This is a genomic window from Vagococcus hydrophili (genome assembly GCF_011304195.1).
GTDB classification, from domain to species: Bacteria; Bacillota; Bacilli; order Lactobacillales; family Vagococcaceae; genus Vagococcus; species Vagococcus hydrophili.
Genome location: NZ_CP049887.1, coordinates 173,015 through 230,685 on the forward strand (window position 1 = coordinate 173,015; position 57,671 = coordinate 230,685).

Consider the following 57,671-nt stretch of genomic DNA (forward strand, 5'->3'; position numbering starts at 1 on the left):
ACTCCTAAAATAATATTAATTCCAATCATAACAAGAGCTGTTTCTAAAACTGGAGACATTAAGCCTACACTATACATCACCCCTAAAACAATAAATCCCAAACTCATTAAACCAATCCATGACAGATTTACTTTTATATTTTTATTCATCCTCATCACCTACACTTTTTCTTTAACATTTTTCCCTAGTAAGCCTGATGGTTTCACTAATAACACAATAATTAAAATAGCATAAACTACTGCGTCACGATAAGCAGTGAACCCAAGTGCACTAACTAAAGTTTCAATAATTCCTATCACAAAACCACCTAACGCAGCCCCTGGGATAATCCCAATTCCACCAAACACTGCCGCAATAAACGCTTTAAGGCCTGGAGCGACTCCCATCATCGGATCGATACTGTTGTAGTAAAGACCTATTAAAACACCACCAGCTGCCGCCAGTGATGAGCCAATCGCAAAGGTAAATGAAATCGTGTGATTCACATTAATTCCCATCAACTGGGCCGCGTCAGGATCAACACTTACTGCTCGCATGGCTTTTCCCATTTTCGTATGTCTGACAATCATTTGTAGTAAAATCATTAAGAAAATCGAAGTTGATAAAATAATTAACTGGATTTTACTAATCGTGAATAATTTCAAATCATAATTTGTATTCTCGATAATTTGTGGAAAAGGACGTGTATCTGCCCCAATAAAATAAATCATTAGGGATTGAATTAAAAATGAAACACCAATAGCTGTAATAAGTGCCGCAATCCGTGTTGACTTTCTAAGTGGTCGATATGCTAGAAATTCAATCAACACACCTAAAACAGCACAAATCGTCATAGAAATTAGTAATGTTGGAATCAAACTGAGTCTAAATTGATTCGTCACATAATAGCCTACAAAAGCACCAATCATATAAATTTCACCATGAGCAAAATTAATTAATTTAATAATGCCATAAACCATCGTATAGCCTAATGCTAGTAACGCATAAATACTGCCTAGAGATAAACCATTAATTAATTGTTGAAAAATATTCATCTTCAACATTCCCCCTTTTTAATAAAAAGAGACTTAGACAAAACCTTAATATGTTCTGTCATGGTCTCTTAATTTCCTAATATTTTAATTAATCAGGTATTAAAAGTCGTATTTTTAACAACAAACAACTTTTAAATCACCTTACTTTTATGGCTTAACAACGTCTGCTGTCTCTTCTTCACCATTTTTTAGTCCGATAACAACGGCTGCTTTTTCTGGGTTATGATTTTTATCCATACTCATCTTACCAGTCACCCCGTCAAAATCTTTTAAGCTTGCTAACTCTTTTGTAATCTTTTCACTATCTGCTGAACCTGCTTTTTCAATTGCTTCTTTAAACATATACACTGAATCATAAGCTAAAGCATTAAATGAACTTGGTTTTTTATTGTATTTTTTGTCAAAAGCATCGATAAATTGTTTCACTTTATCTGAGGCTGGCGCTTTCTCTGAGAAGTGAGCTGTGTAATAAATACCATTCATATTATCTTTACCAGCAACATCAATTAGTTTTGAATCCGAGAAGCCGTCTGCTCCTAGAATCGGTTGTTCAATTCCCATTTCTCGAGCTTGTTTAATAATTAAGCCTGCTTCTTCGTAATAACCTGGTAAGTAGATGAAGTCGAAATCTTTATCTTTAATTTTAGTTAAAATCGCTTTAAAGTCTTTATCTTTTTGATTGAATTTCTCATCAGCTACAATGTCACCTGTAAAGGTATCTTTAAATGATGTAGATAAACCTTTGGCGTAATCACTAGAAACATCCCCAATAACCACTGCTTTTTTAGCTTTTAAATTATCCATGGCGTAGTTAGCTAAGATAACACCTTGGAATGAATCTTGGAAACATGCACGATAGATGTACTCTTGAACTTTATCATTTAAAACGGTGATTGAGTCATCTGTCCCAGAAGGAGTAATCACAGGTACTTTCGCTTTTGTTACGTTAGGTATTTGCGCTTTGCTTGCACCTGATGTTGCTGGTCCAATGATAGCCACCACATTTTCCTTCGTTGTTAGATTAGCTGCCACTGCGGCTGCTTCGGCTGTATCAGATTTATTGTCCTTAATAACCAATTCAATTTTCTTTCCATTTATACCACCCTTTTCATTAATTTCTGCGACGGCTAATTCCGCCCCTTCTTTTTCCTGATTACCATAAGCTGCAACAGCTCCTGATAATTCTAAATTCAAACCAATTTTAATCGTATCCGATTCTTTGGAAGTATCTTTATTACTACCTCCACCTGATCCTCCGCCAGGATTACCACATGCCGTTAGTAGCACGCAACTTGCAAATAACAAACCAACTATTTTTTTCATCCAAAAACTCCTTTAATATTTATTACATTAGTTTTTAATTAATATGTTGTTTTATACTATAATCAAATTCTAATCTAATGTCAACAGAATTTTCTGACAATTCAAACAAAACAAAAAGAAAGCCTTTATTTTGGGCTTTCTTCTTTTGATTTTTTTGTATACGGACCTGTATAAGTTTCATCAGGATTTTTTCTCAAAGTAAATTTTCTTGGCACATAATCAATCCCACCTTTAACAAAAGGATGACATCGACAAATACGACCTGTTCCCATAATCGTTCCTTTAAATGCCCCATGATAATTAACCGCGTCAATCATATATTGAGAACACGTTGGATGATAACGGCAACTTGGTGGAAATAAAGGAGATATCCGTCTTTGATAAAATCTAACAGGTGCAATCATTATTTTTTTGAACATTTTTATCGCTACCTTTTCCATTGAGATAAAAAAAGAAGCTGATACAATCACCAACTTCTCATTTTTATTAAGGCTATCGTCACTACTTAAAAAAATCTAAAATATGGTTCCAAGTTGCTGGATTAAAGGCGTCTGATTTATACCCTTTTCCAAGAACAACATATCCTATAAAAATACCGGCAAAAAACAGCGCAACAAATATCAAGATTGTTAAAATAACAAGTGAAACTTGTATTATGACACGTTTTGTTATTGTTCCCATCTGTTTCTCCTTATCTCATCAATTTAAATACTTTGGACTTTTTCTTTTTGAGCTGCATAAACACGAGTAACATCTGCACCTAAAGCTTGTAGTTTTTTATGGAACTTATAATAACCACGGTCTAAATACTCTAAATGATAGACTTTAGTTGTTCCTTCTGCTACTAAACCAGCAATAATAAGCGCTGCAGCTGCTCTTAAATCTGTTGCAGAAACTTCTGCACCTTGAAGACCAAGAACACCTTCAATATGAGCCACATTGCCAGAGATTTGATGTTTAGCTCCCATGCGTTTTAATTCTTCTAAATGTTGGAAACGATTCTCAAAAACTGTTTCTGAAAGCACACTTGAACCGCTAGATAGCGTCATTAAAATACTCATTTGCGCTTGCATATCTGTTGGGAAACCAGGATGTGGTAAAGTTGTTACATCTGTTGGAAGTAACACTTCTGGGCCCTTAACGCGAATTCCTTCAGCTTCTTCTATAACAGAAACACCCATTTCAACTAATTTAGAAATTAATGGACGATTGTGTTCCATTAAACCTTCCTCGATTAAAATGTCGCCACCAGTCACTGCCGCTGCAACCATAAATGTTCCAGCTTCAATGCGGTCTTGAACAACAGCATGTTCAGTTCCAGTTAAAGTCGTTACACCTTCAATGCGGATTGTTTCAGTTCCCGCTCCTGTAATTTTAGCACCCATCTTATTCAGATAAATTGCTAAATCAACAATTTCAGGTTCTCTAGCGACGTTTTCGATTACTGTCATTCCTTTAGCTTTAACAGCTGCCATCATAATATTTTGAGTGGCACCTACACTTGGGAAATCTAAGTAAATTCTTGCGCCCTTAAGTTCATCTGCTTTAGCTTCAATATAACCATTTGTCTGTGTGATTGTTGCACCTAACGCTTGAAAGCCTTTAAGATGTAAGTCAATCGGGCGTTTACCAATAGCACATCCACCAGGCATTGCCACTTTGGCATGTCCAGTTCTGGCTAAAAGTGGGCCCATTACGACAATAGATGCTCGCATTTGGCTAACATATTCAAAGGGTGCTTCATTTTTCAATTGTCTTGTTGCTGTAATTTCAATAGTATTATTATCTTGATCGAATTCTATGTCAGTGTTTAAGTGCTTGATAACATTGTTCATCATGAAAACGTCTGATAAAATTGGAGCATTTGTAATTTTAGTTGTTCCTTGATCTGCTAATAAGGCTCCAGCTAAAATTGGCAATACGGCATTTTTTGCCCCTTCTATTTTTACCTGTCCCGACAGCTTATTTCCGCTGCGAACTTTAATGTAATCCATAAATTCTCCCTCCAAAAACCTCTGGAAATTTTGTTAAATCTCAATCATTATAACACGAGATTATACAAAATGGTATTTTTTACTTCTATTTTTAAAACAAGCTTAAGAAGAGAAAACGCCTTGAATTAAGTCACGGGATAAGAACATAACTTCCATAAAGAAATTACTGACTGTATACCCTATAAAAATCGCAACTATTAAGTAAAAAACCTTGATTTGCTTCTCAAATTGTTGCCCTTTTTTGAAAATAGTATCCATTCTTAATGATTGTAGTGCCCAAAATGCCAAGTAAATAAATATAAAATGACTGAAAATCCTAACGATAGCGTCAATCCCAAACATCAAAAAACCTACCTTTCTTTCACAAAATTAATTCAAAAAGAAAAAGGTAAAGGAGATTATCCCTTACCTTCTTTTATTCGCCACATTCAAACGATTAATCGCACGAATTAAAGCAATTTCAGCTCGAGCTAAATCGATTTCTTTGTCGTCCTGAGACTTGGCTTTTTGAATTTTAGCTTCAGCACGTTTTTTGGCTTCTTCAGCACGAGAGATATCGATATTTTTTTCTGTTTCAGCACTATTAGCGATGATAGAAACAACATTATCTCTAATCTCAATAATTCCAGCGTTAACTGCAACCCAGTCAGATTGACCACCATCTTCGTCTGTTAGATCAATTCTAACAGCGTCGATGCTTAGTGGTGAAATAAGTGGGGCATGGTTAGGTAGAACGCCGAGAGAGCCAGCTTGTGTTTTAGCCACTAAAAATTTAGCTTGGCGGTCATAAATCGTACCATCTGGGGTAACGATATTAACTATGAAGGAACTCATATTTTATTTCCTCCTTCTTAATAGCTTAATTTCTCAGCTTTTTCAATTGCTTCTTCGATACGACCAACGCTACGGAAAGCTTCTTCTGGTAAGTTATCATGTTTACCATCTAAGATTTCTCTAAAGCCTTTGATTGTTTCGTGTAATGGAACATAACTACCTTTTTGACCAGTAAACTGTTCAGCCACGTGGAAGTTTTGTGATAAGAAGAATTGAACTCTTCTGGCACGTCCCACGACAACTTTTTCGTCATCAGATAATTCGTCCATACCTAAGATAGCAATAATATCTTGTAATTCTTTATAACGTTGTAATAGACGTTGAACTTCAGTTGCTACTTTATAATGCTCTTCCCCAACAATTCCTGGTTCTAAGGCACTAGAAGATGAAGCAAGTGGATCTACCGCAGGGTAAATACCTTGTTCAGTTAAACGTCTTTCAAGGTTGGTTGTTGCATCTAAATGAGCGAATGCTGTTGCAGGAGCCGGATCCGTATAGTCATCGGCTGGTACATAGATTGCTTGAATAGATGTAATTGAACCGTCTCTTGTTGACGTGATACGTTCTTGTAATTGTCCCATTTCTGTAGCAAGGGTTGGTTGGTAACCAACGGCTGAAGGCATACGACCTAAAAGGGCAGATACTTCAGATCCTGCTTGAGTGAAACGGAAGATATTATCAATAAATAGTAACACATCTTGTTTTTCTTCGTCACGGAAGTACTCAGCCATAGTTAAACCAGTTAAGGCTACACGCATTCTGGCACCAGGTGGCTCATTCATTTGACCAAAAACCATGGCAGTTTTTTTAATTACGCCAGATTCTTTCATTTCAAAATAAAGGTCATTTCCTTCACGTGTTCTTTCTCCAACACCAGCGAATACAGAAATCCCGCCTAATTCTTGAGCAATATTATTAATTAACTCTTGAATTAATACGGTTTTACCAACTCCGGCACCACCGAAAAGTCCAACTTTACCACCTTTTAAATAAGGCGCTAGAAGGTCAATTACTTTGATACCTGTTTGTAAAACTTCTGAATCTGTACTTAAATTTTCATAAGTTGGTGCTTCTGTATGGATACTACTTCTATCCATGTTTTCTGGAAGTGGCTCATCTAAGTCGATGGTTTCACCTAAAACATTAAAGACACGCCCTAATGTTTCTCTACCTACAGGGACACTAATTGGTCCACCTTCATGTAGAACTTCCATTCCACGTTGTAAGCCGTCTGTTGATTCCATGGCGATGGTTCTGACAACACCATCTCCCATTTCAATCGTAACTTCTAGAACAACTTTTTGTTTGCTTTCCGATTTGTAGACTACTAATGCATCATTGATATCTGGCAATGATTGATCTAACGGAAAAGCCACATCTACAACGGGACCTATTACTTGGACTATTTTTCCGATTTTCATTTCACAAATTCCTCCCCGTTAATCTTCTAAAGCTGCAGCTCCGCCGACAATTTCTGTAATCTCATTTGTAATGGCTGCTTGTCTGGCTCTATTAAATGTGATTGTTAAATCGTCGATTATGTTGCTTGCATTTTCTGTCGCACTCTTCATTGCTGTCATACGCGCAGCATGCTCAGCAGTTTTAGAATCTAACACTGCTCCGTAGATTAAACTCTCAGCGTAGAGGGGCAGTAATGTATTCAAAATTGCATCTTCAGAAGGTTCAAGAATATAATCTTGTTCATACGATGTTGCTTCTTTTGAATCTAAATCTTCAATTGGTAACATTTTTTCTGCACGAAAAGCAGATGATAAAGTGTTCACATGATGGTTGTAACAAACGTACAATTCATCAAAGACTTCATTGTTATACATTTGAATAGCAGAATTAACAATCTTACGAACTTCATTATAACTTGGATGATCACTAAGACCTCTTAATTCATATGAAACCGGTATGTTTCTATGTTTAAAGAAATCAGCCCCAGTTCCACCAATCGACATAATAACCACTTCATTTTGATCTTCATGATCTTTTTGAAGGACTTCAATCGTATTTTTGATAACTGAACTGTTGTAACCACCTGCTAAACCTTTATCAGAAGTGATAATAATATAGCCTGTTTTCTTTACTGGACGAGCAATTAAAAGTTTATGGTACATCTCCATGTTATCTTCAAAACTAGAAAAATCGGCATTTTCAATTGCTTGTAGTTGCGATGATGCTAAGTGAGTCGTAATGGTTCTCACTTTATGCGCATACTCTTGAAAACGTCTTGATGATTGTTCAGATTTTGTCAATTTTGAAGCTGCTACCATTTGCATAGCACTCGTAATTTGACTCGTCTTTTTTGTTGAAGCTATTCTCTTTTTAATATCTATAAGGGAACCGCCCATGCTCAATCACCACTTTCTTAGGATTGTGTTAACTCATCAGCAACTGAAAATTGAGTTGAACTAAACATGTCTTTAAACTCATCAATCGCTTTTTTAATATCTTCTTCATTCGGTAAGTTTTTAGTTGTTTTAATTGTATCAAAGATTGCTGGATAGTTGTTTCCAACATATTCAAACAATTCTTTTTCAAAACGTAAAATATCATCTACTGGCACAGTATCTAAGAAACCATGTGTTAATGCATAAAGAATCAACACTTGTTTTTCAACACCGATTGGTTCATGAACATTTTGTTTTAAAACTTCTACTGTACGTTTACCACGGTTTAATTTAGCTTGTGTTGCCGCATCTAAATCAGAACCAAATTGTGTAAAGGCTTCTAATTCACGGAAACTTGCTAAGTCAGTACGTAATGTACCAGCAACGCTCTTCATCGCTTTAATTTGTGCTGAACCACCTACACGGGATACAGACAAACCAGGGTTAATCGCTGGACGAACACCTGAATAGAATAAATCACTCTCTAAGAAGATTTGACCATCCGTAATCGAAATCACGTTTGTTGGAATGTAGGCTGAAATATCTCCAGCTTGTGTTTCAACAAATGGTAAAGCAGTCATAGAACCGCCACCTAATGAATCGTTCAACTTAGCAGCTCTTTCTAATAAACGTGAATGCAAGTAGAAAACATCCCCTGGGAAGGCTTCACGGCCTGGAGGTCTTCTAAGTAGTAATGAAATTTCACGGTAAGCAGCTGCTTGTTTTGATAAATCATCATAAACAACTAATACGTGTTTTCCGTTATACATAAATTCCTCTCCCATTGCTGCACCTGTATAAGGGGCTAAATAAAGCAGTGGAGATGGTTGAGATGCGCTGGCTGAAATAACAATGGTATAATCCATTGCACCATATTTCTTAAGTGTCTCAACTTGATTTCTTACAGTTGATTCTTTTTGTCCAATTGCTACATAAATACAAATCATGTCTTCATCTTTTTGATTAATGATTGCGTCAATGGCAACAGATGTTTTACCTGTTTTACGGTCTCCAATGATTAACTCACGTTGACCACGTCCAACAGGAACTAAAGCATCAATCGCTTTGATCCCTGTTTGTAAAGGCTCATCAACTGATTTACGAGCCATAACTCCTGGTGCTTGCGCTTCAATTGGTCTTGTTTTGCGTGTTTTAATTTCACCAAGACCATCAATTGGCTGACCTAAAGGATTTACAACGCGTCCGATTAAAGCTTCTCCAACTGGAACTTCCATAATACGTCCAGTACGTTTCACTTTATCGCCTTCACGGATTTCTTGATATTTACCTAAAATGATAATACCAACACTCTCAGTTTCTAAGTTCTGAGCCATACCAAATACACCATTATCAAACTCTAATAATTCTCCTGACATGGCATTCTCTAAACCGTAAGCACGTGCAATACCATCCCCTACATACGAGACAGTTCCTACTTCGTCTACTGTTAAAGATTCTTCGTATTTAGCAAGTTGTTGTTTTATATGCGAACTTATTTCTTCCGCTTTAATACTCATGTACTTCACCTCTCACCTTGTCACTAAGCATTATTTTAATAATGCAGCATGAATTTCTGATAATTCATTTCTTACACTTTGATCGATAACACGATGTTCAGATTCAACAATCATGCCCCCATAATAGCTGGGTCGATTTTTGGTCGAATAACAACTTTATTTGCATGGAATTGAGACGCTAATTTATCTTCTAAATCATGTCTTTGATCCATATTAAGCGCTACTGCCGTTGTTACATCTACAACAACTATTCCAAATTGCTCATAGTATAAATGCTCAAATTCGTCAATAATTGCAGGCATTTCATTCATACGACCATAATCATAGACTGTATGAATGAATTTACCAACAACATCACTAAAGCTATTTTCCAAGTCTTTAACAATGTTAACTTTTTCAAAAACGGTTAAACGATCATCACTTAAGATATCGCCAAGATCTGGAACTTGACGATAAACTTCTCTTAATTGAATCATTTCTTGATAGATTTCTGAAACAGATTTTAATTGGATAGCTTCTTCAAATAAAGCTTTTCCGTAAGTTCTTGCGACTACATATTTTCTATTCATCATCTTCGACTCCTAGCTTTTCAATACTAGTTTGAATCAACTCTTGATGAGTGTTCGCCGACAATTCCTTCTTAAGAATTTTGGAAGCAATTTCAATAGATAAGTCTGCAACTTCTTTTTTCGCTTCATCAATCATTCGTTCACGTTCAATACGTAAATCTTCTTGTGCTTGTTTTTTGATTCTTGTCGCGTGCTCTTGTGCTTCAAGTAAAATACCATGAGCATTGTTCTCCGCTGTATCTTTTGCTTGAGCAATAATATTTTGTGCTTCAGTACGTGACTGTTTAAGTTCCATTAGTCTTTGTTTCTCTAACTTATCAGCTTCAATTTTAGACTTTTCTGCATTATCGATGTCTGATGCAATTTTATTTTCACGATCTTGCATCATATTAACTACAGGTCCCCATGCAAACTTTTTCAAAGCTAGTAACAATACCAGAAATGAAACAGAAACGAAAAGAATTGTACTTAGCATACTTTGACCTGTATTAGCCACTACTAATTGGTTGATCATAAGTTTACTACACTTCCTTCCTGAATCATTTTATAGTTGAAAATGATTCTACTCTCTTCAAGATATATATTACTATTTGAAAACCAATATTAAGGCAATAACCACACCTAAAATTGGCACGGCCTCGATTAAGGCTACCCCGATAAACATTGTTCCTCTTAATTGACCTGACATTTCAGGTTGACGAGTCATTGACTCAAGTGTTTTAGAAATTACTTTACCATTACCATAAGCTGCTCCGATTGAAGCGCCAAAAACTGCGATTGCTGCTGCAAGATATTGCATTAAAAATTCCTCCTAATAGTATGTTCTTTTTTTATTCTTCGTGTGCTTCTACTTTATGTGATAGATAAACCATCATTAAAGTAACAAATATAAAGGCTTGTACTGCTCCAATGAATAATGAGAATGTTTGCCAAATCACCTCAAGTGGTACAGCTAAAATAAATTTAACTGGGCTACTGGCACCTAAGTTTGCAATTAACGTCAGCAATATTTCCCCAGCAAAGATATTTCCATATAAACGAAGACCTAACGTTAAAACGTTTGTAAATTCTTCGATAATTTTAATTGGTAATAAAATTGCCGTTGGTTTCATAAAACTATTAACAAAATAGTTTTTAGGACCTTGCTTCTTCAATCCATAATAATGGGTTAAAATAATTGCTATTAAAGCTAGTGTTAATGTAACTAGTGGGTCAGCTGTTGGACTCTTCCAATATGATGTTTCACTTGGAAAAACAACGACCTTAGTGACTAAACCTAATAGGTTGGATACCAAAACAAACATGAAAAATGTAAACCCAAGTAAATGGTAATCGTTAACATCTTTCTTAGCAATGTTGTCTGATACAATACCTTTGACAAAGTCCACTATAAATTCAAGAACATTTTGCTTTCCTTTTGGCTTCATCTGTAAATTTCGACTGCAAAAATACACAATGCTAAAAACAATAACGCACGTTAAAATTGTCATTAAGCAAACCGTCGCATCGAACGGGATTCCCGCAATCTCAATTATCCAGGACTTTTCTTCCACCTCAATTCACCCCTTTTCTTTTTAGAAAATACTTTCCATAAGAATTATTAAATTCTTAGGTATCTTATGATGAAAAGACTTAGAGAAGTCCATTCGTATCACCGATTGAGCGCTCAAAAAAAGAACTCAACTAGGACTATGATAACACCAAATGATAAATAACACAAAGCAAATCTTAGTTTTTTTTAATATCATTTTCGTTATTTATTCCTAAAAAAAAAAGGAGCACTTCCTCATGAAAGCACTCCCAATTCTAATCTATTTCTGCCTGTCTCTTAATGAACGGTTAATCTCCCGATTCATATCTTTTTGTTTCAAATCTTGACGCTTATCATATTGCTTTTTACCCTTCGCAACACCAATTAAAACTTTAGCAAAGCCATCCTTGATATAAATCTTTAATGGAATTAAAGCAATCCCTGTATTCTTAGCTTCTTGTCCTAAATGTGCTATCTGTTTCTTATGCATCAGAAGTTTTCTAGTTCTAAGCGGGTCATGATTAAACAAATTTCCTTGTTCATAAGGGCTGATATGAACATTAACCAGAAAAGCTTCACCATCCCTAACTCTGACATAACCATCTTTTAAATTGACACGTCGACTTCTAATCGCTTTTATTTCAGTTCCTTTTAAAACCATCCCTGCTTCAATGGTTTCCATGACCGCATAATCATGTCTGGCTTTTCGATTTTGAGCAATTAAACTACCATCACCTTTAGGCAAAATGGTCACCCCTTTTTCTTACGATTATTTTTTGTTTTTTTGTTTTTCGCTACTTTTTTATAAAAAGGTTGATTGCTTTTTTTCTTACCAGGTATTTTTTTATCTTTTCGGAAAGAAGGCTTATCCCCTTTTTGTTTTGATTTTGGTTGCTCACGGCGAGGGCCTTTGCTTTTTTTCGAATCTCTCAGTAGATCTGCTGACACGCTAACAGGTTCGGCTGATAATAATTCAAAATCAATTTCTCTTGTATCAACATCTGCTTTGGTTACCTTAATTTTAACAGGCTGTCCTATTTTATAAACAACCCCTGTTCGCTCTCCAACAAGCGCTAAATGATTTTCCACAAAATGGAAATAATCCCCTTTTAATTTTGACACATGAATTAATCCTTCTATTGTATTAGACAATTCGACGAACATTCCAAACTTCGTAATTGATGTAATAATTCCATCAAATTCTTGATCAACTTTATCTTGCATGAACTCAGCTTTCTTCATATTGTCTGTGTCACGTTCGGCTTCAACAGCACGACGCTCCATTTTAGAACTATGCGCTGCAATCTCTGGAAGAGCTTCATTCCACTTTTCTTTCACTTCATCTGCAATTGGTCGCGTCACATAAGATTTAATTAATCGATGAACAATTAAATCTGGGTAACGTCTAATTGGTGAGGTGAAATGCGTATAATCTTCTGCGGCTAATCCGTAATGTCCCACTGGATCTTCTGAATATCTGGCTTGTTGCATACTTCTTAAAAGCATCATACTCACAACTGGCTCTTCTGGTTTTCCTGAAATTTGGTCTAAGACTTTTTGTAGCTCTTTTGGACTCACATCATCTTTTTTACCTTTAACTAAGATACCGAAGTTCGTAATGAACTCAAAGAATCGTTGAACTTTTTCTTCTTTTGGATGCTCATGAATTCGGTAGATAAATGGTAACTTCATCTTTGTATAATGAGCTGCAATGGTTTCATTCGCTGCTAACATGAAGGATTCAATCAAGCGTTCAGCTTCTTTACGATCTCTTAACTCAATGTCAATTGGATGACCTTCTGAGTCAACGATAATTTTTGCTTCACGACTTTCAAATGAAATCGCTCCACGATTAGAACGCATATTTTCTAAGATAGTATGAAGTGACGCCATATCTTCAAAGAAAGGAATCAAACTTTCATATTTTTCTAATGTCTCAGCATTTGATTTTTCTAAAATCTCATTAACTGCTGTATAGGTCATTCTTGCCGTTGAGTGGATGACCGCTTCAAAAATATCATGACTAACAACTTGTCCCTCTTCATTAATCTCCATCTCACAAGCCATAACTAAACGGTCTACGTGAGGATTCAGAGAACAAATGCCATTAGATAATTTTCTTGGTAACATCGGAATCACTCGGTCTGTTAAGTACACACTTGTGGCGCGATCACTTGCTTCCATATCTAGTGGGCTATTTTCAGTCACATAATGAGAAACATCGGCTATATAGACACCTAAAAAATAATTGCCATTATCAAGACGTTTGACGCGAACCGCATCATCTAAGTCTTTAGCTTCTTCCCCGTCAATGGTCACAATCGTTTCGTTTCTTAAATCAACACGTCCTTCTAGCTCTTCTTCAAGAACCACATCGGAAATTTTTTCAGATTCCTTTATGGTACTTTCATCAAATTCAACTGGAATACCGTGTTGTAAGACAATGGATAGAATATCCATCCCTGGATCGTTTTTATGTCCCACCACTTGTTTAACTAAACCTTCAAAACTATTTGTGTGTTCACTGTCTGGATAATAGGTAATCTCAACAGAAACCACACTACCATCTTCTGGCTTAATTCCTTCGTCCGCAATAAAGACACGGTAGCGACTTAATTTTTTATCTTTTGGAATCACTACGCCATATAAGCCACTCTTTTTAATGTCTTCTTCTGAATAAAGAGTGAATATCCCCACAACTTGTGAAGACGCACGTGTTAATACTTCAACCACTTTTGCTTCTGCTGCTTGACCTTCCATTGGACTACCTTGTTTTAAAATTTCGATTTTTACTGTATCACCTTCTAGGGCAAAATTAGTAAAATCTTTGGACACAAAGGCATCATCGTCTTCGCCTTCAATCGTGACAAAGCCAAATCCTCGTTCATTTGAACGGAAGATTCCTTCAAGATATTTTTCTTGTTTATTTAATTTAATCTTGCCTTTTTGATTGAAAATAATGGTTTCTTCTCTCTCCATTTGAGCTACTGTTTGAACTAGTAGTTTAAAATCATTGCTCTTTTGTAATTTCAATCCTTCCGCTATTTGTTCTAAAGAAAATGTTTGTTTCTTACTTTCTGATAAATAACGAAGGATGGTTTCTTTAATACTATTTGTCATTTTCATTCCTTCTTCCATGGGATATGACTTAAGAAACTCTGCACATCTTCTTCAAACAACTGGCGTTCCTTACTAACTGTAATAACATGAGTACTGTTTGGATACCAGTGGATTTCATGAGATGTTTGTCCTAGGCGTTTAGCTACATCGTAAACACCCTGACTATCAATCATTTCATCTAGCGCTGATTGTGCTAGAAATATCGGAATTTTAATTGTTGTTAAGTTTTCTGACGTTTTATCTGTCACTTCTAAAATAGCTTGAAGTTGATTTTTTAAAGGTTCTTTTATCATATCTAATTTTTGTTGTAATTCGTTTGGTGAATTGCTTGTTTTTTTATACATAAATTCACAGTACTTTAAAAAGTTTGGATAAATTTGTTGGTCGCTTCCTGGACTAAGTGGAGAGCAAAATGCGCCTCCTGCAACAAACTCATTAGGAAATTCTTCGATTAATTTCATGGCGAATAATCCTCCCATTGATAAACCAAAGACCGCAATTTCCTCGTAACCATCATTTTTTAATTGTTGTAGTGCTTTTTTTGCATCTTCATACCAAACTTGTGGTGTCATGTTCAAGATGTTCATTGGATCAATTGTTCCGTGCCCAGAAAACATGGGTGCTAACACCGTATAGCCCGCTCTTTCCAATTTTCTAGCCAACATTCTTACATCATTTGGGCTACCTGTATAAGCATGTAATAGCAGAATCGCTTTTTCCCCATTTTTAAAATACAATTCCGTCGGTAACATTCGCATCGTCCCTTACTCTCAATATTTACTACATTGTACCAATAATTAGGTTATGAAAAAAGTGTTCAGCTTCAAAGATATAAAATGACTCTCAGGAAAATTACTTTTCAAATTTTTATGAGGTTTATTTTATATCTCAAGAAGCTACTTTTTTGATACTGAAAGTCCGTAAACAAAGGACTGTGACATAAGTTCTATTACTTATGCCACAGTCCCATTTGATTTACTTATTTTGATGATAAAAACGCTAATGCAATTGCAATAGCTACCCAAGCAACACCTAAAACAGCCGTTGCTTTTTGCATGAAGGCTTCAAAGCCTCTTGCTTTTGTTTTCCCAAACAATTCGCTAGCTCCACCTGAAAAGGCGCTTGCTGCACTATTTTGTTTACTTGGTTGCATCATAACAGCAATAATAATTAATACTGATAAAATAAGCATAATGGTTAATAAGAGTTGATACATATTATATCCTCCTCGTCTCTACTAAACTAATTGACATCTTAATAATTTTAGCACAACTTTTTTAATAATTCTACTCATTATTTGTAAATTCGTTTTCTTTTCTTAAGCTTTTGTTTTTCCACCAACTGCATAATTTCCTTTTTCCATATCTGTAATCACAATATGAACGGCTTCTTCTTTGGCTCCTGTTGTTTTAACAATAGCTTCAGTGACTTCTTTAACCATAGCGTTTTTTTGTTCTTGGGTGCGACCCTCTAATAATTCAATATGAACGATTGGCATGATGTGCCTCCTTTAAAATTTTTACTTAATTAAAGTCTACATCTTATGTATCTATCATGTCAATTAGTGTTTTTACAACTTCCTTCTATAGTATATAAAAAGGCTAACAAGAATGTCAGCCTCTTTCTTCATTTTCTCCAGTTGCTTGGAGTTAAACAACTTTACCTCACTTCGCTTATTCATAAATAAATGATACTTTTAAATAATAACCTTATCTGAAGCTTTCCCAACACGTCCCGGCTTCATCTCAACACGACCTTTACTAATAGCTCCCACTGGACAAACTAACGTACACAAGTGACAACCCACACATTTTTCTGTATTACAGTGAGGGACACGGTTCTCATCGTCCCAAATAATTGCTTGATGGGCGCCGTCATAACAAGAAATATAGCAACGACCACACGCAATACATTTATCCAGATCAATCACTGGATAGACTTTATAATCACGGTCTAAGTCTTCTGCTGGAATAATGTTTTTAGTTGCTAAACCAACTAACTCTTCCAATTTTTCAACACCTTGTTCATCCATGTAATGCATCAAACCATTTTTCATGTCTTCTACAATTCGGTAACCATACTGCATAATGCCTGTTGTTACTTGTAAAGTTGATGCGCCTAGTAAGATAAACTCAGCAGCATCTTCCCAGGTTTCAATCCCACCAATACCAGAAATAGGTAGTTGTTCCAATCCGTCTGCTGTTCTAAGTTGCTGCATAAATCTTAAGGCAATAGGTTTAACTGCCTTACCAGAATAGCCTGAAATAGAAGATTTTCCATTAACAGCTGGTAATCCTATTTTATGTTGTAAATCCACATTAGCAATTGATTTAATGGTATTAATTGTTGCAATGCCGTCTGCTCCGCCTTCAAGTGAAGCTTTAGCAACAGGTACCATATCTGTCACGTTTGGTGTCATTTTTGCCATCATTGGTAATTTAGAACCTCTTTTTACTGCAGCACAATAGGTACGACATAACTCAGGACTAGTTCCCACATCTGAACCCATAGCATGAGAAGTCATTTGTGGACAAGATAGATTCATCTCAATCATATCAGCACCAGCTTCTTCAACTAAACGTGCTAATTCTTCCCAGTCTTCTTCATTAGTTCCCATAATCGAAGCAATCAACACTTTTTCAGGAAATTCTTCTTTTAATTTTCTTAAATCAGCTAAGTTCTCTTCAAGTGAATGCTCAGCAATTTGTTCCATATTTTTAAATCCTACAAAAGGAGTGCTTTCTTTAGTTAAGATATCAAATCTTGGAGATACTTCATCGACTACGAAATGTTCAGGTCCAATTGTTTTAAAAACAACCCCACCCCAACCTACTTCATAAGCCTTTTTACACATATCATAGCAATTACCTACTGGTGAAGATGATAAACAAAATGGATTCTCAAACCTTACTCCTAAAAAATCAATCGATAAGTCTTTGTTAATCATTTGTGACTACCTCCTAAAAATTCATGTATTTCAGCAGCGACTTCTTTCCCTTTTTTAACTGCCCAAACAACGGTCATGTCACCGTGAACAATGTCCCCTGTAACAAATATTTTTTTATCTTTTGTTTGGTAACCAGAATCACGCATTTGGTTGTTTTCTAGTTCTAACTCTAGTTTTTCAGAACCGACTTCTTGTCCCACTGCTAAAATAATTTTTTCTGCTTCGATGGTTAATTCATTGTTTAAGTGACGATGTTTGAAAGTAACTTGATTTTCATCAACAGAAACAGGATAGTAGCCATCAATAATTGTTACACCTCTATTTTGAGCCCCTTCAAGCTCTTTTTTAGATGCTTTAAATTCACAAAATTCTTCATATACCACATCTGTCACATGAGGCACTCCTAGTAATTTTAAAGATGTGATGACATCCATCGCCACATCTCCCCCACCAATAACAAGTGCATTTTTTGGTAATTCAATGTCGCCTTTATTGTCTCGTGCTCGAGCTAAAAATGATACTGCTGTTTCTACAGCCGGATTTTTAGCAAACATCTCTAAAGTTTTTCCTTGGCTTAATCCAATCGCAAGTACCACACTATCATATTTATTTTTCAATTCGTCTAAAGTGATATCCTTTCCAATCGTTGTTTCATACTCAATATTAGCACCTAAGTTAACAATTCTTAATATTTCATAATTGACAATCGCATCAGGCAAACGATACTCAGGGATACCATATCGTAGATAACCACCTGCTTTTTGACTTTTTTCAAAGATAGTTACTTCATAGCCTAATTGTAATAACGAAGCTGCTGTTTGTAATCCAGAAGGACCACTTCCAACGATAGCGATATGCTTTCCATTAGGCTCGCCTTTTGTTAAAATCTCCATTTCCGTTTGTTGCTCAAAATCTGTGACAAATTTTTGAATGCCACCGATATTAATAGGGCGGTCAATTTCTGATCTAGAACAACCCATCTCACAATATTTTTCCGTTGGACAAACTAAAGCACAAACAGCGCCTAAAGCATTGTTTTCTCGAATCGTTTCAGCTGCTCCTTTAAAATTTCTAAATCTAACACTTCTGATAAATGTCGCTGGGTCTGTGCCAGCTGGACAACTCTTTGAGCATGGTGCATCCAAACAAAGCAAACATCTTTCTGCTTCTTCCATAATGGTTAACATTGAATAAGATGATTCCATTTCTTCCAAATATTTATTACTCATAGTCAGCATCCTCACTTTTTTATTTACATGTGATAGAAATCACAATTGTAGTTAAAATTAAAACCACTCCTAATAGTGGCGTTTACAATTACATCTTACTCTCTTATATTGCTCTTTTCAATACTAATTATAAATAGATACATATATTTACCTTTTCAAAGTCAGTAAACATTTACTTTGTTCGTTTTATTTATATTAATTATTATCTGTAATAAAAAAAGGACTGTAACATTTCAGTCACAGCTCCTTACTTATTTAATTTTATTAGATTCATCCCAATAATCGGGATAAGAATCATAGTAATTCCCACTAACTGATAACTCTCCACAGACTCTCCTAAAATCATAACTCCTGCTAGAATTGTGATAACAGGCGATAAATTTGAAAAAATTCCAACTGTTGAAGCTTCCAAATGATGAATAGCATAATTAGATAAAAAAGAACTACCTAGAGATGATAGCAGCCCTAAATAAAGAATTGCCACTAAATAATTTGGTTGCAGTAAGGCTTCAAAATAATTATTGGTCACTGTACCTGACACATGTTGAAGTATTGAAATCACAGTAAATATCAGCATCCCAAAGGTCAACATAAAGGTTGTCATATCAATCGTTTGATATTTTTGAGATACTTTTTTAGCTGTTATCGTATAAAAGGCCGAAGATAAAGCTGATAAAAACATTAAAAAAGTTCCCCAACCACTAAATGACGCAGATTGCGATTGGCTTTTTAGATTGATATAAGTGATCCCTACAAAAGCCATAACAAGCGCTTTTTTTTGCGCCTTACTAGGACGTTCTTTAAGTAAAAAATAAGCAAATACAACAATTAATAGAGGAATAATTGACGTAATAATCCCTGCTTCTAATGTTGAAATATAGGTTAACGATAATGTTTGAAATGAAAAAAATAAGACTGGATAAAATAGTCCCAATGGCAATAAATCTTTGATCGCTGCTTTCGTAAATACCTTTTTATGCGGAACAATGTCTCGAATAATCCAAATACCTAGTGTGCCTATAATAAAACGATGAGATAACTGAGTAAATGTATCCGTATACCCCAGACCTTGTTTAACAAATAGAAATGAAAAACCAATAATACAAATTTGTAATAAAATAGCGACTTGCGCTTTTATTTGTTGATTCATAATGAATACCTCCCTTTCACTTTCATTGTATTTCGGAAGAGTTTTCGTTACAATCAGTTCATAGCTTAACTGTACCGGTACAAAAGGAGATTATATGAAATACATTGAAGTTTACCAACAAATTAAACAACAAATTCAAGATGAAACTTATCAAGAAGGACAAAAAATCCCTTCTCTTAGAAACTTAGCGCAAACATATAACTGCAGTCTTGAAACCATCAAACATGCGGTTTCACTTTTAAAGGAAGATCAACTTATCTACACAAAAAATCGTAGTGGACTGTATGTCATTCAAAAAAACTTTCCTTCAAGTTCTGACGTAAACAAGGATATCATTGATTTTGGCTCATCTCGGGGAAGTTCAGCCACTTTTCCTTATGAAGAATTTCAACGGTGTTTAAAAAAAGCCACTGAAAATTATAAGCAAGAATTTTTTACTTATGGTCGCTCTCAAGGGTTACCTGAATTAATTGAAACACTTCACACTTGGTTTGAGTCTCAACAAATTTACACACAAAAAGAAAATCTTTTTATCACAACTGGCGTTCAACAAGCTCTGTTCATTTTAAGCCGCTTAGCTTTTCTCAATAAAAAAGAATGTATCTTACTGGAAAATCCTTCCTACCACTTAATGATTGAACTTCTTAATGTTGAGAAGATTCCTTATTTAACGATTGAGCGAAACATAGATGGGATTGATTGGACTCTTTTAGAGTATTATTTTAGAGAAAAAGATATTAAATTTTTCTACACGACACCTCGAATTTCTAGTCCTTTAGGTTTATCCTTTACAGAATCGGAAAAAAAGCAGCTGGTTCGTTTAGCGAAAAAATATGATGTTTATATCATAGAAGACGATTACCTTGCTGATTTTATTTCTAACCCAACTGAATTGCCAATTCATTATTATGACATCTCCGATCATGTGATTTACTTAAAGAGTTTTTCTAAAATCATGTTTCCTGGATTACGATTAGGTGCTTGTGTTTTACCTAAACTTTTAGTCGAAAAATTTAAGCAATATCGTAAAATTTTAGAAGTGGATAGTGGCATGTTTTCTCAAGCGGCGTTAAATCTTTATATTAAGTCCGATTTATTCAATCATCATGTCAGTACCACTAAGAAAATTCAAAAAGAAAGAGATCTTACTTTTAAGGAAGCTATTCAAAATAACGACCTTTTTCGCCCAGATTTATTTTTATCTAGTAAATCCTTTATTACTCTTCCTAATTCTGTTTCAAAGACTCAATTTGAACTAAATATTAACCACGAACAGGTTATTTTAGAAGACTTATCTAGGCATTTCTTATCACCTTCCAGTTGCGAAACTCAACTTTATGGAATAGAACTCTTTCATTCATCTCCTGAAACTATCAAAGATGGCGTAAAAAAAATTATCACCGCATACGAAAAAGCAATCAAAATCTAAAGTTTAGATTTTGATTGCTTTCTTTTACTTACTATCTAATTTCATCATATGTTTGTCGACAATTTTTGCTAAATCACCAATTGATTTTTCACTGTAATCTTCTCCATATCCAACGGTCATAATCGTTAGATAATACGGATTTTCTTTATCTTTCACTAAAGAAATATCGTTACTTACTGTATACATTGGCATCCAACCTGTTTTATGAACCACATCTACGCCAGGTAAACCAACAGCAACCCCATCATCAAAGGTACTGTTCTGCATCCAATCGTAAAGTAGTTTAATGTTTTCACTTTTCTCTTGGCGCTCATAAACGTACATCATTGATTTTGATAAGATATGTGCTGTTGAAAAGTAACGATTACTTGGTGAATTTGAATCCAGTTCAGATAAAAATTGAATAAAATTAGGTTCACCGATATAGTTAACTAACATTGTATAAGCAACATTATCACTATGTCTAATCGTTAATTCTGCTAATTCTTTAACCGAATACTCTGTTCCAACAGGGGCAAATTGAATAATTCCTGTCCCACCCATTTTCACATTCTCAGTATAAGTTAATTTAGTATCTAGATTTACTTTTCCTTCATCTACTAAAGTTAAAACATATGAAATAAAAGCTAATTTAATACTACTAGCTGTTCGCTTGACTTCGTCTCCGTATGAACTATAAGTAAATTTATGGTCTACGGTTTCTAAATAAATACTAATGTCTCCACCATGAACTTTTTTAAATTCTTCTAAGTCTTTGTCTAACGATTCTTTAAACTGTGTTTCTGATAATTCTTTTTTACGTGAAGCTTCACGCTCTTTTATATAATCTTCTCTAAAATCTAGAATATCTTTTTCAATGTAACCTTTTTTAGGATCACTAATAACTTCCACCCATTTGTCATCGCCCTCCACAGCTTTGACAGAAACGACTGTACCAACAGGCATCACGTCTTCACTCATTTCAGAACCATCTATTTTTTTTCGAGGGTACATCTCTTTTGTTGTGACCATTTCCTCTTCAAAGATTGATTTTTCTTTAGAAATTTTCTTTTGTGATTCTTTTGTTTCTTGTTTTTTTCCAGCTACTTTTTTTGTTTCCGTCTTTGCAACTGGGTTTGCAGCTTTTATTTCATTAGCTGCTTTAATCTTCTTAATTGACATACCTGATACAATAACTAACGCGATTACCAACACTATTAATACAAAAACTTTTTTCTTCACTAACTCCCAACTTTCTACTCTTTCTATTTAACTCTTTTTTCAGTATAACATAGGTATATTGCCTTTTAAACAATCAAAATAACAATGATAGTTCTACTTATTTTCTTAGAAATCAGTAAACTTCTATTGTTGTTATTTCTTTTTGTGATATTATGAGCATAAAGACAAAAGGAGGCTATTTTTATGGAAAAAGAAGCATATCTTGAAATGGTGAGGGAAGTCGCAGAAGAATATTTTAGATCAGGTACTTACTACTGTTCTGAAGCAGTGGTTGAAACAATTAACGATTGTTTAGGTAAGCCCTATGATGATGATGTGGTACGCTTAGCATCTGGTTTTCCAATTGGTATGGGAAAAGCTCAATGTTTATGTGGTGCCGTTTCTGGTGGACAAATTGGTTTAGGGATGGTTTATGGTCGTAAGCGGGGGGAACCTATGGACCCTGAGATGTTTGAGATTTCAAAAGGACTTCATGATTATATTAAAGAAGAATATCGTTCATGTTGCTGCCGTGTGATTACTAGAAAATGGCAAGGAGACGACTTTAAATCAGAGGGGCGTAGACAACATTGTATTGCCATTACTGGTAACGTTGCGGTTTGGGTAGTTAATGAATTAATCGAACGCGGTAAAATTGATCCAAAAACAGCACCAAAGATTGAACCTAGAATCGAAGTGGAGTCGTAAAAATGAAACAATTTTTAGTTAAACTTCCCTTACCTATTTCAGCTTTAGGTTTAAGTTTTGCTGGTTTAGCAAATCTTTTTAATGAGCAACTTATTTTTAAATATTTATTTATTACTCTAAGCATACTTATTCTACTTAGTGTGCTACTTAAAGTTTTAATTGATTCAAAAAATGTTTTGGACCAACTAAAACAAGTTCCGATTGCCGCAACATTCCCAACTTTTTTCATGGGAATCGCACTTTTAACAAAACAAATTGCCCAGTGGAATCTGACAATCGCTCTTATTTTATGGATTATTGCAACACTTGGGCATGTCAGTTTTATTGTTTATTTCACTCGTGAATTTGTTATGAAGAAAGATCTGACCTTAATTCTTCCTTCATGGTTTGTGGTCTACGTTGGAATTGTTGCTTCTTCTGTGACTGCACCATTGTTTGATTCAACCCTTTTAATGAGTTTTGGTAAGATTTTTTTAATCTTTGGAATGCTTGCTTTTCTTATCTTATTTCCAGTTATTATAAAAAGAATGAAAAAATACCCACTACCAAAACCACTTCAAGCAACAGTTGCCATCTTTTCAGCTCCTGTTGCCTTAAACTTAGTTGGGTATTTTTCAGTTATAACAACTAAAAATGCGCCTCTCATTTTAGTTCAATTTACTCTCATGTTAGGGTTATACCTATGGGTTATTAGGCAATTGTTTACTTTATTAAATACAAGCTTTTCACCAGCTCAAGCAGCCCTAACATTTCCTATGGTGATTAGTGCGACAAGTATAAAATTGAGTAGCGCCTACTTCACTCCTCTGTATCCTGCTGTAAAAAATATTGGCGTATTTATTAGTTATGCTTCTCTTATCATAGCCGTTTTGATTGTATTTTCAGTCTTACTTAAGTATCTTACATTTATGACTTCTATGATGAAAGAATAAAAATTAAGTCATTAAAAAAAGGGAATGTGGCAATCTTAATCCACATTCCCTTTTTATATGTTGTAGCCAAATAACAGAGTAAAACATAAAGATATTGAGCCGATAATGACCAATAGTATCCCTAAAACAATTTTTAATAATTCATTAGAACTTAATTTTGGTCCTTTTAAATGAATGTTTAAATTTAAACTCGTTACAACAATTGTAAAACCAACTATAATAATAGCAATAAAAAATAAACATAATAAAAATTGGCTTTGAAAAAAAAGCATCAAATTCCCCCTTTAATTCCTTACAACTCCTTTTTCAAATATACCTTCTTTTCACTAAGTCGGCAATATAATTGCTTTTTTTATTAAAAAATAAAGAAATTTTCTTAATCACAAAGAAAATTTCTTTACTTTAAATTACTACTCTTTTTTTATCGTCGCTAATCGTTCATAATTTTCGTTTCTTGCTTCCACATCATGTTTTGTTTCGTCATACATTTCTGCTACTTCTTCTTCATCATGAGTCACATTAATCAATGAAGAAAAACGTGTTTGTGTTTCTAAAAATTCTGGTATCTTATCTAAATCAGCCTTTTTAAAATCGACTTTCATCGGATCTTTACCTTTATCTTTTAATCTTGGATCGTAGCGATACAGTTGCCAGTAACCAGACTCGACAGCTTCTTTAGCATTCGTTAAAGCATTGCCCATACCACCTTTAATACCGTGGTTAATACATGGCGTATAACCAATAATAAGTGATGGTCCAGGATAACTTTCTGCCTCAGCAATCGCCTTAATGGCTTGATTTGGATGGGCGTTAATCGATATTTGTGCCACATACACGTTGCCGTAAGTTGTTGCCATCATACCCAAATCTTTTTTAGTTGTTTTCTTCCCTGATGCTGAGAATTTTGCAATGGCTGATTTTTGGGTTGCTTTTGATGTTTGACCACCTGTATTGGCATAGAGCTCATTGTCCATAACAAAGATATTAATATCTTCTCCAGAAGCTAACACATGGTCAATCCCACCAAAACCAATATCATAAGCCCAACCGTCACCACCAATTAACCACTGACTTGGTTTAACAAACATATTTTCTTGCTCTAGCAATTCTTTAAAGACTGATTCTGTTTCTGACTCTAAGACTTCAGTTAAGCGTGTTGCCCGTTGTCTTGTGCCATTTCCTTCTTCATAATTATCTAACCAATCAGTTAAGACTTCTCTTGTTTCTGTACTGCCTTGATTACTTTCTAAAATAGCTGTTACTTGATCTACCACTACTTGGCGTTTAACTTGATTGGCGACATACATACCAAAACCAAACTCGGCATTATCCTCAAACAATGAATTACTCCAAGCAGGACCTTGACCAAATTGGTTCGTTGTATAAGGTGTGGTTGGTGCTGAAGCGCCCCAAATCGATGAACACCCTGTTGTATTCGCAATCATCATACGATCCCCAAATAATTGCGTTAACAATTTAATGTAAGGTGTTTCCCCACATCCTGAACAAGCCCCTGAAAATTCTAATAATGGCTGTTCAAATTGAGAGCCTTTGACTGATTCTTTTTTGAATTTAGTTTCTTTTTGTTTTAAAGTCATAGAGAAAGCCCAATTCACTGCTTCTTCTCGTTGTTCTTCGTATGGTTTCATAATCAATGCTTTGTCTTTGGCAGGACACGCATCCACACATAACCCACAACCTGTACAATCTTCAACGGATACTTGGATTCGGTAATTCAAGCCGTCTTTACCTTTAAAGTCGCGGGTAATGTAGCCTTCTGGTACTTCTGCCATTTCTTTATCATCTAAAAGGAATGGCCGAATGGCTGCGTGAGGACACACAAAGGCACATTCGTTACACATGGTACACGCATCTGCTTGCCACTCTGGCACTTCAAGAGCAATCCCGCGTTTTTCATAGGCAGCAGTTCCCAGTGGAATCACACCACCAGACATCCCATTTTCAATTAAATCATTGACTGATAATTGATTCCCTTCTTGACGCTCAATGGGTTTAACAATATTTTTCACGAATGTTGGTAAGTTCTCATCTTCAACGCGTTCCATAACTTCAAGGTCTGCCCATTCTTTAGGCACATCTATTTTAATCAACGCATCAAAAGTTTTATCAATCACAGCCCAGTTTTTATCCACAATCACTGAGGATTTTTTGCCGTAAGTATTTTTAATTTCCTCTTTTAGTAATGGGAAATATTCATTTCTTGTCATTAAGTCTGTTAATTCAAAGAAGGCAGTCGACATCACCGTATTGATACGGCGTCCTAGCCCTTCACTTTTAGCAATATCCATGGCATTAATAATATAGAAATTAATGTTATGTTCTGCGATATATTTCTTCAAGTGTTTAGGTAATAATTTCAAGACTTTTTCTTCTGTCCAAACCGTATTGAGAAGGAACGTTCCTCCATCTTTCAAGCCCTTAATTAAATCATACTTATGAATATACGCCGCATTATGACAGCCCACAAAATCAGGATTTTCTACTAAATAAATGGAATTAATCTCTTCTTTGCCAAAACGTAAATGTGAGACTGTTAAGCCACCTGATTTTTTAGAATCATAAGAAAAGTATGCTTGTGCGTAACGGTCAGTATTATCCCCAATAATTTTAATCGCTTGTTTGTTTGCTCCTACAGTACCATCAGAACCAAAGCCCCAGAATTTTGCTTGGAACGTTGATTTAGGTGTCAAATCAAGAACATCCGTCATTGGTAAGGATAAATGAGTCACGTCATCCTTAATTCCTAAAGTGAAGCGCATTTTCATGTTCTTTTCATCTAATAATAAATGATCAAAAACACTCACAATTTGATCAGGTGTCACGTCTTTTGAACCAATTCCGTAACGTCCACCAATTACGACAGGACGATTCATATGACGATAAAGAGCACTTTGAACATCTAATAATAAAGGTTCTCCATCTGAGCCAGGTTCTTTAGTCCGATCTAACACAGCAATTTTTTCAACCGTACTTGGTAATTTTTCAAGCAAATTATCTGCTGGGAATGGACGATACAAATGAATCGCAATATTCCCCACTTTTCGACCTTGTTGATTTAAATAATCAACGGTTTGTCTAATCGTTGGTGTGGCAGATCCCATTGAAATAATCACTTCTGTGGCTTCTGGGTCACCATAATAAGTCGTTAAATCGTATTCAGTACCACGAATTTTATTAATTTCTCCCATGTATTTTTGAACAATACTAGGCAGACGATCATAGTATTGATTGACTGTTTCTCTTGATTGGAAGTAAATATCTGGATTTTGCGCTGTTCCTGAAACGGTTGGTGTATTAGGATTAAGTCCTCTTTTTCTAAAATTTTCTAACCCTTTTTGATCGACTAAAGGACGTAAATCTTCATAGTCAATCACTTCGATTTTTTGAAGTTCATGACTTGTTCTAAAACCATCAAAGAAATTAACAAAAGGTAGACTGCCTTCGATACTCGCTAAATGAGCCACACCTGCTAAATCCATGACTTCTTGAACGCTACCTTCAGCGAGCATTGCAAAACCAGTTTGTCTAGTTGCCATAACGTCGCTATGATCTCCAAAAATACTTAAAGCGTTCGTTGCGATTGCTCGAGCTGTTACGTGAAAAACAGTCGGTAATAATTCCCCTGCAATTTTATACATATTAGGAATCATTAAAAGTAGACCTTGTGACGCTGTATAAGTTGACGTTAATGCCCCAGTTTTAAGGGAACCGTGAACCGTTCCAGCTGCCCCTGCTTCTGACTGCATCTCAACCACTCGCACAGGTTGATTGAATAAATTTTTCTTTCCCTTAGATGCCCAATCATCCACCAACTCAGCCATCGTTGAACTGGGTGTAATCGGATAAATCGCGGCCACATCAGTGAAAGCATAAGAGATATACGCTGCCGCTGTATTCCCATCCATTGTTTTTGTTTTCTTCATTCTTCTCTCCCTTTTCTTTCGTGTTAACTGAAATGATTAACCAAGTTTTGCCACAATTTCCTTCGCAAAGTCATTGATACGCTCGATATCTTCATCTTCTGCTTCATTTTCAATCGTTAAGGTCTCAGCTGCTTTGGTTGCTCCAGTTTTAGCCAAAGCTTTTTCAAAAGAGAAAGCTGCGTGACAGAAGAAATCCGCATACAATTCACTGTCGCCACTACCAACTACGCCATATAATTTTCCCTCTAACTCTTCCTCTTGAACCTCTTCATAGAAATCTTCAAAGGTAAACGGAATCTCACCATCTCCATCTGTGAATGTCGCGACAATCGCAATATCCGCGTCATTAAAGAAATCTCCATCGATATCATCCGCTTCTTCTCTAACGACTTCTAAATCTAACGCTTCAAAAGCATCCTCCAAGTGTTCTGAAATTCCTTCTGTGTTTCCTGTATTTGATGTGTACGCAATTTTTACTAATGTCATTTTTTCTTCCTCCAAAATTTAGTTTACTTTTTCCATATTTTTACAAGCTACGACGTTAATACCAGTATCTGATACATTTTCGATGATAACATCCCCACATGAACAGGAGCATTTAATTCCACACAATTGATTTCTTTCATAATCTCAATCATTTTTCCTTTTGGAATGGAATCTACTGTTTTAACTGGAATTCGAGGTAAATTACCATCTTTAATTTTACAAGTTGAGGTGATCGTTCTAACAGGGTTGATTAACTCTTGTCTCCCGTATGTGTCACCTTTACGGCAATTATTTCCCGTTACCTTATAACCATTTTCTTCATCAATATGTAAATGACAACCTTTCGGGCAAACAATACAAATCAGCTCAGCCATAGTCTACATCTCCTTAATTGAAATTTCTAAATCTGTTAGTGTTTCATCATCTAAATATTTTTTTCGTAAATTCAAGGTTTCCATCTCACCTGGTGCCAAGTCTTTTTTCTTAAAGGTTGTCACCACTTCTCCGTGATTTGTCACAACGACTTCACATTGTTCAATCACTCGGTTCACTCTAAAATAAACTTCGACTTTACGGTCCACATGACTTCTACGAATTTTTTGAGGTAACACATAAGACACACCTGAGCCATTCATTAAAGCAATGTCTGCTTCCGTATCTTTCGTTTCTAACTGTTTCACGTACTCAGCAGCTGAAGCGCCTGCGACCATACTTTCAGCACTTACATGATCCACTAAATCATGAACATGAAGCACATTGCCACAAGCAAAAATTCCCGGAATCGAGGTTTCTCGATTTTCAAAAACTAAGGCGCCTTTTGTTTTTTGATCCATCTCAATACCAACTTTTCGAGTCAATTCATTTTCTGGAATCAAGCCCACAGAAAGTAGTAAGGTATCACATTCAATTTCCTCTTCCGTTCCTGGAATAACTTCTCGATTGGCATCAATTTCAGCCATAGTGATTGATTCTAAACGCTCGTTTCCTTTAATATCAATCACACTATGAGATAGAAAAAGCGGAATATCAAAATCATGTAAACATTGAACGATGTTTCGATTTAAACCACCTGAGTAAGGCATGACCTCGATACACGCTAAAACTTTTGCGCCCTCTAGGGTCATTCGTCTAGCCATAATCAAGCCGATGTCACCTGAACCTAAAATCACCACTTTTTTACCAACCATGTAACCTTCCATGTTAACGTAACGTTGCGCTGCTCCTGCGGTCATAATGCCAGAAGGTCTCGCCCCAGGAAGTTGAATCGCTCCCCTTGTTCGCTCCCGACATCCCATGGCTAAAACGATGGATTTACTAGCTAAAATTTGATAACCTTTTGTTTTATTCATCATGTGAACTTCTTTGTTTTCAGTCACTTCTAAAACAATCGTATCTAGCATAACTTCAACTGTTGTTTCTTTTATTTTTTCAATAAATTTCCCTGCATATTCAGGTCCAGTTAATTCTTCTTTAAAATAGTGAAGACCAAATCCATTATGAATACATTGATTTAAAATCCCACCAAGTTCCACATCTCGTTCGATAATCAAGATTTTTTCTAGCCCATTTTCATAGGCACTAACTGCTGCCGCAAGCCCCGCTGGACCGCCACCAATGACGATTAAATCGTACATTTATAAAACCTCCTTCGATTGACTGACTAAAATATGACTATCAAAACGATCTAAATCAACTTCTAGTGGAGAAATACCTAATTCTTCTGCAATAATTTCTACCACACGTGGTCCACAGAACCCACCTTGGCATCGTCCCATTCCGGCAATGGTTCGGCGTTTAACCCCTTCAACGGATTTAGCTGGCAAGGTTTGATGAAGAGAATTTCTAATATCAGCTTCTGTAATATTTTCACAGCGACAAATAATGCGACCATAATCAGGATTTTCTTTAATCAACGCTTGTTTTTCCTCAATGTTTGCTTCATTAAAATGAATTCTATTTCTCTCATCCACATAGTTTTCTTTTTTATTTAACACTAATCCATCACGCGCCATCATCTCGATTAGAAAAAGCGAGTTAGCAGGTGCTGCTGTTAGACCTGGTGATTTAATTCCCGCCATGTCATAAAACTGTGGCGCTGCCTTTTCAATAATAAAATCAGAACGGTCTGTATTCGCACGAACGCCTGAGAAGTTACGAATGGAATTTGCTAGGTTAATCGTTGGCACACTCTTTCTAGCACCAATCGCCACTTCTTTAAGTCCTAAAGTTGTATTCGATACATCTTGACCTGTATTGACCCACTCATCTGGAATATTTTCAGCATTCGGTCCAACAATAATGTTGCCATGGGTTGTTGGTGCGACTAAAATTCCTTTACCGACTTTGGTTGGGCATTGGAAAACGATGTGGTTCACTGTATCGGTTTCTTCTAAATCAAGTAAATAGTATTCCCCTCGGCAAGGTATTGTTTTAAAGGTTGGTTCTGCTACCATCTCATGAACGTCTCCCGCGTTAACACCTGCTGCGTTAATCACATATTTACTCTTTATCGTTTCTTGATTGGTTACTAATTCATAATGGTCATCCAAGAAATTAATTTCTTGAACCTGTTGATTGAATTTAAAGGTTGCACCGTTAATAATCGCCACTTCGGTCATCGCAATCGCATATTCCCAAGGATTCACAACTGCTGCACTTGGGGCAAATAAAGCTCCGTAAATGTCTTGATTGAGATGAGGTTCTTTAGCCAAGGTTTCTTCTTTTGATAGCATCTGAATATCAGGAACGCCGTTTTCAACGCCTCGATTGTACAAATCTTTTACCGTTTCTAAATCTTCCTCTGAAAAAGCAACCACTAAGGAACCTAGTTGTTTTCTTGGAATGTCCAATTTTCGGCAAATTTCTTTGGCTAAAAATGAGCCTTCCACATTTAATTTAGCATTTAAGGAACCTGGCTTAGGATCATAACCTGCATGTAAAATTGCACTATTTGCCTTGGTTGTTTTAACTGCCACATCATTTTCTGCTTCTAAGACACACACCTTTAAATCATACTTTGTTAATTCATATGCTAAGGAAGAACCACTAATCCCAGCACCAATAATTGTCATATCGTACATTTTTTCCCCTCCAATGGTAAGTAAAAAGAGCACATTGAACTACCCTCACGTTAGTGAAGTCAGTTCAATGCGCTCTTTTCTCTAGCTGTCTATTTGATTAACTCTAGTATAGGACGATTCACAAACTTTTGCAATCGTTTTCTTTATAATTCCCAAACTTTTTTATTTGTTGAAGAAATAGCCGCAGCACCATTTTTTAAAGCGCTAATCACGTCATCTTTGTCTGTGATTAAACCACTCACTATTAAGGGACGTTTGATTTGATCTTTAACTGCTTGAATAATTTTCCCATTAGGATTTGGCATGATCTCGATAAAATCAGGAAACTTACTATTTTGACATTTTTTTAGTGAATTAAAGGCTAACGAATCCACCATAAAAATTCGATACACGGTTAAAAATCCTAATGATTGTGCCCTAACTAATTGTGGCCATTTAGTTGCGATAATACCCGAAAAAGAGGTGTTTTCCTTTAAAAATTTAAGTCCAATTTCATCATCAGATAGACCCTTAACTAAACCTAGATGGACAAAACCTACTTTTCCACTTGCCTCAATTTTTTCAGACATCTCTTTAATCGTTAAAAGTGAAGATTGTAAAACAAAAATAACTTCCACATCTGATTGAAGTAATTCATCTAAATCAGACTCTTCTTTAATGGCTGCGATAATCGGATTATTTCTCAGTCGTTCATAAATATTAACTTCCCTCATCAAAACCCCTCTTTTCTTAATTCCATTATACCTAAAAATAACTGACTTTAGTTTAAAATTAGATGAAAGATTATTCTAGGACAATCTAGTGCTTGAAAAGTTGAAAAATTTACTCAGTCATAATTTCTTGATATTCCAATTTGGAATATCAAAAGTTGACAGACTAATTAAAAACCTCGGCTAGAATCAAGACTCTAGTCGAGGTTTACTTTTTTTAAATTAATTTTGATAAAAAACTTTTTATTTCCTTGTCTCCTAATTTTCGTTAGAGATTCTGAAAACAGTCCATTCATCCATCATCTCTGCTCCTTGAGATAAGTAAAACTCAATGGAAGGTTTGTTTTCATCAAGACACCACCACTCCACACGACCTAAATCTTCTTTCTTGGCATAATCAACCATGTAGTGTAGCATTTTTTTACCCAAACCTCTTCCTCTATATTCTTCTTTAATGTATAAATCTTCAATGTACAAGCCTGGTTTTCCAACAAAGGTTGAAAAGTTGTAGAAGTATAAACAAAAACCAACCGCTATTTCGTTCTCTTCTAAAAAGATAACCTCTGCACTATTGCGATCAAACAGAGATTTTTCTAAAGTTTCTACGCTTGTTTGAACTTCTGATTCTAATCCCTCGTATCTTGCTAATTCAATAATAAAATCATAAATTAATGGTGTATCTTCTCTGACAGCTTTTCTGAAATTCATTGTGTTCTCCTTTACTCTGTTTCTATGATGACTTCTTTTTCTATTTGATCATCTACAGGTTCTGAAATCTTTAATATCTTGTCTTTGAGTATCATATTTTGATAGTGACCTACTACTTTTTCCTGCGCTCCATATTTATCAGCCGTTGTATCTTGTATCACTGATAATTCTAACTCATTAAAGCCAATTTGAGTAACAATAGGATCACCTTCTATTGTGTGTTCAGTTAATTGAAAAGAAAAAGGGTGTTTCTCTTCATACAATGACATCATTTCTTTTAGTCCATCTTGAAACTCTTTATTAGACTTATTATTGTTTCTTTCCAACTCTTTAAAGAAAATCTGTTTCACTTTTTTAGGTGCTAAATCACCACCACGAGCACCTTTGGAAACTTGATGTGATTCTAGTAGGAAGGTTTTATCTTTTTCTGTTTTAAAGGTATAGCTAGACTTTAGTTCTTCGCTGTTTTGAAGGACAACATTGTCTTCATCTGCCTTAATTACATTAAAGGAATCTCGATTGAATAGGACTTCATTATCTTTTGATTCAATTGTATAAATCCGTCGTTCCTCATCCATCCAAGTTCCTAGAATTTTATTTAGAGAATCTTTTTTTATTTCTCCAGAACTCGAGTTTGAACTATCTGTATTAGGTTGATCTTCTTGACAAGAAGTGAGCGTTATAGAAAAACATAACAAAGCAATCATAGATAATATTTTTTTCATTATGTAATCCCCCTCTCAAATCCTTCTCTCCACATACCAATGGACATAAAAACAAGTCCCTATTATAATTACACTTTCTAATATCACTAAAGGTAAAAATAAGTCGATTTTAAAAATGAAATAGAAAATCAACTCAATTAGAAGTATCATTAATCCTATCCATAATAAAGCTCTTCTTGTATTTCTATAAGCTGTAACCATTAACTTTTGAGCTTTCTCCCAATTTTCTTGGTTCTCCATTGATTTCTTCGTTCGGTAACCTTCGTAACAATCGATTTTTTTAGGATATTCATAGAGCGAAGAAGAAAATAAATACAGAATCAGTGCCATAAAAAGTAACATCATGATGGAACACTCCTTATTACTTAACTAAACAGCAAAATTCAAAATTATTCCACCAATAACTAACATAGGACCAGCAATGCACAATAGAATGAATGCGAAAAATTGCCAATTCGGTTGACGTTTCTTAACAATGAATGAAACAGGGTTATCCTCTTTATACGTTAAAATACCTGATATCACGTTTTCAATTGAACCTAGAGAACTACCTTCAATTTGTCTAAAATAGTAAAAACCAGTTTCAGCGTAAAAATTAAACAACTTGAGTGATGCATATTCAATTCCAGTAGCAGTCATTTTCATCAAATTTCTATTTAATACAACTTCCTCTTCTGTATCAACATTTATAAAAGAAGGTTGAACTTCCCCTAAATTATTAATCACGCGCACTTTCGCTTTTGCCCAAACATCATACTCACCACTTTGGCTAATCTCAAGAAATTCATCTTTACTTGAATCAAATATAGCTGGCTGTTTAAAAAGAGAAAGACCCGTTTTAATAGCTAAAACAATTAGAATTATCCCCATAATAATTAAACCTAACGATAAAAACTCCATACTTTTTCACTCCTTATTTGTTTATTTTACCATAGATTTTTGAGGTTTATAAACTTCGTTGTGTTTTAAATGGATAGAGGTTTTTTGGGTAAAGAAAAAGATTGAAGTAGGACCTCAATCTTTTTTCTTATCTCTGATTATTCACATAATCTGTTAATTCTGGTAAAAATTCTTTCTCACCTGATGCATTATTTTGATTTCGATAAGCTTTATTTTCTTTATTATCATAAGTATAGAAAGAACTTGCCATTCTCATTGGACTTTGAATCCCACACTGAACTACACCTTCTTCTCTAACATAATCAGTATACGTCACCACTTGAATAGTATTATCATATTCCTTAATATGTCCGTACTTTTCACCATATTCTTCTGTACTCATTACTGGATAGTAGTCCTTCATATACGAAGCATAGCTTTCTGCAAATTGCTTCGATGTAACATCAGCTTTTTTCTCCACGACTCTTTTAGGAGCTTCCTTCACTTTCACTTCTGAAAGATCCATAAATTTGCGCGAAACCACTACCCATTCATCAACACCCACGCCTTCAACGTAATAACCAGACTCTTCCAACTCTCCATTCGCATTAATTCTAAAACCACCTAATGAATCAATTTGCTTCTCTTTTGGCGGGTTCACTCTGACGTATACTAATTTATCTCGATCATCGATTCTGACATCTAATTCATAGCTCATAGCATTCGGAATGTTTTGATTTCTCTTATCCCAAACAGCACCAACCCATTGTTTTACTTCATCTCCTGTTAAGTTTTTCTCTTTTGGAACAACTTTTTCTAATGATTCACTCGTCGAACTCTCTGAGGTTTTAGTACTATTTGTTGTCACTGTTTTGATTGGTGTTTGATCCTTTTTATCAGACAAGACCCCCACGACAAAAAAGCCAACTAACACTAGTAAAACTAAAACAATTAAACCGATGATTTTATTTCGACGTTCTTTTTTCTCGATATCCTCTAAAATATCCTGTAGCGCTCGTTTGACACCTCTATCTGTTGCTTTAGCGATTTCAATCTTTAATTGATGCTTGCGGTCTTTCTCTTTTTGAATCCCTAATTCAGTAATTAAACGATTAATTTCATCTTGATTATTATTATCCATGCCTAACTCCTTTTTGAAATATACCTTTTTCCTAACTCTATTGATTTTAACACATCTAAATTTTCTATGAACAAAGAAAAAACACTTTCCAAAAATTCTTGGAAAGTGTTCTGTTCGATTTTTTATTCTTGGCCCAATACATCCAGTACAATTTGTGTGTGCATGGCTGCGCCAACTTTGAAGCACTCTTCCATAATTTTGAATTTTGGATGATGATTCATATAGCCACAACCTTCTTTTTCTGTTCCACCACCAAGAATAAAGAATGAGCCTTGCTTCACATCTGTATAGGCAGAGAAATCCTCCCCACCCATCATTTGAGGTGCACCAAAGATTTTTTCTTGCCCTACAACTTTTTTAGCAACCGTATCAACAATATTTGTTGCTGCTTCATCGTTTACCACTTGACTATAACCAAATAAGTAATCCAACTCATAGGTTGCACCATATACGCTACAAATACCGGCAATCGTTTCTTCAATCCGTTTTTTAATAAATAGGCGAACCTCTTTGTCATTCGTTCGAACCGTTCCTTGAATTCTTGCCGTATCAGGAATGACATTTTGAGTTTTTCCCGCATTAAACTCACCAATCGAAATGACCGCATTTGAGAATGGACTAATATTACGTGAAACAATATGATTTAAATTATTAATAATTTCAACGCCCACAAGAATAGAATCAACAGATAATTCAGGTGTTGAGCCGTGAGATCCTTTTCCTTGGATTTTTAGCGTAAAGACGTCAGATGCAGCTGTTAAAGCTCCTGTTCTTGTCCCAATCATCCCCACTGGAATATTTGGTGCGATATGAAGACCAAAAACCATATCCACGTCATCCATCACGCCAGCTTCAACTAAAAGTTTCGCTCCACCTGGTGGTTCTTCTTCCGCTGGTTGGAAGATGAATTTTACCACGCCCGCAATTTTATCTTGCATCCCTGTTAATACTTTAACCGCACCAAGTAGCATGGCTGTGTGAGTATCATGACCACAAGCGTGCATCACACCAGGATTTTTAGAAGGAAATGCCACATCTGATTCCTCAATAATCGGTAGGGCATCAATATCAGCACGCAAAGCGATTGTTTTTCCAGGTTTATTTCCTGTTAATGTCGCAATCACACTATTTTCAGTTAAAGTGGTTACTTCTAAATTAGGAAAATCCGCAAGAACTTGCTTGATATACTTAGCTGTTTCTACTTCATGAAATGATAGTTCTGGATTTTCATGTAAATGTCTTCTCCACGTAATCATTTCTTTTTCTGGCATTAAATCTTGTAAATTATTCATTTTCAAATCCTCCTATTTTTGTTTAATAAATAAAATCGTCACAGCAGATAAGATACCCATGACTAAAAAGAATATAAAGGTTGATATATATTGTCCACCTGACATTTCAACTAACATCCCAATTAAGGTGGGTGAAACAAAACCACCTAAAATTCCACCAGTCGCTAACGTCCCATAACTTGGAGCGAATTTTGCGCCTGAGAAAATTTTTAAAGGGATACTCATCATTGTAACAAAACAAATAATCAATAAAAAGTTAGCAATTCCCATGACTAAAGTTAAAAGCATCAAGTTACTAATAAAATACGCAACAAATACTAAAAATGAGCCAATAACTGCAGTAATGGCGACCACATATTTTTCCTTTTCTTGAAAGAAGCGCCCCACAACATAACTACCACCAACTGAACCTACAAGTAAGAAGAAACCACTGACACTACTAATCAAAGCAGCGCTATTTAAAGATAGATTTCGTTCACCTGTTAAGAAACTAGGCAACCAATTAGACAAGCCGTAAAGAAGGGCATTGATAAAGAAAGAACTAAAGAAAAGAATCCAAACTCGAATATCAGACCAAACCGTCATGATAGATACTTTTTCTAAAGAAACACTTGCTTCACTGACTTCATGCTGCTTTTTAGGGATTGCCAAAATTAAGAAGATTGTTACTAAGATTGCTAACACGGTGATAACTAAATAGGCCGTTTTCCAACCTGTTTTCGTAATAATTGGTGATAAAACTAAAGGACCAATAAACCCGGCAAATCCTGATGCAGAAAGTAAAATACCTTGGGCAAAGGTTCTTTTTTCTGGTTCAAAATTCACTGTTACTTCTTTACTAGCAGATGAAGCGTAACCCGAGTGTGCTAAAAAACCAGTCAAAAAGCGAAGGCCAATAAACATAATCAAAGATGTCCCAAACCCAAATAATAAAGCAAAAATCCCCATTCCAAGAACAGAACCAATTAAAACTAATCTCGAACCTACTTTGTTAATCACAAGCCCCATTGGAATTTGCATGATTGCATAACCTAAAAAGAAGGCACTCATGATCATTCCTTTAGCCGCAGGATCTAACCCAAATTCTTCTGAAATGGGAATTAAAGAATACCCCACTGACATTTTATCGATGTAAACAACTGTGTAACCAAGAAAAAGTGCCAACAGCAATAATCTTGATTTTTTTGATTCATTTTTTTCCATACATACCTCCTAAAATATAAATAAACTTTTTCCCTTTCTTTTTTATTGCAGTACTCATCCCGATTAAGTACCGCTTATGTCATATTATTTTTATTATAAAGTATGTTTTATGAAAATAATAGAGTTAGATTAAAAATAGATTAAAATATAATGATAGATAATAAGATTTATATTTTACTTTTAAGGGGAGGATTGTCTTTTATTTGGTATAATTACAGTATAAATATTTAGTAATAAGGAGGATTTGATGATAAAAATAAGTATGCTACTAGACAATAAAAAAGGCCTTCAACATTTAAAATCCAGTCACGGTTTATCAATTTATATTGAATTTAATGAAATAAAACTTCTTATGGATACCGGACCAAATAAAAATTTTCTGACAAATGCTGAAACTTTAGGCATTAATTTAGATAATTTAGATGGTATCATTCTTTCACATGGGCACTCTGATCATGTCGGAGGACTAAATTATTTAGATTTATCGGCTATTCCAATTCACGCTTCTAAACATATTTTCAATCCAAAGTTTATCAAAATTCTAGGATTCAATAAATATGTGGGGATGCCAAAAACTATTGATAAAACAAGCTTTAATTTTATTTCAGAGATAACTGAACTTTTTCCAGATGTATTCATTATGCCTTTAAATAAAACGAAAAACACTACGAATAATCTTTATAAATCTCAAGGTCAGCAGATAGTGCTTGATGATTTTTCAGATGAATTGGCTCTTGTTATAATAAATAATCAAGAATTAACCTTATTCACTGGTTGCAGTCATCATGGAATTGTAGAGATAATAAAAACTACTAAGGAATACTTTCCGACTCAAAAAATTAAACATGTCATTGGTGGATTTCATATGATAGGTATTCCTTATCTCAATAATTTAGGACTGTCAAAAGAAAAAATAGAAATGATTGGCAATGAACTCAACACACTTGATATTGATCATTATTATACTTGCCATTGTACAGGTATGAAAGCCTATAATATTTTAAAACCTATACTCAATAATAAGCTAAATTATCTTTCAACAGGAAATACATTAATGATTGATTAATCTTAATAGGAGATGAAAACTATCAAAAAACTAAGCATCTTATTCTTTCTACTACTTATTCTCGCTAGTTGCGGAACGAAACCTAAATCAGAGTACCAAAAAGTCATTCAAGATATTTATCAAAAAAACGGCTTCGATGGTAAAGTAACTGTCACTTCTGTTAAGAATGAAGGCTATCTTTATTCAACTGTTTCAACACGTGTTTTATTTGATTATTCTGAAAAAGTTGGTGATAGAGATATCACTGTTAACAATACTTTTTTCTTTGAAAAAGATTCGGTAACTCCCTCTTATGATATGGATGAATTAAACAACAAAGATTTGATGGATATTCAATATTTTGATGATGTTATTCAGAGTTTCAGACATCAAAAAGAAGCCATTATTCTTAAAAAAAATGTAGAAACACAGCTTAACAAATACATTAAACTCGATACGCTTCATTTAAGTAGTATTAGACCACAATTTCTAAGATATGAATACGATAAATATCCCGAATTCAAAGAATTTTCAAAATCCCAAGAAGACTATAAAAAAGATGTCCTTAAAAATCAACAAAATAAACTCCCGTTCAATGGTTATTTTGATATTGATTTAAAGCGCTACATGAAAACAGGACTCATTCGGTTTTATATCTACTACGACAATGTGACAGATGACATTTTTCCAGACAATGAAGCAGACCTTAATTTTGACCTGCCTTTTATGATAAGAGAAATGGATGTTTCAAATTTTTACGACGGTATCTACCGGCTTTCTTATGACAATAGAACGCCAGAAGGTGGCGTGAGTGGCGGTCATAGTTTTACTTTCTTAATTATTAATAATAGAATTACACGACTTATTGAAGAGTAAAAAAGACAGAAGCAACCTATCCGCTTCTGTCTTTCCTTTATTAATATGTTCCCTCTTCTCCTTGAGAAGTTAAAATAACAGGTCCATCTTTAGTAATTGCTAAACTATGTTCATACTGACAACTCAAACTACCATCCAAGGTTTTAGATTCCCAGCCATTTGATTCCATCTTCATTTGCCAAGAACCGATATTTACCATTGGTTCAATGGTAATCGTCATGCCTTCTTTCAAGCGTGTCCCCTTACCCTTTTCCCCGTAATGAGCGAAAAAGGGTTCTTCATGAATCGAGGGACCAATGCCATGAGCGATAAAATCACGAACAACACTATATCCTTCTTTTTCAACATAGGTTTGAATGGCATAACCAATATCACCAGTACGATTCCCCTCTTGCGCTTGTTCAATGCCTAAATATAAAGCTTTTTTTGTGACTTCCATTAAACGTTTCACATCCTCAGAACCTTCACCAACCACATAAGCCCAACAAGAATCTGAAATAGCTCCATTTAGATCAATACACATATCCACTTTAACTAAATCATTATTTTTTAATACTTGCTTTTTAGGAAATCCATGACAAATCTCATCATTCACACTAATACACGTTGCATATTTATAACCTTCAAAACCTATCTGTGCCGCAATACCACCGTGCGATTCAATATAATTTCTAACAAATTTTTCAATTTCTAATGTGGTTATTCCAGGTACAATAAAGATTCTTAATTCTTTATGAACATCAGCCAATAACTCCCCTGATTTTTTCATTAATTCAATTTCTCTTGGTGATTTTATAGTAATCATCTCGCGCCTCCTTAAGTACCTTAATTTTAGCAGAATCCTTAGAATTCGCCAATTGGAAAGGGTTGTACCTAAAATTTTATCGCTCGTTTTGTCGCTCATTAGTAAGCGATAAAACGAGCGATAAATTTTCTAACTATCTTTAATAATTAATAATCAATCCTCATACTCAATCCCAAAGTAATTCAGATACGTTTTAAATTTATCTTGAGCACTCAAAAAAGTATTCGTTAAACATCCTTCTTCATTTTCCCATTGCTTCAAGCCTCTATAGTAAAACATTTTTAATTCCTCATCTATGATAAAAGGCGTGATATCATACTTTAAGCATTCTTTAAATAAGATCAGCCTACCTACTCGCCCGTTACCGTCTTGAAAAGGATGAATCGATTCAAACATATAATGAAATTCAATCAAATCTCTTAATGTTTTTTGTTCAATTTTATGATAGTCACTAAGCAATTTTTTCATGTCTTTTGCCACGTTTTCAGGTAGAGTTGTTTCTTTACCACCAACTTCATTAGGTAACTGTTTATAATCTCCCACATTAAACCATTCATTTCTTGAATCGCTCGTGCCATTTTTTATTGTTTTATGCAGTTCTTTTATAAAATTATCACTTAATTTAGTATTGGCATTTTCAATCACTAAGTCAATTGCTCTAAAATGATTTGCCGTTTCAACAATATCATCAACATTAATAATCTTATTTTCCAAACCAATAGTGTTCGTTTCGTAGATATATCGGGTTTCATCATGAGTTAATTTACTACCTTCAATCCTGTTCGAGCTATAAGTTAAATCAATTTGAACTCGGTGATAAATACTACCTTTTCGACTACTTCTTTTCTCTTCTTTTAATATATCGATTAATCTTTTAGGTTGATCTATTTTTTTATTTAATCTCGTTGGTTTTTCAGCATTAACTGGAATTTTCCAGACTCGCCCTTCTAATTGAGCTCCTGGAATTCGATTATTTTTAGCATAATTCCTAACTGTACGTTCTGATAAATTCCATTTTTTTGCAATCTCTGCTACTGATACATAATTCATGATTATCACCTCTTAGGGTATTGTAACATTTTGTCGGCAATAAATATAATTTTATTATTATCTTCATTGAATTATTGCCGATAAAAATTAAATAATGATCTATTTGGAAAAGGTGAAGCGTAGAACTCAATATTTCAAGTTATAATAAATCCTTATTACTATGTTCATCTTCTAGGAATGCAATAATTCTGGATAAGTGTACAATAATTTCGAAACTTGTTCTTATTCATTATTTCGTTTTTTATTTTTTTCCCCTTCTAACAAAACATATCTGTAATTTTTGCAACTCTAATTTTCTTTCTGCTAGTTTCGTAATTATCTCTAAAAATATTTTTGATTAATTCCACACCCTCTATTCCTTTCCTAATCTATTTTTTCAACCATTACAACAAGTCAGCAAAATAATTTTCAGTATATCTTCAAATTTCAAATAAAAAAACACTCCCTAGCACAAGCTGGAGAGTGTTACGTTTGAACAATTTTAACCTTATACTTTAATCATACTTACTTTTCAACCCACTCATCCACTTCGGTAATTCTTCACTTAATTGGATATGATGCATTAACTGATTGCCAGCAGATTGGTCTTTTGCCTTCTCAAAATCTAAACTAGCTGTGATTTCCTCAATATAAGGAATTGTTTCTGCTTTTGATACAGTATAACGACTAAATGATTCACATAAAAGCTCGTTATCAATCCCCCAGTTATCAGCAAATTCACCTATCGTTCCTTTCAAGCGGTCTTTTTTCCAGACTTCAAATGCTTCATCAAAATTCATCTCAGTGGAAACATTTCCAGGGATTAGTTCCTCATCCACGAAAGTTTTTAATTGCTCCGACTCTTGATGTTCTCCTAAATTACTTAATTCTTGAATTTGTTCGTAAATAATCCGCATGGTTTCTCCGTCGACTCTCATCATGTCACCAGATGTATCGACTTTTTCATCAATCAAACTAATAATATAGCCTGCTGTGATTCTTTGACTATCCACTAATTTGCTGCGACTAACTAAAGGAATCACATCATCCAACTCGGGTGGGTCCACAATATCTTCCACAATATTACGAAAAGCACCGACATATTTCAACCAGTGATGCTCGGTTATACTGAAAGACTCGTCTTCCCATTCATATTCATAGTATTGTTTAACTCGATTCAGTTTAGAAGCTGTCTCCATAAAAATTTCGAAGAAAATATCTCTTTTTTCCTCATCTTCTTTAATGGATTGCCAATCCGTTGGGTCTGCCAAAGCGTCTTCCAACTCTGGAATCAATGAAGCAAACTGATAAACTGCCACCTCATAAGTTTCAACAATCGCCTTTTCACTCTTACCACCACTACCGTATAGCTTCAAGGCTCGATTGACTAACTCCTTACTAATTGCAGGATAGCGGTAATTAATAATGGTGCCGAACTCTTTGTTTTTACCATAAATACGATTAGTTCGAGAATAAGCCTGAACCAATCCTTGCAACTCTAAGGAACGATCCACATAAAGGGTATTGAGTAATTTAGAATCGTAACCTGTTAACAACTGATCTGCCACAATGACTAAATCAATGTTCTTAGGATTGCGACCACTACCACCACGCTTAGCACGATCGACAATATCTTCAAAATAAGCTTCTTCACCATGTTTCTTATCTCCTGCTTTAAAAGCAATCCCAGTAAATTCGGCGTAGTCCTTAAACATCAATTCGCTTAATTCTTTATCGACTGTCAGATGTCCCTCTTCGTTTTCATTGCCAAAACTAAAGGTCATAGCAACATTTAACGCTTGATCTTTTTCCTTTAATTGCCGTTTAAATTCGTGATAATAAGCAATCACGCGTTTCTTATAGGCAACTGTTAAGATGGCATTGAACTCTCTTTGTTGTGATTGTTGTTCCCAGTTACTTAGTATTTCAGAAACAACTTGCGGAATGTGTGTCTCGTCTTGATATTTAAACAAACCTTCTTTTTCCAAATCAACCTCTGTTAATTTTTGCGCTTCACGTTCTAACTCTCGATCAGTTAAGGTTGGATTATCATGGTGCGTTCGCTCCATCCAGTTCTCTCTTAAGCTATCATAACTACTGAACTCTCCTGTGTTGATATAATCCACATGAAATCCGAGGACATTTCGATCAGAAATGGCTTCATCAATCGTATAACTATGAAGATTAGGACCAAATAATTTTTCAGTAGTATTAATGACTTCACTCTTTTGGTTAATCTTGCCCTTTACTTCGTTTTCTTCAAAAAGAGGGGTGCCAGTAAAACCAAAAAAGAGACCGTTGTGTTTAAAGTGTTGTTGGATAACTCCCATCATGTTTCCCATGGTTGTTCGGTGAGCCTCGTCAATGATAAAGACGTATCCCTTACTCTTTAAGGCATCGTCTTTCCCCTCTTCTAAGCTCTTCACTAAAGCATTTAATTTAAACGTCGTGGTTACCACAATCCCGTTAGATGTATCTAGTAATTTCTTACGAAGTTGGTAAGTGCTAGGCGTATCATCCACCTCTACAGATTCATACCTTGCGTAAGCTTTAAAATCATCACTGGTTTTTTTATCCAAATCACGACGATCGACTAAGAAAATCACTTTATCAAAATTACCACGAGTAGATAAAAATAATGCCGTTTTAAAACTCGTAATAGTCTTACCTGAACCTGTCGTGTGCCAAATAAAACCACCATGAGGAATTTTATCTGGATTATCCCACCCAAAAGCTGCTGCCTCGATTTTTTGTAGAGCATATACTTGGTAAGGTCTCATGATCATATGACGTTGGTTTTCTTCATCTTTGGCTTCATCAATCACCACGTAATCGCCCACCATTTGATGAGCCATAGGAATCATTAAAAATTGTTCAATGACTTGCTGCCAATCATTAACGGCATGATTTTTTTCATTTGACCAATGAAAGACAAAGCTTTCATTAAAATCATTGATTGATTTTGGTGTAGCAAAGTAACGGGTTTTGGTTTCTGAATTAATCACCATCATTTGGGAGAATGCCATAAAGTTATTGGTAAATTCTCCAGCTGCATAGTAACGCTTGAGCTGATAAAACGCTTGTGTTACCGTGATATCTGCCCGTTTTTGCTCTATATTGATGAGTGGTAAACCATTAATCAGTAGAACCAAATCAAAACGATGACCAAATTCAGTGACCACTTCTCTGGCAATTTTATAACTAGAATCTCCACCACGAACAGCCGCCTTTTTGAAAATGGTTAAAGTGACTTGTTCTTTAGTGACACGCACATCTGGGTCACGATAAATTCCGTCAATCTTACCAGTGGAGCTTTCCATGGCTAGGAGCTTCGCCGCTTCATAACTATTACTTAAACTGTTCACTCGCGCCATGACTTGTTTGAACTCATTATCCGTTAAGGCCACACCTTCCAATTGGTCTTGATTGATGCGATTTAGTTCCTCACGCCAATTTAAAATTAAATCATGGACGCTCACTGTTTGCTTGTTACCATCTAAATAATCAGGTGCTGTCCATTTGTATTTTTTCATATAATCCACAAAACGATTTTGATACGCTGTTTCTGCGGCTGTTTTTTGAAGTTGACTCATAGTTCTCCCCCTATACAAACATTTCTGATAAATACGCTGCTTTTAATTTCTTAAGTTTCTCTAACTTACGCTCTTGAAGAGTAATAGTTTGGTCAAGTTGCTTGAAGAAGTTGCCGATTTGGGTTTGTTCTTCGATCTTTGGTATTTTAATTTGAGCTCCTTTTATGTCATTAGAATTAATTGATTCAAAGGTTGAACCTGTACTCAATTTATTCCAATAACCATCTATTTTCATCTTACCCAACGTTTGAAAAATAAATTCGTTACCTCTTATTGCGGCAACACCACGACCAATTACAATACTGTAATCAGTTTTCCCAATATCTCCAACTGGTGCTCGAACACTTAAAATCAAATCATTTCTTTCAGCTTTTTTGGTGATTTGTTTAGTCCATACTCTAGGAACAACCCTACCATTTTTCATATCAGCATTTCCTTGTACCAATATATTATCAAGAGGATTATCTGTATAATTTTCTGAATTAGGAGACTGTCCCATTACTATTTCTACGATGTCCCCCAACTTACGCTGTTCCCAATCGCCAGTAAATCCTTTAAAACGTCGTTTAGGAACTGTTTCATTTTCTTTTGGAAACATTTCTTCAAGATAAGCTTGTTTGGTAATTTTTAATTTTTCTAACTTACGCTCTTGAAGAGTAATAGTTTTCTCGAGTTGTTTGAAGAAGTTACCGATTTTGATTTGTTCTTTTAAATTTTTTGGTAGAGTAACTTTGAATTGTGATAAAGATTTTTGACTAACTCCTTTAGCTGTACCTCCACTTGTCATTGCTGATAATTCATTAAATGATTTTGGTGACCGTAATAGTATAGCTAAGAAATCATTAGTAATTTTTTCTTGATTAATATCAAAAGCAATTGTTCTTTGACTTAGAATATATTTATTATCATCAGGTATTTGTGCAACATTCCCCATTGGAGCTTCAGTAGTAAAAAGTACTTGTCCTTTATAAAGTTCTCTTCCGACCATCCACTTATTATACAGTTCTTGATCACCATAATGGGCATCCGTGGACAAATCAATATATCCATTTTTTACATTAAGAGCTGAAAGTGCTAGATAACCTGACTCACTCCAATCCATACCTAATTTTTTTGGAGTTCGTCCTCTAAAATCTATCGTATTTTTTATATTTTTAAAAAAATCACATTGTTCCCAATCACCACTAAATCCCTTAAACCGTCTCTTCGGCACTAATTTATCTGTCATTCTTACAGCACCTCTAATTCTTCCAACAAACTATTCAAACTACTTTCCATCTCTAATAATTGCTTGTCTAAATCTTCTAAGGTTTCATTGTAGCGCTCTTCTAATGAAAAAAGGATGTCAATTTCATCATTTAGTGGTGTCACTAAGAGTTGTGTCATTTTTTCTTCCACACCATTAAACCATTTTGCCTTAATCAATTGGTCGATTTCTTCATCTGTTAAGGTTAAAATACGCTGTTCGATGGTGTCATTTAGTTCTGTTTCAGCAGCTCTGATTTTCTTTGTGGTACTGGCTTTTTTTGTTAAGTGACTTTGGACTTGATGAAGTAACTCATAACTATCTGAGCTTTTCACTTCTTCTTTAATTAAAGCTTTCACTTTAACTAATTGGAAGGCATCTTGTTTCTCATTTAACGCTTCTAACAGGCTCGCTTCTTCTTGAGAATCTTCTACCTTAGCTGCTTCAACAAGTTCTGCTAGACTACTTTCAATTTCTTGTAAGATACGGTTTAACTCTGTGATTTGGTTATTTTCTTCTTGGTAAAGATACTCTTTAATTAATTCATTAGGGACCAAAACACCAGTCCAGCCGTCTTGCTCTTGGCGTTTATTCTTGCCACTTCCTCTTGAAACCATACGTGCTTCACGTTTTCGACCTAACTCATGAAATTTACTTGCTGCAATCAACTCCGTATCTTTTTGAAGATGATTGAACCAACAATCAGAGATAATTTGGTAACCTAAATAAGCATCCACCTGTGGATAATCTGCTAGTAACTCTTTAATTTCTACCAACATTTTTTCCCTAACCGCTCTAATCTCATCAATATCAGACAATTCTATCAAGCTGTTCCACCATTTACCTAAATAAGTTGTTACTTTTTGAGTTAAATCAGCTTGTTGTTCTAAAATCAAGGAACTGTTTTTAATGCTATCTAAAACCTCTTCTTTTGTTCCTGTCACAGTAATATAACCAGGACGTAAAGGTTTAATGTATTGAGCTAAACTTTCCTTAGCCACTCGATTTAGATTCATCAACTCCTCTAAATTGGCTTGAGGAACACCACCATGAAGATGAGCTTCCACATCTTGTGGGATCTCTGATTCCATCGTCTCCACATAACGTGGTAAGTTCAAGTTATATTCGTTCTCAATAATATCTTCTCGTGACGCCAAATAACTATAGCCTGAGATAGTTTCACGGCTCACGTAAGTATCTGTAATTTTTGCAATATCTTTCTCTTGGAGTTCGTTTTGTTTCCCTACTTTGATAAACTCTTTTGACGCATCAATTAATAAGACTGGGGCAGATAACGGGCGATTTTTCTTTAAAATAATGATGCAAACTGGGATCCCTGTATTGGTAAATAAATTACTCGGCAAACCAATCACCGTATCAATATAGTTTTTATTTAATAAACGCTCTCGAATATCTCCCTCTGTTCCCCCACGGAAAAGCACCCCATGTGGTAAAACAATCGCCATCGTCCCTTCTGTTCCTAAATGGTACAACCCATGAAGTAAGAAAGCATAATCCCCTTTTGAGTCAGGTGGTAAAACTCCAGCTGTTTCAAAACGAGGGTCACTCACTTTCAGTTCCTCACGATTCCAATTTTTCGCAGAGTAGGGTGGATTCATTACCACAGCATCAAATAAAATCCCTTGATTCGGTTTACTTGGATCTTCTGGCCAATCTTTTGATAAAGTATCTCCATTACGAATAGTCATCTTATCTGGTTTAACCCCGTGAAGTAGCAAGTTCATTCGTGTTAAATTATAAGTCGCTGTATTCTTCTCTTGTCCGTAATACTCTAAATCACGCTGATCAGAACGACTCAAATGCTTTTTAACATTTAAAAGTAGAGAACCAGACCCCACCGTTGGGTCATAAATAGACGTAATATTCTTCGAACGAGAAACAATTTGTGCCATGACTTCACTCACTTGTTTTGGTGTGTAGAACTCACCAGCCTTCGCACCAGATTCCATGGCAAACTTACCGATTAAATACTCATAGGAATCTCCCAAAACATCACCTTTTTGAAGTGCCACCATGTTTAAATCAGCAAATAATAAAATCAAGGCTTTAATGTTGCGATTACGTTCATTTAAACTACTACCTAATGCCGTATTACTCAAATCCAGCGTTGAACCAGAAAATAAGCCTTTAAAATCATCTGCCCCCTCTTGGACCGCAATAGTTCGCTCAAAATGATTCAAACTATCTGTCACTTTACTGACTTCAAACTCACCCGAACTAATATCCAACAACCACTGTTGGTAAAGAAATTCAGGTAACACATAATAGCCCATATTGCTTTGTAAAAGGTTTGTCAAACCAGCTCCAGCCGTTTCATAATCCTTTTGGTAGTTAGCGATTAACGCTGCTTCCGTTTCTGCAGATGATCCACTAATACTCTTATAAGTAGCCAGTGTCTTGTCACTTAAAAACTTGTAAAACATCAAACCTAACATATAATCTTTATAACGACTCGCGTCCATTGAACCACGAAGTTCATTCGCTCCGTCCCATAGACGACGTTTAATTTCTTCAGTTGTAATCATTTATCTAGTACTCCCTTAAATGTGAATAGTATCTTTGATATTATAACATTTATTGGGGTTCGGGATAAGAAAAAGAAGTCATCTTGTGTTACGATGACTTCTTTTTCAGTTACTCTTATTTAGAAAAATTTTCTAAATTAAATACTTCAATAGCTACCTTTATCAATCTTGCGGTTCTTTCATCAATTTCTTGGTTAGTCCAAGAATCTTTAATTAATAAACCATTTTCTTCTTCAACATTTAACCACAATTGATTCTCATAAACTTTTTTCTTTTCTGAAAAACAATTATCTTGCATATCAGAATTATAAACAGTTAAAGTTAAGTTTCCTAGCTTGTGAGTATTACTTTCTTTAATTTCAAATGCTTCTTCTCTCTTTTTTTCACTAATCTCATTTGTACTAATGTTTAATAATTCTTCAATCCAACAATCTTTTATATTATCTCCTTGTGGTAATATATGTTCTATTGTCCAATACCATTGATTATTATCAGTTTTTTTATCTAATTCAATGTATTCTTTAGTTTTTCTAACCTGTTTATTTTTTTCAATATCAATTAAAATCCGACGCGTTGTAGCAGAGCTTATTGTATAAACATCCTTATTTAATTCTTCTTTAAATTGAGTATCTGTAGCCGCTTTAGAAAACATTTCTTCTGTCAATATTTTTCTAATTGATTCTTCATTTTTACTGTCTATATCAGAAATTTTTTTAATACAATTTTCAGTATATAAACGAACTGTTTTTGCTTGTGGTTGATTAGTTATATTCCGGCGGACAAAAAATTTAATGAACGATTCAAAAACATCTATTATAAACTCATCCGGTATATCTGGAATATCTAAAATACTTAATAATAATGGATATACTTGTGTAGCATCTAATGCATATAAATTCTTGGCTAGTTGAGAAACTTGAGAATTTTTAGAATCTAATGTCCCTGAAATTTCTGCGTAAATTTTTGCCTTCTTATACATTACTTCTCTAATATCATCTATATTTTCAAACAGTACCTTATAATTCTGAATAGCTTTTTTCTTAGTTATCATGGAAAAATTAATCTCTTTTTCTGATAATTTAGACCTATAATTATAAATAATAGATGAATATAACGCTAAAATAAATCTTGTCTGAATATTAATATCTTCACCTAAAATTTTTAAAAGGTCAGTCCATTCTTCAATAGCTTGACTCTCATCGATTCCTTTAAAATAATCAATTTTTAAAATATCAATAATCGACAAAGGCATCCCTCTATTATTTAAAGCTTCAAACAATACATAAGCATCTGAAGTATTATCTGGAATCATTTGTACATAGTTACATGAATTCAGCTTATGATAAAATTCTTCAACTTCTTCAATTGTTTTAAAAATTTCAAGTTTATTTTGAAAAGATTTCCAAATTCTTGCAATTTTTCTATTGCCCCAATTTTTAGGAGTATCTTTATTAAAATCATGTACACCACTTTTTTTTACCACTTCTATATAGTCAGCAGCATCTTTTTTTAGTAGATTAACTCTAGGTACATACTCTTTATCTATTCTTTTAACTATTTTTCTCTTAATATCACCTAATACTTCAGAATCCTTATCTAGCTGATTAACTTTACAAAAAATAGCATTTAATAATAATGATATTGTAGTAATTCTTTGTTGTCCATCTATAACATTATACGGATCACCAATAGTATTTTCTGTATCCTTTACCAATAAAACTGATCCAATGAAATAACCTTCGTCATTTTCAAAAATATCATCAAATAACTGCTCACTTTCAAAAGGACGCCAACTATACTCTCTTTGGAATACTGGAACTGTGTAAATTCTATTATCTTCAATATTAAATAAAGATTTTAATTCTGTAAAAACATCGTTAGCCATAATTTCACTCCTAAATTATTTTTATATTTATTATATCGGTAATTAATTAAAGAGGCTTTACTATTTTTATTCAAATTCATTCATGATACTTTGACTTATCTTGTCTCTTTTAAAGTAAGACTCTATTTTTAAAATTTTTTTTGTTTTTTCTTTAAATGTAGAATAATTTTTATTCATTAATATGAATATTTCATCACTTGTATCAGATAGCGTAGACAGTAATGTCAAATACTTCCTCATACAATCAAATCTATTGTAATTTAACCCTAATTTACATAATGTATATAAAATATAACTTTTCAGATCAGATTCAAACTCATCTTGCTCATACCAACTTTTTATTATCACGCTAATACGATCAACTTCATCATAACTACAGAAGAATTCAGATGAATTTACATAATCTAAGTATTTTCCAATATTATATTTTAATGAGTCAATATCTTCTATAGCCCAATCTTTAAACCTACATTTATCAAACTTCATCATTGCACCATAAAATTTTATATTATCTTCATCAGGAATCGAATAGATCTTACCAATAATATCCGTCATACGATGCTCATCATATTCATAATTATTATATTCTATTCTCAACATAAGATCATCTTCTTTAATTGTCAAATACTCATTAACAGCAAGCTGATATCTTACTTTAAACATATCTAATGTAGAAATTCTATTTTTTAAATCTATTTCTGTAGATTCTTCTATTAATTCTTTTAACATTTCATTTATTTCTACATCACCAAAAGTACATTCAGTATAATCGTCTCCTAAATCTGAGTTTACTAAGAATTGTAGTATTCTTCCTAGACTATACAAATCAGCTTTTTCACAAACATTTTTTGCCTGAAGTCGAACCTCTGGCGCTGTAAATAGTCCACTATCAAAACCTTGAAAACTCACCGTTAAATTACTACTATCATTTTTTACCATTGCAATACCAAAATCTGAAATAACAACATCTTTTTCAGAATTTATCAATATATTTTCTGGCTTCAAATCTCTATGTACTACACCTTGTCGATGTGAATACTTCAATCCATCAATAATTTTTAGAAAAATTTTATTTGTCAAATCATTAGGAATACCTGAAATTTTCTTTTCCTTTACATAATTGTTCAAGTTGTACCCATATCTTGGCATCGTATAGCTAAAATTTTCTCCAGTGATATCATAATCAACAACTTTTATAATACTTGGATTATCAAATTGTCTTAATAAATTAATTTCTCTTCGAAATCTATCCTTATTTTCTTTATCCTGTATCTGATTACTTGACTTTTTCAACTTTTTTTTAACCAAATTTTCTCCATCTATTGTAAACACCTCTGCAAAAGCTCCTTCACCAATTAACATATAAACAGTTCCCCTTTTATAAGTATTTTATATTATCGTATCACACTTTCAAACATTTTCAACAAATAATTTCTTTAATTGCTCGTTCACTCTGGAAAAAATACACAAATAACTAAAAATGAACTTTTTTTCTGTAAGAGATAAAAATATATACATATCCTGTCGTTAATCAGTACCCATTAAATAACAGAAAACCCTTGTATATTGTTATTGATATTGTTTCAAAAACTGTTATATTAATAATTTAAACTAATAAAAAGGGGATTACAACATTGATTCAAAAAAACTGGAAATCTTATGTTTTAGGATTTTTAACTGGTATTGCTTTATCGGGTCTATTCATTATTTTTAAAAATAATGAAAAAGGGAACACTACAGATACATCAACTAAAGGAGCACAATCTACAGCCATAGAAAATTCAAAAAAGGATAATAAAGTAACAAAAGAAAAAAGTAAGATTGGTACACTAACCAATCCAGTATTGCTGGGTGATTATCAGGAATTTTCAGATAAAGAACTACTAGGTGATAGCACATTTGAAATTGGAACAAAAATTGAAGAATTCAAGCCTGCACAAGATTTACCAAATTTTGAACCTCGTTTCTATGGCAACGATAAATTAAAAGACAATAATACTTACTATGGAACTAAGATTAACATAAAAGTTTTAAAAGGTTCTGATCAAAATACACCATATTATTTTGATTCGGTCAATTCTATACATGTATTTGTTGACGGAGCTGAGTCTAGTGACAGGGTCATTGATATCAATCAAAATGATTATTCAGGAATTGATGGTAATATAACGATTGGTGCTGAAAAAACTGGTTGGTTCGGCTTCCAAGCTCCTACAAATGCTAAAGATATTATTCTTAAAGTCGGTTCTTATGGTGCTAATTTTTATATGAAATTGAAATAATTTAAAACATCACGCAATTTGAGATGTTTTTTTATTTATAAAATATCGAGTAGGAGAATAACCATGTTTGATTATTCGTCCTCTCACACCACCGTACGTACGGATCCGTATACGGCGGTTCAATTTTAAATTAACTATGTACTTTACTATAATGTTCTACACAAGAGATTAGTCCTAATTCGGCTACTCTCTTATTTGTCATCGTTGTAGTCATGACCCATGAATAAGCTATCCTCACTACGCCTTTACTTGTATGACTGTATTTATAAGCAGTATATTTATCCATACCTAGTTTTATTAAATTCTTTCTTCTATTTTGAGCGGTTTTCCATTGTTTCCATAAACACATCCTCACTCGGAAACGTAGATGAGATTCTATCTTCGATAGATTTTTCTTCATTTTTCCAATCTTAAAATAGTTAATCCAACCTAATATCACTTGATTCAATCGTTTAATTTTATCCTCGATACTGACACTCCAATTTTTACGTGTCAGCCTTTTTAATTTAAACTTAAAGCTTTCAACTGATGCTTGATGTGGTCTAGCTTGATAGCCATCCTTTCCTTTATAAAAAGAAAAACCTAAATACTTCAACTCTGAGTCTCCAGCTTTAATTATTTTGGATTTTGTGACGTTCACAATTAGTCCTAATTTCTCTTCGATAAATTTTGTTACTGAGCGCATGACTCTTCTCGCTGACATTTCACTTTTCACCATAATTAAACAGTCATCTGCATATCTGACAAAATGAAGCTGTCTTGCTTCAAGTTCTTTATCCAATTCATTTAACATAATATTACTTAGTAGAGGAGATAAATTACCGCCCTGTGGTGTACCTATATCCGTTGGCTTAACTTGTCCGTTGACTTGTACACCACTAACTAAAAATTTTCTAATCAGAGAAATGACATCACCATCTTTTATCACTCGTGAGATTAAATTCATTAATCTATCATGATTCACAGTATCAAAGAATCTCTCCAAATCAATATCTACAACCCATTCATAGCCTTCGTTAAAGTAATCCAACGATTGTTGGATGGCCATTTCAGCTTGTTTGTTAGGCCTAAATCCATAGCTATATGGACTGAACTCCTTATCAAACTTGGGGGAAATCACTTGAGATATAGCTTGCTGTATCACACGATCTTTTACTGTTGGTATACCTAAAAGTCGGACACCACCAGTTGGCTTCGGTATTTCTACTCTTAAAACGGGGGATGGTTTATACTTTCTGTTTCTGATTTGGGTGACTATTTCTTTTCTATTAGACGTTATATAACTCGCCGTTTCTTCAATAGTCATACCATCCACACCTTCGGCACCTTTATTTCGTCTGACTTGCTTAAATGCTTGATTCAGATTCTTTCTATCCACGATTTGTTCTAAAACTGTTTCTGTGTACATAGTTGTTATTTCCTTTCAATTCTGTAAAGTCGGTATCTACTTTAACACTTTTCGTCAGTAGTCTATTTCCTCTTCCAGTGATTAATTTTTGATAACATTAAAATTGTTCAGCCCTTCGCTCTAGTTAACTTTCACTAACCGTCTTCACTACTACGGCTTCTGCTGACTTCTCATATCTCAGGCTTATGTTGCCATAAGATTTTGGGATAAGATGATGAGACCTCCCCAGTTAAGGTGCGAACTCTTTCACTCCATCTATCTGCCACATATACTCCATACGATTATTTCAATAGTTATCGGACTTTAACTTCTTTTGCAGTTTTATCCTCGTATGTAGCCTCCTATGTGATTTCTATTCGTCAGACCAGAGTTTTACCTAGAGCTTCCTTCAGATTCCACGTCACCATGGACACCCTTGCTTTCGGCTATACACTTACCACTATTAGGTCGTGTTAGGGACTTTCACCCGTTAGAGTTCGCCCATGCTGGGCGAACAAAAAACACCCTCTAGCTAAGCAAGAGAGTGTTATGTTACGTCCAAATAGTTTTAATTCCTATTAGAATAAGTTTTATTTAAACTAAAATTATTTATCATTTAAGTTGTAGAATGAAGCTAAACCTTTATATTCAGCTACTTCACCTTATTGGTCTTCAATACGTAATAATTGGTTGTATTTAGAAATACAGGTTGTACGGCTAAGTAGGAAAAGTATTAAATAATAATTTTTCTACCATAGTTTATTTAAAGATATAAAAAAAGACAATCTCAAAATCATAGGATTGTCTTTAGTATTTAATGCCATAAGAATCGAAAACACATTTTAAGCTATTGAAATTCAAATCTGGATTTTTAGGATTTAATACAAATCCTTGATAATCAATCAACATCTCAGACAATAATTCTCGATCACAGTGTTCTAGAAGTTTCTCATCAACTAAATCATCTTCGTCCTTTTGTCTTGTTGTAAAAATCTTACTTATAGCAAGGTACTCAATAGTTGGTATGGATACGGTTAAATTTGAATACTTTAATGTCTCATGAAATTCAATTTCTTCAATTGGAGGTATTTCAACAACTGTTACAGCTTCCATCCCATTATTCTCCAAGAGTTCATTAAAGCTACTTGGTGTCTCGTTCACTAATTTGCCAACCATAAAATCCAAATCAATCGTTGGTCTAAATTCTTCTAATAGATATTTAGCTGCGAATCCACCTATTAGAACTAGATCAGCTTTTGCATCTCTATCAACCAAGTCTTGATTTAGTATCTCTAATTGTAAGTTTAAAAACTCTTTTGCCTTGTTATTATCCATAAACTACCCTTCACACTGATTTAAATAAAATTCTTTGACAGATTCATATTTCTTTTCATTACTAGCATATGCTGTGAGTACATTTAGATATTTGTATAGGTTATTTTCTTTGGTATCATAGTTGGTTTTTGAAGAGTGTAATAGATCTGGTGAACTGTAAAGCAACTGTAAAACTTGTTCTTGCTCTTCAACTCTATGTTTATTATTTCCAGTTCTAACAAAGTTTAACTGTAACTTTTGTAATTCTAACTTTCTTTCAGCCAACTTTATATTAGTGTTCATTTCTGATTTCACATCCTCAACTCCTTCTACAATCTTGTATTTCATTAATTATAACAACTACGAAGTCTAATTTCAATAAATCACTATAAGTTGTATTTACTGGCAAAAAAAAGACCCTTCAAAAGAAGAGTCTTTACGTCCGAACAGTTTTAATTCCTATTAGAATAAGCTTTATTTAAACTAAAATTATTTATCGTTTAAGTTGTAGAATGAAGCTAAACCTTTGTATTGAGCTACTTCACCTAATTGGTCTTCGATACGTAATAATTGGTTGTATTTAGCAATACGGTCAGTACGGCTAGCAGAACCAGTTTTGATTTGACCAGCGTTAGTTGCAACAGCGATATCAGCGATTGTTGCATCTTCAGTTTCACCAGAACGGTGAGAGATAACTGCAGTGTAGCCAGCTTCTTTAGCCATTTCGACAGCTTCAAATGTTTCAGTTAAAGTACCGATTTGGTTAACTTTGATTAGGATTGAGTTAGCGATACCTTCTTTGATACCACGAGCTAATTTTTCAGTGTTAGTTACGAATAAATCGTCACCAACTAATTGAACTTTTTTACCTAATTTTTCAGTTAAGTTTTTGAAACCTTCCCAGTCGTTTTCATCTAATCCATCTTCGATAGAGATGATTGGGTATTTAGAACATAGGTCTTCGTATAAAGCAACCATTTCTTGAGAAGTTAAAGAACGACCTTCTGAAGTTAAGTCATACATACCTGTTTCTTTGTTGTAGAATTCTGATGAAGCAACGTCCATTGCTAAACGTACATCTTTACCAGGAACATAACCAGCAGCTTCGATAGCTTCGATGATTACTTCTAAAGCTTCTTCGTTAGAACCTAAGTCAGGAGCAAATCCACCTTCGTCACCTACAGCAGTATTTAAGCCTTTAGCTTTTAATACTTTAGCTAAGTTATGGAAGATTTCAGCACCCATACGGATAGCTTCTTTAAAAGTAGCAGCTCCAACAGGCATAACCATGAATTCTTGGAAGTCAACGCTGTTATCAGCATGAGATCCACCATTGATGATGTTCATCATTGGAGTTGGTAATACTTTAGTGTTAAATCCACCTAAGTAGTGGTATAAAGGAACTTCTAAGTAATCAGCAGCGGCACGAGCAGCAGCAATAGAAACACCTAAAATAGCGTTAGCTCCTAATTTACCTTTGTTTGGAGTACCGTCTAATTCCATCATTTTTTTGTCGATTGCCATTTGATCACGAACGTCGAATCCGATGATTTCTTCAGCAATAATGTTGTTTACGTTGTCA

At 34.4% G+C, this 57,671-nt stretch carries 53 protein-coding genes and 1 pseudogene (2 of these 54 running past the window's edge); 6 read left to right on the forward strand and 48 right to left on the reverse strand.

Annotation, left to right across the window (positions count from 1 at the left end; all coding sequences use genetic code 11):
- From G7082_RS00940 to G7082_RS01055, 23 genes and pseudogenes are all read right to left on the reverse strand, one after another.
- Window positions 1-149 carry the beginning of a branched-chain amino acid ABC transporter permease gene (locus G7082_RS00940; protein ID WP_166033306.1) on the reverse strand. Its footprint begins 820 nt before the window's first position, so the window shows 149 of its 969 coding nt (coding positions 1-149); the start codon lies at window positions 147-149; the stop codon falls past the left edge of the window.
- Between the two features lie 9 nt (window positions 150-158).
- The gene (locus tag G7082_RS00945) at window positions 159-1,034 is read right to left on the reverse strand and encodes a branched-chain amino acid ABC transporter permease (protein WP_166033307.1); all 876 of its coding nucleotides are present in this window, start codon (window positions 1,032-1,034) and stop codon (window positions 159-161) included.
- Window positions 1,035-1,181: 147 nt separating this feature from the next.
- Window positions 1,182-2,357: an ABC transporter substrate-binding protein gene (locus G7082_RS00950; protein ID WP_166033308.1), complete on the reverse strand. Its 1,176-nt coding sequence runs from the start codon at window positions 2,355-2,357 to the stop codon at window positions 1,182-1,184.
- A gap of 125 nt (window positions 2,358-2,482) precedes the next feature.
- Complete coding sequence (gene yidD, locus G7082_RS00955) at window positions 2,483-2,776, reverse strand: membrane protein insertion efficiency factor YidD (RefSeq protein ID WP_238842677.1); 294 nt, start codon at window positions 2,774-2,776, stop codon at window positions 2,483-2,485.
- A gap of 82 nt (window positions 2,777-2,858) precedes the next feature.
- The gene (locus tag G7082_RS00960) at window positions 2,859-3,038 is read right to left on the reverse strand and encodes a DNA-directed RNA polymerase subunit beta (protein WP_166033309.1); all 180 of its coding nucleotides are present in this window, start codon (window positions 3,036-3,038) and stop codon (window positions 2,859-2,861) included.
- Window positions 3,039-3,061: 23 nt separating this feature from the next.
- The gene (gene murA / locus G7082_RS00965; protein WP_166033310.1) at window positions 3,062-4,351 is read right to left on the reverse strand and encodes a UDP-N-acetylglucosamine 1-carboxyvinyltransferase; all 1,290 of its coding nucleotides are present in this window, start codon (window positions 4,349-4,351) and stop codon (window positions 3,062-3,064) included.
- Window positions 4,352-4,453: 102 nt separating this feature from the next.
- Window positions 4,454-4,693: a DUF1146 family protein gene (locus G7082_RS00970; RefSeq protein WP_166033311.1), complete on the reverse strand. Its 240-nt coding sequence runs from the start codon at window positions 4,691-4,693 to the stop codon at window positions 4,454-4,456.
- A gap of 63 nt (window positions 4,694-4,756) precedes the next feature.
- Window positions 4,757-5,185 (reverse strand): F0F1 ATP synthase subunit epsilon, encoded by a 429-nt coding sequence (locus G7082_RS00975; protein WP_166033312.1) that lies wholly within the window; start codon window positions 5,183-5,185, stop codon window positions 4,757-4,759.
- A 17-nt stretch (window positions 5,186-5,202) separates the two neighbouring features.
- Window positions 5,203-6,606 (reverse strand): F0F1 ATP synthase subunit beta, encoded by a 1,404-nt coding sequence (gene atpD, locus G7082_RS00980; protein ID WP_166033313.1) that lies wholly within the window; start codon window positions 6,604-6,606, stop codon window positions 5,203-5,205.
- Between the two features lie 18 nt (window positions 6,607-6,624).
- Window positions 6,625-7,542, reverse strand: a complete 918-nt coding sequence (locus tag G7082_RS00985) for a F0F1 ATP synthase subunit gamma (protein ID WP_166033314.1) — start codon at window positions 7,540-7,542, stop codon at window positions 6,625-6,627.
- Window positions 7,543-7,559: 17 nt separating this feature from the next.
- On the reverse strand, window positions 7,560-9,098 hold the full coding sequence (atpA, locus tag G7082_RS00990; protein ID WP_166033315.1) for a F0F1 ATP synthase subunit alpha: 1,539 nt from the start codon (window positions 9,096-9,098) through the stop codon (window positions 7,560-7,562).
- A gap of 30 nt (window positions 9,099-9,128) precedes the next feature.
- Window positions 9,129-9,670: pseudogene (gene atpH, locus G7082_RS01000) on the reverse strand (ATP synthase F1 subunit delta).
- Window positions 9,660-10,181, reverse strand: coding sequence for a F0F1 ATP synthase subunit B (gene atpF, locus G7082_RS01005; RefSeq protein ID WP_166033317.1), 522 nt, complete (start codon window positions 10,179-10,181; stop codon window positions 9,660-9,662). Before atpF ends, atpH begins: the two are co-directional and overlap by 11 nt.
- Window positions 10,182-10,253: 72 nt before the next feature.
- Window positions 10,254-10,466 (reverse strand): ATP synthase F0 subunit C, encoded by a 213-nt coding sequence (atpE, locus tag G7082_RS01010; protein ID WP_166033318.1) that lies wholly within the window; start codon window positions 10,464-10,466, stop codon window positions 10,254-10,256.
- A 31-nt stretch (window positions 10,467-10,497) separates the two neighbouring features.
- Window positions 10,498-11,220 carry a F0F1 ATP synthase subunit A gene (gene atpB / locus G7082_RS01015; protein WP_166033319.1) on the reverse strand — a complete coding sequence of 241 codons (723 nt, stop codon included), beginning with the start codon at window positions 11,218-11,220 and terminating at the stop codon, window positions 10,498-10,500.
- Window positions 11,221-11,478: 258 nt separating this feature from the next.
- Window positions 11,479-11,943 (reverse strand): SsrA-binding protein SmpB, encoded by a 465-nt coding sequence (gene smpB, locus G7082_RS01020; protein WP_166033320.1) that lies wholly within the window; start codon window positions 11,941-11,943, stop codon window positions 11,479-11,481.
- A 5-nt stretch (window positions 11,944-11,948) separates the two neighbouring features.
- Window positions 11,949-14,318 carry a ribonuclease R gene (rnr, locus tag G7082_RS01025; RefSeq protein WP_166033321.1) on the reverse strand — a complete coding sequence of 790 codons (2,370 nt, stop codon included), beginning with the start codon at window positions 14,316-14,318 and terminating at the stop codon, window positions 11,949-11,951.
- Between the two features lie 2 nt (window positions 14,319-14,320).
- On the reverse strand, window positions 14,321-15,070 hold the full coding sequence (locus tag G7082_RS01030) for an alpha/beta hydrolase (RefSeq protein ID WP_166033322.1): 750 nt from the start codon (window positions 15,068-15,070) through the stop codon (window positions 14,321-14,323).
- Window positions 15,071-15,297: 227 nt separating this feature from the next.
- Window positions 15,298-15,534 carry a preprotein translocase subunit SecG gene (gene secG / locus G7082_RS01035; RefSeq protein ID WP_166033323.1) on the reverse strand — a complete coding sequence of 79 codons (237 nt, stop codon included), beginning with the start codon at window positions 15,532-15,534 and terminating at the stop codon, window positions 15,298-15,300.
- A 102-nt stretch (window positions 15,535-15,636) separates the two neighbouring features.
- On the reverse strand, window positions 15,637-15,816 hold the full coding sequence (locus G7082_RS01040) for a 2-hydroxymuconate tautomerase (RefSeq protein WP_166033324.1): 180 nt from the start codon (window positions 15,814-15,816) through the stop codon (window positions 15,637-15,639).
- Window positions 15,817-16,014: 198 nt separating this feature from the next.
- Complete coding sequence (preA, locus tag G7082_RS01045; protein ID WP_166033325.1) at window positions 16,015-17,265, reverse strand: NAD-dependent dihydropyrimidine dehydrogenase subunit PreA; 1,251 nt, start codon at window positions 17,263-17,265, stop codon at window positions 16,015-16,017.
- Window positions 17,262-18,494 (reverse strand): FAD-dependent oxidoreductase, encoded by a 1,233-nt coding sequence (locus G7082_RS01050; protein WP_166033326.1) that lies wholly within the window; start codon window positions 18,492-18,494, stop codon window positions 17,262-17,264. Before G7082_RS01050 ends, preA begins: the two co-directional genes overlap by 4 nt.
- 247 nt (window positions 18,495-18,741) lie before the next feature.
- Entirely contained in the window at window positions 18,742-19,644 is a 903-nt protein-coding gene (locus G7082_RS01055; protein WP_166033327.1) for a DMT family transporter, read from the reverse strand.
- Between the two features lie 94 nt (window positions 19,645-19,738).
- On the opposite strand from G7082_RS01055, the gene G7082_RS01060 reads away from it, so the two are divergent.
- Window positions 19,739-21,073 carry an aminotransferase-like domain-containing protein gene (locus G7082_RS01060; protein WP_166033328.1) on the forward strand — a complete coding sequence of 445 codons (1,335 nt, stop codon included), beginning with the start codon at window positions 19,739-19,741 and terminating at the stop codon, window positions 21,071-21,073.
- A 24-nt stretch (window positions 21,074-21,097) separates the two neighbouring features.
- Here G7082_RS01060 and G7082_RS01065 read toward each other — a convergent pair whose 3' ends face one another.
- Complete coding sequence (locus tag G7082_RS01065; protein ID WP_166033329.1) at window positions 21,098-22,294, reverse strand: serine hydrolase; 1,197 nt, start codon at window positions 22,292-22,294, stop codon at window positions 21,098-21,100.
- A 183-nt stretch (window positions 22,295-22,477) separates the two neighbouring features.
- Between G7082_RS01065 and G7082_RS01070 the strand changes: the two genes are divergently transcribed.
- Complete coding sequence (locus G7082_RS01070; RefSeq protein ID WP_166033330.1) at window positions 22,478-22,981, forward strand: C-GCAxxG-C-C family protein; 504 nt, start codon at window positions 22,478-22,480, stop codon at window positions 22,979-22,981.
- A 2-nt stretch (window positions 22,982-22,983) separates the two neighbouring features.
- Window positions 22,984-23,913, forward strand: a complete 930-nt coding sequence (locus G7082_RS01075) for a TDT family transporter (RefSeq protein WP_166033331.1) — start codon at window positions 22,984-22,986, stop codon at window positions 23,911-23,913.
- A 410-nt stretch (window positions 23,914-24,323) separates the two neighbouring features.
- Here G7082_RS01075 and nifJ read toward each other — a convergent pair whose 3' ends face one another.
- The 13 genes from nifJ to G7082_RS01140 all read right to left on the reverse strand — a co-directional run bounded on the left by nifJ (window position 24,324) and on the right by G7082_RS01140 (window position 38,081).
- Window positions 24,324-27,857 (reverse strand): pyruvate:ferredoxin (flavodoxin) oxidoreductase, encoded by a 3,534-nt coding sequence (gene nifJ / locus G7082_RS01080; RefSeq protein ID WP_166033332.1) that lies wholly within the window; start codon window positions 27,855-27,857, stop codon window positions 24,324-24,326.
- Between the two features lie 36 nt (window positions 27,858-27,893).
- Entirely contained in the window at window positions 27,894-28,343 is a 450-nt protein-coding gene (locus G7082_RS01085; protein ID WP_166033333.1) for a flavodoxin, read from the reverse strand.
- Window positions 28,344-28,390: 47 nt separating this feature from the next.
- Complete coding sequence (locus G7082_RS14970) at window positions 28,391-28,717, reverse strand: DUF1667 domain-containing protein (protein ID WP_338064237.1); 327 nt, start codon at window positions 28,715-28,717, stop codon at window positions 28,391-28,393.
- Window positions 28,718-28,720: 3 nt separating this feature from the next.
- Complete coding sequence (locus G7082_RS01095) at window positions 28,721-29,977, reverse strand: NAD(P)/FAD-dependent oxidoreductase (protein ID WP_166033334.1); 1,257 nt, start codon at window positions 29,975-29,977, stop codon at window positions 28,721-28,723.
- The gene (locus G7082_RS01100; RefSeq protein WP_166033335.1) at window positions 29,978-31,423 is read right to left on the reverse strand and encodes an NAD(P)/FAD-dependent oxidoreductase; all 1,446 of its coding nucleotides are present in this window, start codon (window positions 31,421-31,423) and stop codon (window positions 29,978-29,980) included.
- Between the two features lie 143 nt (window positions 31,424-31,566).
- A complete protein-coding gene (locus tag G7082_RS01105; protein WP_166033336.1) occupies window positions 31,567-32,136 on the reverse strand; it encodes a glycerol-3-phosphate responsive antiterminator in 570 nt (189 codons plus the stop codon).
- Between the two features lie 255 nt (window positions 32,137-32,391).
- Window positions 32,392-32,841 carry a GNAT family N-acetyltransferase gene (locus G7082_RS01110; protein WP_166033337.1) on the reverse strand — a complete coding sequence of 150 codons (450 nt, stop codon included), beginning with the start codon at window positions 32,839-32,841 and terminating at the stop codon, window positions 32,392-32,394.
- Window positions 32,842-32,852: 11 nt separating this feature from the next.
- Complete coding sequence (locus tag G7082_RS01115; protein WP_166033338.1) at window positions 32,853-33,566, reverse strand: DUF4362 domain-containing protein; 714 nt, start codon at window positions 33,564-33,566, stop codon at window positions 32,853-32,855.
- Between the two features lie 15 nt (window positions 33,567-33,581).
- Window positions 33,582-33,911, reverse strand: a complete 330-nt coding sequence (locus tag G7082_RS01120; RefSeq protein ID WP_166033339.1) for an SdpI family protein — start codon at window positions 33,909-33,911, stop codon at window positions 33,582-33,584.
- A gap of 24 nt (window positions 33,912-33,935) precedes the next feature.
- Complete coding sequence (locus G7082_RS01125) at window positions 33,936-34,466, reverse strand: hypothetical protein (protein WP_166033340.1); 531 nt, start codon at window positions 34,464-34,466, stop codon at window positions 33,936-33,938.
- Between the two features lie 127 nt (window positions 34,467-34,593).
- Window positions 34,594-35,586, reverse strand: a complete 993-nt coding sequence (locus G7082_RS01130) for a hypothetical protein (RefSeq protein ID WP_166033341.1) — start codon at window positions 35,584-35,586, stop codon at window positions 34,594-34,596.
- A gap of 122 nt (window positions 35,587-35,708) precedes the next feature.
- Window positions 35,709-36,878, reverse strand: coding sequence for an amidohydrolase (locus G7082_RS01135; protein ID WP_166033342.1), 1,170 nt, complete (start codon window positions 36,876-36,878; stop codon window positions 35,709-35,711).
- Window positions 36,879-36,890: 12 nt separating this feature from the next.
- Window positions 36,891-38,081 carry an MFS transporter gene (locus tag G7082_RS01140; protein ID WP_166033343.1) on the reverse strand — a complete coding sequence of 397 codons (1,191 nt, stop codon included), beginning with the start codon at window positions 38,079-38,081 and terminating at the stop codon, window positions 36,891-36,893.
- A 247-nt stretch (window positions 38,082-38,328) separates the two neighbouring features.
- Between G7082_RS01140 and G7082_RS01145 the strand changes: the two genes are divergently transcribed.
- Together G7082_RS01145 and G7082_RS01150 are read left to right on the forward strand one after the other, a co-directional pair.
- Window positions 38,329-39,147 (forward strand): MBL fold metallo-hydrolase, encoded by an 819-nt coding sequence (locus G7082_RS01145; RefSeq protein ID WP_166033344.1) that lies wholly within the window; start codon window positions 38,329-38,331, stop codon window positions 39,145-39,147.
- A gap of 12 nt (window positions 39,148-39,159) precedes the next feature.
- Window positions 39,160-40,002 carry a hypothetical protein gene (locus G7082_RS01150; protein WP_166033345.1) on the forward strand — a complete coding sequence of 281 codons (843 nt, stop codon included), beginning with the start codon at window positions 39,160-39,162 and terminating at the stop codon, window positions 40,000-40,002.
- A 40-nt stretch (window positions 40,003-40,042) separates the two neighbouring features.
- On the opposite strand, the gene map is transcribed toward G7082_RS01150, so the two are convergent.
- From map to G7082_RS01185, 7 genes are all read right to left on the reverse strand, one after another.
- Window positions 40,043-40,807, reverse strand: coding sequence for a type I methionyl aminopeptidase (gene map, locus G7082_RS01155; RefSeq protein WP_166033346.1), 765 nt, complete (start codon window positions 40,805-40,807; stop codon window positions 40,043-40,045).
- 153 nt (window positions 40,808-40,960) lie between these two features.
- The gene (locus tag G7082_RS01160) at window positions 40,961-41,857 is read right to left on the reverse strand and encodes a Fic family protein (protein ID WP_166033347.1); all 897 of its coding nucleotides are present in this window, start codon (window positions 41,855-41,857) and stop codon (window positions 40,961-40,963) included.
- Window positions 41,858-42,351: 494 nt separating this feature from the next.
- Window positions 42,352-45,429: a type I restriction endonuclease subunit R gene (locus G7082_RS01165; protein WP_166033348.1), complete on the reverse strand. Its 3,078-nt coding sequence runs from the start codon at window positions 45,427-45,429 to the stop codon at window positions 42,352-42,354.
- A gap of 10 nt (window positions 45,430-45,439) precedes the next feature.
- Window positions 45,440-46,657 (reverse strand): restriction endonuclease subunit S, encoded by a 1,218-nt coding sequence (locus G7082_RS01170; protein WP_166033349.1) that lies wholly within the window; start codon window positions 46,655-46,657, stop codon window positions 45,440-45,442.
- Between the two features lie 2 nt (window positions 46,658-46,659).
- The gene (locus tag G7082_RS01175; protein WP_166033350.1) at window positions 46,660-49,221 is read right to left on the reverse strand and encodes a type I restriction-modification system subunit M; all 2,562 of its coding nucleotides are present in this window, start codon (window positions 49,219-49,221) and stop codon (window positions 46,660-46,662) included.
- Between the two features lie 115 nt (window positions 49,222-49,336).
- On the reverse strand, window positions 49,337-51,106 hold the full coding sequence (locus tag G7082_RS01180) for a DUF262 domain-containing protein (protein WP_166033351.1): 1,770 nt from the start codon (window positions 51,104-51,106) through the stop codon (window positions 49,337-49,339).
- Between the two features lie 66 nt (window positions 51,107-51,172).
- Window positions 51,173-52,468, reverse strand: a complete 1,296-nt coding sequence (locus G7082_RS01185) for a protein kinase domain-containing protein (protein ID WP_166033352.1) — start codon at window positions 52,466-52,468, stop codon at window positions 51,173-51,175.
- Window positions 52,469-52,740: 272 nt separating this feature from the next.
- On the opposite strand from G7082_RS01185, the gene G7082_RS01190 reads away from it, so the two are divergent.
- A complete protein-coding gene (locus tag G7082_RS01190; RefSeq protein WP_166033353.1) occupies window positions 52,741-53,388 on the forward strand; it encodes a hypothetical protein in 648 nt (215 codons plus the stop codon).
- A 130-nt stretch (window positions 53,389-53,518) separates the two neighbouring features.
- Here G7082_RS01190 and ltrA read toward each other — a convergent pair whose 3' ends face one another.
- The 4 genes from ltrA to eno all read right to left on the reverse strand — a co-directional run.
- Window positions 53,519-54,796 (reverse strand): group II intron reverse transcriptase/maturase, encoded by a 1,278-nt coding sequence (ltrA, locus tag G7082_RS01195; RefSeq protein ID WP_166033354.1) that lies wholly within the window; start codon window positions 54,794-54,796, stop codon window positions 53,519-53,521.
- 786 nt (window positions 54,797-55,582) lie between these two features.
- Complete coding sequence (locus G7082_RS01200; RefSeq protein WP_166033355.1) at window positions 55,583-56,110, reverse strand: nucleotidyl transferase AbiEii/AbiGii toxin family protein; 528 nt, start codon at window positions 56,108-56,110, stop codon at window positions 55,583-55,585.
- A gap of 3 nt (window positions 56,111-56,113) precedes the next feature.
- A complete protein-coding gene (locus tag G7082_RS01205; protein ID WP_166033356.1) occupies window positions 56,114-56,404 on the reverse strand; it encodes a hypothetical protein in 291 nt (96 codons plus the stop codon).
- Between the two features lie 174 nt (window positions 56,405-56,578).
- Window positions 56,579-57,671, reverse strand: the 3' portion of a protein-coding gene (gene eno / locus G7082_RS01210; protein ID WP_166033357.1) for a phosphopyruvate hydratase. Its footprint extends 203 nt past the window's final position; only the last 1,093 of its 1,296 coding nucleotides appear in the window; its start codon lies off the right edge, out of view — the gene reads right to left on this strand; its stop codon occupies window positions 56,579-56,581.

Bases quoted from the DNA above. Each gene is read 5' to 3' on its own strand.
- nifJ (WP_166033332.1), bottom strand. From the start codon at position 27,857: ATGAAGAAAACAAAAACAATGGATGGGAATACAGCGGCAGCGTATATC.
- map (WP_166033346.1), bottom strand. From the start codon at position 40,807: ATGATTACTATAAAATCACCAAGAGAAATTGAATTAATGAAAAAATCA.
- murA (WP_166033310.1), bottom strand. From the start codon at position 4,351: ATGGATTACATTAAAGTTCGCAGCGGAAATAAGCTGTCGGGACAGGTA.
- G7082_RS01050 (WP_166033326.1), bottom strand. From the start codon at position 18,494: ATGAGTAATAAATATTTGGAAGAAATGGAATCATCTTATTCAATGTTA.
- atpD (WP_166033313.1), bottom strand. From the start codon at position 6,606: ATGAAAATCGGAAAAATAGTCCAAGTAATAGGTCCCGTTGTAGATGTG.
- G7082_RS01200 (WP_166033355.1), bottom strand. From the start codon at position 56,110: ATGGATAATAACAAGGCAAAAGAGTTTTTAAACTTACAATTAGAGATA.
- G7082_RS14970 (WP_338064237.1), bottom strand. From the start codon at position 28,717: ATGGCTGAGCTGATTTGTATTGTTTGCCCGAAAGGTTGTCATTTACAT.
- yidD (WP_238842677.1), bottom strand. From the start codon at position 2,776: ATGTTCAAAAAAATAATGATTGCACCTGTTAGATTTTATCAAAGACGG.
- G7082_RS01150 (WP_166033345.1), top strand. From the start codon at position 39,160: ATGAAAACTATCAAAAAACTAAGCATCTTATTCTTTCTACTACTTATT.
- G7082_RS01180 (WP_166033351.1), bottom strand. From the start codon at position 51,106: ATGGCTAACGATGTTTTTACAGAATTAAAATCTTTATTTAATATTGAA.
- G7082_RS01030 (WP_166033322.1), bottom strand. From the start codon at position 15,070: ATGTTACCGACGGAATTGTATTTTAAAAATGGGGAAAAAGCGATTCTG.
- G7082_RS01160 (WP_166033347.1), bottom strand. From the start codon at position 41,857: ATGAATTATGTATCAGTAGCAGAGATTGCAAAAAAATGGAATTTATCA.
- G7082_RS01140 (WP_166033343.1), bottom strand. From the start codon at position 38,081: ATGGAAAAAAATGAATCAAAAAAATCAAGATTATTGCTGTTGGCACTT.
- G7082_RS00970 (WP_166033311.1), bottom strand. From the start codon at position 4,693: ATGTTTGGGATTGACGCTATCGTTAGGATTTTCAGTCATTTTATATTT.
- atpF (WP_166033317.1), bottom strand. From the start codon at position 10,181: ATGATCAACCAATTAGTAGTGGCTAATACAGGTCAAAGTATGCTAAGT.
- atpE (WP_166033318.1), bottom strand. From the start codon at position 10,466: ATGCAATATCTTGCAGCAGCAATCGCAGTTTTTGGCGCTTCAATCGGA.
- G7082_RS01135 (WP_166033342.1), bottom strand. From the start codon at position 36,878: ATGAATAATTTACAAGATTTAATGCCAGAAAAAGAAATGATTACGTGG.
- G7082_RS01040 (WP_166033324.1), bottom strand. From the start codon at position 15,816: ATGCCAATCGTTCATATTGAATTATTAGAGGGTCGCACCCAAGAACAA.
- G7082_RS01175 (WP_166033350.1), bottom strand. From the start codon at position 49,221: ATGATTACAACTGAAGAAATTAAACGTCGTCTATGGGACGGAGCGAAT.
- G7082_RS01060 (WP_166033328.1), top strand. From the start codon at position 19,739: ATGAAATACATTGAAGTTTACCAACAAATTAAACAACAAATTCAAGAT.
- ltrA (WP_166033354.1), bottom strand. From the start codon at position 54,796: ATGTACACAGAAACAGTTTTAGAACAAATCGTGGATAGAAAGAATCTG.
- G7082_RS01125 (WP_166033340.1), bottom strand. From the start codon at position 34,466: ATGGAGTTTTTATCGTTAGGTTTAATTATTATGGGGATAATTCTAATT.
- G7082_RS00985 (WP_166033314.1), bottom strand. From the start codon at position 7,542: ATGGGCGGTTCCCTTATAGATATTAAAAAGAGAATAGCTTCAACAAAA.
- G7082_RS01070 (WP_166033330.1), top strand. From the start codon at position 22,478: ATGGAAAAAGAAGCATATCTTGAAATGGTGAGGGAAGTCGCAGAAGAA.
- preA (WP_166033325.1), bottom strand. From the start codon at position 17,265: ATGATTAACAAAGACTTATCGATTGATTTTTTAGGAGTAAGGTTTGAG.
- G7082_RS01075 (WP_166033331.1), top strand. From the start codon at position 22,984: ATGAAACAATTTTTAGTTAAACTTCCCTTACCTATTTCAGCTTTAGGT.
- G7082_RS01170 (WP_166033349.1), bottom strand. From the start codon at position 46,657: ATGACAGATAAATTAGTGCCGAAGAGACGGTTTAAGGGATTTAGTGGT.
- secG (WP_166033323.1), bottom strand. From the start codon at position 15,534: ATGTATCAACTCTTATTAACCATTATGCTTATTTTATCAGTATTAATT.
- G7082_RS01120 (WP_166033339.1), bottom strand. From the start codon at position 33,911: ATGATGTTACTTTTTATGGCACTGATTCTGTATTTATTTTCTTCTTCG.
- G7082_RS00950 (WP_166033308.1), bottom strand. From the start codon at position 2,357: ATGAAAAAAATAGTTGGTTTGTTATTTGCAAGTTGCGTGCTACTAACG.
- G7082_RS01100 (WP_166033335.1), bottom strand. From the start codon at position 31,423: ATGTACGATATGACAATTATTGGTGCTGGGATTAGTGGTTCTTCCTTA.
- rnr (WP_166033321.1), bottom strand. From the start codon at position 14,318: ATGACAAATAGTATTAAAGAAACCATCCTTCGTTATTTATCAGAAAGT.
- G7082_RS01130 (WP_166033341.1), bottom strand. From the start codon at position 35,586: ATGGATAATAATAATCAAGATGAAATTAATCGTTTAATTACTGAATTA.
- G7082_RS00945 (WP_166033307.1), bottom strand. From the start codon at position 1,034: ATGAATATTTTTCAACAATTAATTAATGGTTTATCTCTAGGCAGTATT.
- G7082_RS01185 (WP_166033352.1), bottom strand. From the start codon at position 52,468: ATGTTAATTGGTGAAGGAGCTTTTGCAGAGGTGTTTACAATAGATGGA.
- G7082_RS00975 (WP_166033312.1), bottom strand. From the start codon at position 5,185: ATGAGTTCCTTCATAGTTAATATCGTTACCCCAGATGGTACGATTTAT.
- atpA (WP_166033315.1), bottom strand. From the start codon at position 9,098: ATGAGTATTAAAGCGGAAGAAATAAGTTCGCATATAAAACAACAACTT.
- G7082_RS01085 (WP_166033333.1), bottom strand. From the start codon at position 28,343: ATGACATTAGTAAAAATTGCGTACACATCAAATACAGGAAACACAGAA.
- G7082_RS01105 (WP_166033336.1), bottom strand. From the start codon at position 32,136: ATGAGGGAAGTTAATATTTATGAACGACTGAGAAATAATCCGATTATC.
- G7082_RS01055 (WP_166033327.1), bottom strand. From the start codon at position 19,644: ATGAATCAACAAATAAAAGCGCAAGTCGCTATTTTATTACAAATTTGT.
- G7082_RS01145 (WP_166033344.1), top strand. From the start codon at position 38,329: ATGATAAAAATAAGTATGCTACTAGACAATAAAAAAGGCCTTCAACAT.
- G7082_RS01110 (WP_166033337.1), bottom strand. From the start codon at position 32,841: ATGAATTTCAGAAAAGCTGTCAGAGAAGATACACCATTAATTTATGAT.
- G7082_RS01095 (WP_166033334.1), bottom strand. From the start codon at position 29,977: ATGTACGATTTAATCGTCATTGGTGGCGGTCCAGCGGGGCTTGCGGCA.
- G7082_RS00960 (WP_166033309.1), bottom strand. From the start codon at position 3,038: ATGGGAACAATAACAAAACGTGTCATAATACAAGTTTCACTTGTTATT.
- G7082_RS01115 (WP_166033338.1), bottom strand. From the start codon at position 33,566: ATGAAAAAAATATTATCTATGATTGCTTTGTTATGTTTTTCTATAACG.
- G7082_RS01165 (WP_166033348.1), bottom strand. From the start codon at position 45,429: ATGAGTCAACTTCAAAAAACAGCCGCAGAAACAGCGTATCAAAATCGT.